The 55353-nt window shown below is 66.5% G+C and carries 56 protein-coding genes and 1 riboswitch (1 of these 57 only partly in view); of the genes, 21 read left to right on the top strand and 35 right to left on the bottom strand.

All coding sequences use genetic code 11. From position 1 onward, the window contains the following. Positions 1–806 carry the 5' portion of a glutamine-hydrolyzing GMP synthase gene (gene guaA, locus AC1RQG_RS22090; protein ID WP_493134582.1) on the bottom strand. 805 nt of this gene lie to the left of the window's left edge, so the window shows 806 of its 1611 coding nt (coding positions 1–806); its start codon is at positions 804–806; its stop codon lies off the left edge, out of view. A 111-nt stretch (positions 807–917) separates the two neighbouring features. Beyond that, positions 918–2381 carry an IMP dehydrogenase gene (gene guaB / locus AC1RQG_RS22085; RefSeq protein WP_493134580.1) on the bottom strand — a complete coding sequence of 488 codons (1464 nt, stop codon included), beginning with the start codon at positions 2379–2381 and terminating at the stop codon, positions 918–920. Positions 2382–2549: 168 nt separating this feature from the next. Between guaB and AC1RQG_RS22080 the strand changes: the two genes are divergently transcribed. From AC1RQG_RS22080 to AC1RQG_RS22060, 5 genes are all read left to right on the top strand, one after another. Further along, positions 2550–3059 (top strand): DUF4124 domain-containing protein, encoded by a 510-nt coding sequence (locus AC1RQG_RS22080; RefSeq protein ID WP_493134578.1) that lies wholly within the window; start codon positions 2550–2552, stop codon positions 3057–3059. An 84-nt stretch (positions 3060–3143) separates the two neighbouring features. After that, complete coding sequence (gene gntR / locus AC1RQG_RS22075; protein ID WP_493134576.1) at positions 3144–4172, top strand: HTH-type transcriptional regulator GntR; 1029 nt, start codon at positions 3144–3146, stop codon at positions 4170–4172. Between the two features lie 260 nt (positions 4173–4432). After that, on the top strand, positions 4433–4954 hold the full coding sequence (locus tag AC1RQG_RS22070) for a gluconokinase (RefSeq protein WP_493134574.1): 522 nt from the start codon (positions 4433–4435) through the stop codon (positions 4952–4954). Positions 4955–4988: 34 nt separating this feature from the next. Beyond that, positions 4989–6311 (top strand): MFS transporter, encoded by a 1323-nt coding sequence (locus AC1RQG_RS22065; RefSeq protein WP_493134573.1) that lies wholly within the window; start codon positions 4989–4991, stop codon positions 6309–6311. Positions 6312–6479: 168 nt separating this feature from the next. Then, positions 6480–7541 carry a porin gene (locus tag AC1RQG_RS22060; RefSeq protein WP_493134572.1) on the top strand — a complete coding sequence of 354 codons (1062 nt, stop codon included), beginning with the start codon at positions 6480–6482 and terminating at the stop codon, positions 7539–7541. 84 nt (positions 7542–7625) lie between these two features. Here AC1RQG_RS22060 and AC1RQG_RS22055 read toward each other — a convergent pair whose 3' ends face one another. Next, entirely contained in the window at positions 7626–7913 is a 288-nt protein-coding gene (locus tag AC1RQG_RS22055; protein ID WP_493134571.1) for an RnfH family protein, read from the bottom strand. Beyond that, positions 7906–8337 carry a type II toxin-antitoxin system RatA family toxin gene (locus tag AC1RQG_RS22050; protein WP_493134569.1) on the bottom strand — a complete coding sequence of 144 codons (432 nt, stop codon included), beginning with the start codon at positions 8335–8337 and terminating at the stop codon, positions 7906–7908. The genes AC1RQG_RS22055 and AC1RQG_RS22050 overlap by 8 nt, the downstream gene beginning before the upstream one ends. A 95-nt stretch (positions 8338–8432) precedes the next feature. Between AC1RQG_RS22050 and smpB the strand changes: the two genes are divergently transcribed. After that, the gene (gene smpB / locus AC1RQG_RS22045; RefSeq protein WP_182154608.1) at positions 8433–8882 is read left to right on the top strand and encodes an SsrA-binding protein SmpB; all 450 of its coding nucleotides are present in this window, start codon (positions 8433–8435) and stop codon (positions 8880–8882) included. A 137-nt stretch (positions 8883–9019) separates the two neighbouring features. Then, positions 9020–9106: riboswitch (cyclic di-GMP riboswitch) on the top strand. A 75-nt stretch (positions 9107–9181) separates the two neighbouring features. Next, positions 9182–11551 carry a peptidase S53 gene (locus AC1RQG_RS22040; RefSeq protein WP_493134568.1) on the top strand — a complete coding sequence of 790 codons (2370 nt, stop codon included), beginning with the start codon at positions 9182–9184 and terminating at the stop codon, positions 11549–11551. 58 nt (positions 11552–11609) lie between these two features. Here the strand turns inward: AC1RQG_RS22040 and AC1RQG_RS22035 are convergent, their stop codons facing one another. Continuing rightward, positions 11610–12788: an acyltransferase family protein gene (locus AC1RQG_RS22035; protein WP_493134566.1), complete on the bottom strand. Its 1179-nt coding sequence runs from the start codon at positions 12786–12788 to the stop codon at positions 11610–11612. A gap of 338 nt (positions 12789–13126) precedes the next feature. Between AC1RQG_RS22035 and AC1RQG_RS22030 the strand changes: the two genes are divergently transcribed. Beyond that, positions 13127–13831 carry a hypothetical protein gene (locus tag AC1RQG_RS22030; protein ID WP_493134564.1) on the top strand — a complete coding sequence of 235 codons (705 nt, stop codon included), beginning with the start codon at positions 13127–13129 and terminating at the stop codon, positions 13829–13831. After that, positions 13832–14392 carry a FlgO family outer membrane protein gene (locus AC1RQG_RS22025; protein ID WP_493134562.1) on the top strand — a complete coding sequence of 187 codons (561 nt, stop codon included), beginning with the start codon at positions 13832–13834 and terminating at the stop codon, positions 14390–14392. Between the two features lie 4 nt (positions 14393–14396). Here AC1RQG_RS22025 and AC1RQG_RS22020 read toward each other — a convergent pair whose 3' ends face one another. From AC1RQG_RS22020 to ppsA, 6 genes are all read right to left on the bottom strand, one after another. Beyond that, positions 14397–15248, bottom strand: coding sequence for an NAD-dependent protein deacetylase (locus AC1RQG_RS22020; RefSeq protein ID WP_493134560.1), 852 nt, complete (start codon positions 15246–15248; stop codon positions 14397–14399). Between the two features lie 44 nt (positions 15249–15292). Beyond that, positions 15293–16168: a DMT family transporter gene (locus AC1RQG_RS22015; protein ID WP_493134558.1), complete on the bottom strand. Its 876-nt coding sequence runs from the start codon at positions 16166–16168 to the stop codon at positions 15293–15295. 57 nt (positions 16169–16225) lie between these two features. Further along, positions 16226–16636 (bottom strand): DUF4259 domain-containing protein, encoded by a 411-nt coding sequence (locus AC1RQG_RS22010; RefSeq protein ID WP_493134556.1) that lies wholly within the window; start codon positions 16634–16636, stop codon positions 16226–16228. Between the two features lie 133 nt (positions 16637–16769). Further along, on the bottom strand, positions 16770–17690 hold the full coding sequence (locus AC1RQG_RS22005; protein WP_493134554.1) for an SPFH domain-containing protein: 921 nt from the start codon (positions 17688–17690) through the stop codon (positions 16770–16772). Between the two features lie 37 nt (positions 17691–17727). Further along, a complete protein-coding gene (locus AC1RQG_RS22000) occupies positions 17728–18147 on the bottom strand; it encodes an NfeD family protein (RefSeq protein WP_493134552.1) in 420 nt (139 codons plus the stop codon). Positions 18148–18374: 227 nt separating this feature from the next. Further along, positions 18375–20813, bottom strand: a complete 2439-nt coding sequence (ppsA, locus tag AC1RQG_RS21995) for a phosphoenolpyruvate synthase (RefSeq protein ID WP_493134707.1) — start codon at positions 20811–20813, stop codon at positions 18375–18377. 163 nt (positions 20814–20976) lie between these two features. On the opposite strand from ppsA, the gene ppsR reads away from it, so the two are divergent. Next, on the top strand, positions 20977–21828 hold the full coding sequence (gene ppsR, locus AC1RQG_RS21990; protein ID WP_493134550.1) for a posphoenolpyruvate synthetase regulatory kinase/phosphorylase PpsR: 852 nt from the start codon (positions 20977–20979) through the stop codon (positions 21826–21828). A 10-nt stretch (positions 21829–21838) separates the two neighbouring features. Here the strand turns inward: ppsR and AC1RQG_RS21985 are convergent, their stop codons facing one another. The 17 genes from AC1RQG_RS21985 to rpsB all read right to left on the bottom strand — a co-directional run bounded on the left by AC1RQG_RS21985 (position 21839) and on the right by rpsB (position 38619). Further along, positions 21839–23038: an EAL domain-containing protein gene (locus AC1RQG_RS21985; protein ID WP_493134549.1), complete on the bottom strand. Its 1200-nt coding sequence runs from the start codon at positions 23036–23038 to the stop codon at positions 21839–21841. 21 nt (positions 23039–23059) lie between these two features. Continuing rightward, entirely contained in the window at positions 23060–23845 is a 786-nt protein-coding gene (locus AC1RQG_RS21980) for a TrmH family RNA methyltransferase (protein WP_493134548.1), read from the bottom strand. A gap of 4 nt (positions 23846–23849) precedes the next feature. After that, positions 23850–24488, bottom strand: coding sequence for a ribonuclease HII (rnhB, locus tag AC1RQG_RS21975; protein ID WP_493134546.1), 639 nt, complete (start codon positions 24486–24488; stop codon positions 23850–23852). A gap of 9 nt (positions 24489–24497) precedes the next feature. Beyond that, positions 24498–25625 carry a lipid-A-disaccharide synthase gene (gene lpxB / locus AC1RQG_RS21970; RefSeq protein ID WP_493134705.1) on the bottom strand — a complete coding sequence of 376 codons (1128 nt, stop codon included), beginning with the start codon at positions 25623–25625 and terminating at the stop codon, positions 24498–24500. Positions 25626–25638: 13 nt separating this feature from the next. Then, the gene (gene lpxA / locus AC1RQG_RS21965; RefSeq protein WP_493134545.1) at positions 25639–26427 is read right to left on the bottom strand and encodes an acyl-ACP--UDP-N-acetylglucosamine O-acyltransferase; all 789 of its coding nucleotides are present in this window, start codon (positions 26425–26427) and stop codon (positions 25639–25641) included. A gap of 2 nt (positions 26428–26429) precedes the next feature. Further along, positions 26430–26942, bottom strand: coding sequence for a 3-hydroxyacyl-ACP dehydratase FabZ (gene fabZ / locus AC1RQG_RS21960; RefSeq protein WP_493134544.1), 513 nt, complete (start codon positions 26940–26942; stop codon positions 26430–26432). Further along, the gene (lpxD, locus tag AC1RQG_RS21955; protein ID WP_493134542.1) at positions 26939–27997 is read right to left on the bottom strand and encodes a UDP-3-O-(3-hydroxymyristoyl)glucosamine N-acyltransferase; all 1059 of its coding nucleotides are present in this window, start codon (positions 27995–27997) and stop codon (positions 26939–26941) included. Before lpxD ends, fabZ begins: the two co-directional genes overlap by 4 nt. A 97-nt stretch (positions 27998–28094) precedes the next feature. After that, a complete protein-coding gene (locus tag AC1RQG_RS21950) occupies positions 28095–28637 on the bottom strand; it encodes an OmpH/Skp family outer membrane protein (protein ID WP_493134540.1) in 543 nt (180 codons plus the stop codon). Between the two features lie 37 nt (positions 28638–28674). Further along, entirely contained in the window at positions 28675–31011 is a 2337-nt protein-coding gene (gene bamA / locus AC1RQG_RS21945) for an outer membrane protein assembly factor BamA (RefSeq protein WP_493134538.1), read from the bottom strand. 46 nt (positions 31012–31057) lie between these two features. Further along, positions 31058–32410: an RIP metalloprotease RseP gene (gene rseP / locus AC1RQG_RS21940; RefSeq protein WP_493134536.1), complete on the bottom strand. Its 1353-nt coding sequence runs from the start codon at positions 32408–32410 to the stop codon at positions 31058–31060. Continuing rightward, on the bottom strand, positions 32407–33588 hold the full coding sequence (ispC, locus tag AC1RQG_RS21935) for a 1-deoxy-D-xylulose-5-phosphate reductoisomerase (protein WP_493134534.1): 1182 nt from the start codon (positions 33586–33588) through the stop codon (positions 32407–32409). Before ispC ends, rseP begins: the two co-directional genes overlap by 4 nt. Positions 33589–33599: 11 nt before the next feature. Next, complete coding sequence (locus AC1RQG_RS21930; protein ID WP_493134532.1) at positions 33600–34430, bottom strand: phosphatidate cytidylyltransferase; 831 nt, start codon at positions 34428–34430, stop codon at positions 33600–33602. After that, positions 34430–35182: a polyprenyl diphosphate synthase gene (gene uppS, locus AC1RQG_RS21925; protein WP_493134530.1), complete on the bottom strand. Its 753-nt coding sequence runs from the start codon at positions 35180–35182 to the stop codon at positions 34430–34432. Before uppS ends, AC1RQG_RS21930 begins: the two co-directional genes overlap by 1 nt. 136 nt (positions 35183–35318) lie before the next feature. Further along, a complete protein-coding gene (frr, locus tag AC1RQG_RS21920) occupies positions 35319–35879 on the bottom strand; it encodes a ribosome recycling factor (RefSeq protein ID WP_493134528.1) in 561 nt (186 codons plus the stop codon). A 53-nt stretch (positions 35880–35932) separates the two neighbouring features. Continuing rightward, a complete protein-coding gene (pyrH, locus tag AC1RQG_RS21915) occupies positions 35933–36649 on the bottom strand; it encodes a UMP kinase (RefSeq protein ID WP_182164413.1) in 717 nt (238 codons plus the stop codon). A gap of 168 nt (positions 36650–36817) precedes the next feature. After that, entirely contained in the window at positions 36818–37732 is a 915-nt protein-coding gene (tsf, locus tag AC1RQG_RS21910) for a translation elongation factor Ts (RefSeq protein ID WP_493134526.1), read from the bottom strand. A 134-nt stretch (positions 37733–37866) separates the two neighbouring features. Further along, positions 37867–38619 (bottom strand): 30S ribosomal protein S2, encoded by a 753-nt coding sequence (gene rpsB, locus AC1RQG_RS21905; protein WP_493134524.1) that lies wholly within the window; start codon positions 38617–38619, stop codon positions 37867–37869. A 398-nt stretch (positions 38620–39017) separates the two neighbouring features. Here rpsB and AC1RQG_RS21900 point away from each other — a divergent pair, with 398 nt between their 5' ends. The 9 genes from AC1RQG_RS21900 (at position 39018) to AC1RQG_RS21860 (ending at position 48315) form a co-directional block, all read left to right on the top strand. Beyond that, positions 39018–39749, top strand: coding sequence for an MHFG family PEP-CTERM protein (locus AC1RQG_RS21900; protein WP_493134522.1), 732 nt, complete (start codon positions 39018–39020; stop codon positions 39747–39749). A gap of 182 nt (positions 39750–39931) precedes the next feature. Continuing rightward, on the top strand, positions 39932–40750 hold the full coding sequence (gene map, locus AC1RQG_RS21895; protein ID WP_493134520.1) for a type I methionyl aminopeptidase: 819 nt from the start codon (positions 39932–39934) through the stop codon (positions 40748–40750). Positions 40751–40755: 5 nt separating this feature from the next. Further along, positions 40756–43338 carry a [protein-PII] uridylyltransferase gene (locus tag AC1RQG_RS21890; RefSeq protein WP_493134519.1) on the top strand — a complete coding sequence of 861 codons (2583 nt, stop codon included), beginning with the start codon at positions 40756–40758 and terminating at the stop codon, positions 43336–43338. Positions 43339–43371: 33 nt separating this feature from the next. After that, the gene (locus tag AC1RQG_RS21885) at positions 43372–44121 is read left to right on the top strand and encodes a pseudouridine synthase (RefSeq protein ID WP_493134518.1); all 750 of its coding nucleotides are present in this window, start codon (positions 43372–43374) and stop codon (positions 44119–44121) included. Positions 44122–44368: 247 nt separating this feature from the next. Next, positions 44369–45040 carry a flagellar brake protein gene (locus AC1RQG_RS21880; RefSeq protein WP_493134703.1) on the top strand — a complete coding sequence of 224 codons (672 nt, stop codon included), beginning with the start codon at positions 44369–44371 and terminating at the stop codon, positions 45038–45040. Between the two features lie 249 nt (positions 45041–45289). After that, complete coding sequence (locus AC1RQG_RS21875) at positions 45290–45871, top strand: FxDxF family PEP-CTERM protein (RefSeq protein ID WP_493134517.1); 582 nt, start codon at positions 45290–45292, stop codon at positions 45869–45871. 104 nt (positions 45872–45975) lie between these two features. Beyond that, the gene (locus AC1RQG_RS21870; protein WP_493134516.1) at positions 45976–46443 is read left to right on the top strand and encodes a hypothetical protein; all 468 of its coding nucleotides are present in this window, start codon (positions 45976–45978) and stop codon (positions 46441–46443) included. Between the two features lie 60 nt (positions 46444–46503). Continuing rightward, complete coding sequence (locus AC1RQG_RS21865) at positions 46504–47463, top strand: M14 family metallopeptidase (RefSeq protein ID WP_493134514.1); 960 nt, start codon at positions 46504–46506, stop codon at positions 47461–47463. 87 nt (positions 47464–47550) lie between these two features. Further along, entirely contained in the window at positions 47551–48315 is a 765-nt protein-coding gene (locus AC1RQG_RS21860; RefSeq protein ID WP_493134513.1) for a substrate-binding periplasmic protein, read from the top strand. Positions 48316–48328: 13 nt separating this feature from the next. On the opposite strand, the gene sugE is transcribed toward AC1RQG_RS21860, so the two are convergent. Continuing rightward, the gene (sugE, locus tag AC1RQG_RS21855) at positions 48329–48646 is read right to left on the bottom strand and encodes a quaternary ammonium compound efflux SMR transporter SugE (RefSeq protein WP_493134512.1); all 318 of its coding nucleotides are present in this window, start codon (positions 48644–48646) and stop codon (positions 48329–48331) included. Between the two features lie 210 nt (positions 48647–48856). Here sugE and AC1RQG_RS21850 point away from each other — a divergent pair, with 210 nt between their 5' ends. Then, positions 48857–49153: an ArsR/SmtB family transcription factor gene (locus AC1RQG_RS21850; RefSeq protein WP_493134511.1), complete on the top strand. Its 297-nt coding sequence runs from the start codon at positions 48857–48859 to the stop codon at positions 49151–49153. A gap of 55 nt (positions 49154–49208) precedes the next feature. After that, positions 49209–50270 carry an alkene reductase gene (locus tag AC1RQG_RS21845; protein ID WP_493134509.1) on the top strand — a complete coding sequence of 354 codons (1062 nt, stop codon included), beginning with the start codon at positions 49209–49211 and terminating at the stop codon, positions 50268–50270. Between the two features lie 114 nt (positions 50271–50384). Here AC1RQG_RS21845 and AC1RQG_RS21840 read toward each other — a convergent pair whose 3' ends face one another. The 6 genes from AC1RQG_RS21840 to AC1RQG_RS21815 all read right to left on the bottom strand — a co-directional run bounded on the left by AC1RQG_RS21840 (position 50385) and on the right by AC1RQG_RS21815 (position 55304). Continuing rightward, the gene (locus tag AC1RQG_RS21840; protein ID WP_493134508.1) at positions 50385–51353 is read right to left on the bottom strand and encodes an MBL fold metallo-hydrolase; all 969 of its coding nucleotides are present in this window, start codon (positions 51351–51353) and stop codon (positions 50385–50387) included. 84 nt (positions 51354–51437) lie between these two features. Continuing rightward, positions 51438–52868, bottom strand: coding sequence for an acetate kinase (locus tag AC1RQG_RS21835; RefSeq protein WP_493134507.1), 1431 nt, complete (start codon positions 52866–52868; stop codon positions 51438–51440). 53 nt (positions 52869–52921) lie between these two features. Beyond that, positions 52922–53428 (bottom strand): hypothetical protein, encoded by a 507-nt coding sequence (locus AC1RQG_RS21830; protein ID WP_493134505.1) that lies wholly within the window; start codon positions 53426–53428, stop codon positions 52922–52924. Between the two features lie 13 nt (positions 53429–53441). Further along, positions 53442–54125 carry a C39 family peptidase gene (locus AC1RQG_RS21825; RefSeq protein ID WP_493134504.1) on the bottom strand — a complete coding sequence of 228 codons (684 nt, stop codon included), beginning with the start codon at positions 54123–54125 and terminating at the stop codon, positions 53442–53444. Further along, the gene (locus tag AC1RQG_RS21820) at positions 54122–54577 is read right to left on the bottom strand and encodes a hypothetical protein (RefSeq protein ID WP_493134502.1); all 456 of its coding nucleotides are present in this window, start codon (positions 54575–54577) and stop codon (positions 54122–54124) included. Before AC1RQG_RS21820 ends, AC1RQG_RS21825 begins: the two co-directional genes overlap by 4 nt. Before the next feature lie 67 nt (positions 54578–54644). Further along, positions 54645–55304, bottom strand: coding sequence for a glycine-rich domain-containing protein (locus tag AC1RQG_RS21815; protein ID WP_493134701.1), 660 nt, complete (start codon positions 55302–55304; stop codon positions 54645–54647). Between the last annotated feature and the right edge of the window lie 49 nt (positions 55305–55353).

The following is a 55353-nucleotide window of genomic DNA, read 5'->3' as shown; positions in this document are numbered from 1 at the left end:
ATCACCATCTTGCCCTCGTCCAGGCGCAGCAGGCCGTGGTCGACGAACACGCAGGTCAGCTGGTCGCCGATGGCGCGGTGGATCAGCGCGGCGGCCACGGACGAATCGACGCCGCCCGACAGGCCCAGGATCACTTCATCCTTGCCGACCTGGGCGCGGATCTTCTCCACCGCTTCGCTGATGTAGTCGGGCATGTTCCAGTCCGACTTGCAGCCGCAGATCTCGTGCACGAAGCGGCCCAGCATGGCCTTGCCCTGCACCGTGTGCGTCACTTCCGGGTGCCACTGCACGCCGTAGAAATGCTTTTCCTCGTTGGCCATGGCGGCGATCGGGCAGCTCGGGGTGTTACCCATCAGCACGAAGCCGGGCGGCATCTCCAGCACCTTGTCGCCGTGGCTCATCCACACCTTCAGCATGCCGTGGCCTTCTTCGGTGACGAAGTCGTTGATGCCGTCGAGCAGCTTGGTGTGGCTGCGCGCGCGCACCTCGGCGTAGCCGAATTCACGCACCAGGCCGTTCTCGACCTTGCCGCCCAGCTGGGCCGCCATGGTCTGCATGCCGTAGCAGATGCCCAGCACCGGCACGCCCAGTTCGAACACGGCCTGCGGCGCGCGCGGGGCGTCGCCTTCCAGCGTGGAGCTGTGGCTGCCCGACAGGATCACGCCGGCGGCGCCGTAATTGCGCACGAACTCGTCGCTGACATCGTACGGGTACACTTCCGAGAACACGCCGGAATCGCGCACGCGGCGCGCGATCAGCTGGGTAACCTGGGAGCCGAAATCGAGAATGAGGATTTTTGAATGCATGGAAGATAGGGGCTTCTAAATGATGAAATCGGTACAGCTGGGCGGGACGGCCGCCCACGGCGGCCCTGAAACGGGAACGCCGGCGGCCACGGGCCGCCGGCGTCGCAAGGCTTAGTCGCCGGAACGGTAGTTCGGCGCTTCCTTGGTGATTTGCACGTCGTGCACGTGCGATTCGCGCATGCCGGCCGAGGTGATCTCGACGAATTCGGCCTTGCTGCGCAGTTCGTCGATGGTGGCGCAACCGCAGTAGCCCATCGACTGGCGCACACCGCCCACCAGCTGGAAGATGATGGCCAGCACGGAGCCCTTGTAGGCCACGCGGCCTTCGATACCTTCGGGCACGAACTTGTCCTGCTTCATGGCGGCGTCCTGGAAGTAGCGGTCGGCCGAGCCGTCCGACATCGCGCCCAGCGAGCCCATGCCACGGTAGGACTTGTAGCTGCGGCCCTGGTACAGGATCACTTCGCCCGGCGCCTCTTCCGTGCCGGCGAACATGGAACCCATCATCACGGTCGACGCGCCGGCCGCCAGGGCCTTGGAGATGTCGCCCGAGAAGCGGATGCCGCCGTCGGCGATGCAGGGCACGCCCGTGCCTTCCAGCGCCTCGGACACGTTCGAGATGGCGGTGATCTGCGGCACGCCCACGCCGGCCACGATGCGGGTGGTGCAGATCGAGCCGGGGCCGATGCCGACCTTGACGGCGTCCGCGCCGTACTCGACCAGCGCCTTGGCGGCGGCGGCCGTGGCGATGTTACCGCCGATCACGTCCACGTGCGGGAAGCGGGTCTTGATCCATTTCACGCGGTCCAGGATGCCTTGCGAGTGGCCGTGGGCGGTGTCGACCACCAGCACGTCCACGCCGGCGGCCACCAGCAGCTCGATGCGCTCCTCGTCCTTGGCGCCCACGCCGACGGCGGCGCCGACCAGCAGCTTGCCCTGGCTATCCTTGGACGCCAGCGGGTGCTCGGTCGACTTCTGGATGTCCTTGACGGTGATCAGACCCTTCAGCTCGAAGGCGTCGTTCACCACCAGCACGCGCTCCAGGCGGTGCTTGTTCATCAGGCGCTTGGCCTCGGCCGTGTCGGCGCCTTCCTTGACGTACACCAGCTTTTCGCGCGGCGTCATCTTGGCGCGCGCCTCGGCGTCCAGTTCCTGTTCAAAACGCAGGTCGCGGTTGGTGATGATGCCCACCACTTCCTTGCCGGACACGACAGGGAAACCGGAAATGCCATACTGCTCGGTCAGCTTGATGACGTCGCGGATCTTCATCTCGGGCGGGATGGTGATCGGGTCGCGCAGCACGCCGGCCTCGAAACGCTTGACGCGCGCCACTTCACGGGCCTGGTCCTTCGGCTTGAGGTTCTTGTGGATGATGCCGATGCCACCCTCTTGCGCCATGGCGATGGCCAGACGGGCTTCGGTGACGGTGTCCATCGCGGCCGACAGCAGCGGGATGTTCAGGCTGATATTGCGGGTCAGGCGGGTTTTGAGGGACGTATCGGCAGGCAGGACGTTCGAGTACGCTGGGACGAGCAGCACGTCATCGAATGTGAGTGCTTTTTGGAGTAGACGCATAGCATTTCCTATTGGCGCAAAAGCAGATTATACAGAATTCTGGACGCGCCGTCCTTGCGGCGCGGAAAAAAATCCGTCACACCGTTTGCCGCGCGATTGACAGTTGCCGTAAATCATGGCGAAATCTGCCCAGCGGCGCGTTCGCCCTGTCCCCCGGAAAGCATCACCATGAAACCCATTTCTACCCCGCTGCGCGTGGCGCTGGCCGCCGCGCTGCTGGCCGTCTCGACCCAGGCGCTGGCGCAATACCTGTGGATAGACGAAAAAGGCATCAAGCAATTGTCCGACCGCCCGCCCCCGCCCAACATCCCCGAGAAGAACATCCTGAAGGCGCCCGGCAAGCCGCTGTTCAACCCCTACGCGCCGGCACCCGACGAGCAGCCGGCCGACGCGGCCGACGCCAGGGCCAAGGCCCAACCGACGCTGGGCGAGCGCAACGCCGATTTCAACAAGCGCAAGACCGAGGCGGCGCAGGCCGCCCAGAAAAGCGCCGACGAGGCGCGGCGCAAGGCGGCCGAGCAATCGAACTGCGAATCGGCCCGCAACAACCAGCGCGCGCTCGATGAAGGCATGCGCATGACCACCTACGACAAGGATGGCCAGCGGGTCGTCATGGGCGACGCGGAACGGGCGGAATTGGCGAAGAAGACCCGGCAGGCGCTGGCCAACTGCCATTGAACGCAGCGTGTCCCGGGCAATACTTCCCCGCCCCCGCCCCGCCTGCCGTAAGATGGCGCGATCAACATTGACCGACAGGCACGGATGAGCAAGACAGTCACACCAAGGAGCCGCGCCAGCGGCCGCGTCACGCTGGCGGCGGTGGCGGAACGGGCGGGCGTGGCCACCATGACGGCCTCGCGCGCGATCAGCCAGCCGGACATGGTGTCGTCGGCGCTGCGCGAGCGCGTGCAGCGGGCGGTGGAGGAACTGGGCTACGTGCCCAACCGCGCCGCGCGCGCGCTGGCCTCGGCGCAATCGAAGGTGATCGTGGTGCTGGTGCCGTCGCTGTCGAACGCCGTGTTCACGGCCGTGCTGGCCGGCATCCAGGACGCGCTCGACGCCGACGACTACCAGATCCTGATCGGCAACACGCGCTACTCCGACGCCGAGGAGGAGAAGCTGCTCGGCATCTACCTGCAATCGAACCCGGACGGCATCCTGCTGTCCGGCCTCACGCACAGCCCGCGCGTGGAACGCATGCTGGCCGCCTCGCGCGTGCCCATCGTCTCGATGATGGATCTATCGGACGATCCGGCCCAGTTGACGGTGGGCTTCTCCCAGTTCCAGGCCGGCCAGGCGATGACGCGCTACCTGATCGACAAAGGCCACAAGCGCATCGGCTTCATCGGCGCCCAGCTCGACGAACGCACGCTGAAGCGGGCCGACGGCTACCGCCAGGCCATGCGCGAAGCGGGGCTGGCCGACGCCAAGCTGGAGCTGATGGTGCCCGATCCGTCCACCATCGCGCTGGGCGCCGAACTGCTGGGCCGCATGCTGGCGCAGGCGCCCGACTGCGACGCCATCTTCTGCTGCAACGACGACTTGGCGCACGGCGCCATCTACCAGTGCCAGCGGCGCGGCATCGCCGTGCCCCGGCAGCTGGCCATCTGCGGCTTCAACGACCTGCCCGCCTCGGCCTGGATGAATCCATCGGTCACCACGATCGGCACGCCGCGCTACCGCATCGGCCACGAAGCGGCCACCCTGCTGCGCAGCGTGATCCGGGGCGAAACGCCGTCCACCCCCCACCTCGACCTGGGCTTCACGCTGATGGCGCGCGAAAGCGCCTGAACGCGAAGCCGCGCAAAAAACCGGGGTCAGGTCATGCCTTCACGCAAGATGCGTGAAGGCATGACCTGACCCCGGTTTTGGGTCCGCTGTTGTCCACACGCCACAACAAACCGCACGCGATCACCCCGGCCAAGCGGCCTGCTGCATCGCAGCATCGATTCCGCTTTACAAATCGGCGCGATGGTCTAGACTTCGATTCCGATGTTAGCGCTATCATTTCACCGAAACCCAAGTTCCAAACTAAGCAGGCACACCACGATATGAGCAAAACCAACCACCCCACCTGCTGGGTCGTCATGGGCGTCAGCGGCTGCGGCAAGAGCGAGATCGGGCAACGGCTGGCGGCTGCGCTGGACCTGCCCTTCCTCGAAGGCGACAGCTTCCACTCCGCCGCCAACGTCGCCAAGATGGCCGCCGGCATGCCGCTGACGGACGACGACCGCGCCGGCTGGCTGCACACGCTGCAGCAGCAGATCAGCGAGGCGACGGCGCAAGGCCGCGGCCTGGTGCTGTCGTGCTCCGCCCTCAAGCGGCGCTACCGCGACCTGCTGCGCGCCGGCAATCCCGCCCTGCGTTTCGCCCACCTGTCCGGGCCGCGCAGCGTGATCGCGGAACGCATGGCGGCGCGCGTGAACCACTACATGCCGCCCTCCCTGCTCGACAGCCAGCTGCGCGACCTGGAACCGCTGCAGCCTGACGAGGCGGGCGTGCTGCTGGACCTGAACCAGTCGCCGCAACAACTGGTCGACGCCATCCTGGACAACCAGGGCGCACGCGCATAACGCCGCGCCCACCCACACCACCAACGGAGACAACATGAACACCACCCAACCCCACCAGAAAATTCCCAAGCGCCGCTGGGGCATCGGCGCCCTGCTCGGCATGGGCGTGCTGATCAACTACATCGACCGCATCGGCCTGTCCGTGGCCGCGCCGCAGATCAAGGAGCTGTTCAACCTGTCGGCCGTGGAGCTGGGCTTGCTGTTCAGTGCCTTCGCCTGGTCCTACTCGGTGCTGCAGATCCCGGTCGGCATGGTGCTGGACCGCTTCGGCCCGACCCGCGTGGGCCGCTGGGGCGCGTTCCTGTGGGGCGTGGCATCGACCATCACCGCCTTCTCCAGCGGCTTCGCCGGCATCTTCGCGGCCCGCATCCTGCTCGGCATCGCCGAGGCGCCGGCCTTCCCCGTCAGCTCCAAGGCCACCGGCTACTGGTTCCCGCGCCACGAGCGCGGCATGGCCACCGCCATCTTCGACGCGGCGGCCAAGTTCTCCAACGTGATCGGCGTGCCGCTGATCGCCGTCACCATCGTCAGCCTCGGCTGGCGCTGGGGCTTCGCCCTGACCGCCCTGCTCAGCTTCAGCTACTTCATCGCCTTCTTCGTGTTCTACCGCGACCCGAGCGCCGATCCCAAACTGTCGAAGCAGGAACTGCATTACATCCAGCAAGGCGGCGCGGCGCCCGAGGGCCCGTCCAACGCGGGCGCGTTCAACATGCTGGGCTATCTGCTGGGCAAATCGAAGGTGTGGGGCCTGACCATCGGCTTCGCCGCCTATGGCTACTCGTTCTACCTGTTCCTCACCTGGTTGCCCGGCTACCTGGTGCAGACCATGCACATGAGCATACTGAAATCGGCCGGCTTCGCCGCCATCCCCTGGGCCGTGGCCACCGCCACCGATTTGTTCGTGGGCGGCTGGCTGATCGACCACCTGATCTCGCGCGGCAAGGATGAATCGCTGGTGCGCAAGGGCGTGCTGATCGTCGGCATGCTGCTCGGGCTGGCCGTGTTCGGCGCCACCCGGACCACCGATCCCGTGTGGGCCATCGTGTGGATCTCGATCGCGCTGGGCGGCCTGGCCTCGGCCGCGCCGGTGGGCTGGTCGTTGCCATCGCTGATCGCGCCGAAGGGCGGCGCCGGCACCATCGGCGGCATCATGAACTTCGCCAACAACCTGATGGGTGCGGCCGCCCCCATTGTCACCGGCATCATCGTCGGCGCCACCAACTCGTTCGCCAACGCGTTCATGGTGGCCGGCGTGATCCTGCTGGTGGGGATCGTGTCCTTCGTGTTCGTGCTCGGCAAAATCGAGCCCATCCCCGATCCGGAACCGGCCGCACCGACGCCGCTGCCGGTCCACTGACCTGGCCACTGACATGGCCGCTGACCGGTCCAACGACCGGCCCACCGACACCGGCGCGGAACACCGCTTCCACGCCATGTAACCGCCGTCCCCGCGCCGGGACGGCGAACCACCCGCCCGCGCGCACCCGCAGCGCGCGCGGCATCCATAACAACTCTGGAGACTTAGATGAACATTCGCATTCCCGCGCTGACCGCGCTCGCCCTTACCCTGTCCGGCGCCGCCCTGGCCGACAGCAACGTCACCTTCTACGGCGTGATGGATCTGGGCGTATCGCAGGACCGGGGCGGTATCGCCGGCACCTCGACCCGCGTCACCAGCGGCATGGCCACGCAAAGCCGTTGGGGCTTTCGCGGCAATGAAGACCTGGGCGGCGGCTTATCGGCCTTCTTCGTGATCGAAGGCGGCATCCACGCCGACACAGGCAGCTCGACCCAGAACAACACGCTGTTCGGCCGCAACACGGCGGTCGGCTTGCGCGGCAACTTCGGCGCCATCTCGGCCGGCCTGCAGGACACGCCGTTGTTCACCACCCTCAACACCATCGTCGACCCGCTGCGCAACGGCATCGCCCGTTCCAACAACCTGATGGCGTCGACCGGCTTCCGCGCCAATAACTCGGTGCTGTACCGCAGCCCGGAGTTCAACGGCTTCAGCGGCGATGCGATGTTCGCGGCCGGTGAAGTGGCGGGCGACAACGCGGCCGGCCGCGCGCTGGGCGGCTCCTTCGGCTACAGCAACGGCCCGTTCAACGTGCGCCTGGCCTACCACCACCGCGACAACGACACGGCCGTGCTGAAGAACCAGGAGGCGGCCCGCAACACGCTGCTCGGCGCCAATTACGATTTCGGCCCGGCCAAATTCTATGCCGGCTACGGCGTGGACAAGGGCTTGAACAGCGCCTCACTCAACAACACGGCCGCCAGCTTCGGCGGCGCGGCGCCCACCGCGTCCACCGACAGCCGCGACCTGCTGCTGGGGGTGTCCGTCCCGTTCGGCGTGAGCACCGTGGTGGCCACCTACATCCGCAAGGACGACCGCAGCGCCTTCAACCAGGACGCGCAGCAGTATGCGCTGGCCTATATGTATGGCTTATCCAAGCGCACCGACCTGTACACCTCGTACGCGCTGATCCGCAACCATAACGGCGCGGCTTACACGGAAGGCAACAGCGAGGAACCGGGGACGGGGAATAAGCAGTTCACGGCTGGCTTGCGTCATCGTTTCTGATTTTTCCGGCGCTTCTTTGGTAGCGCTATCACTGAAAAAGCCAGGGTCGGACCCAGGGGTCTGACCCTTTTTAAGCGGCAAAGCTCAGGGTTGGGGTTTGGCCTTGCGGCGGCGGCGGGCGTTCTTGGGGTCGGCGATCAGCGGGCGGTAGAGTTCCACCCGGTCGTGCTCGCGCAGCACCGTGTCCAGCGTCTTCTTCTTGCTGTAGATGCCGACCTGCAGTGCCGTCAGGTCGATGCCGGGCATGGCTTGCCCCAGGCCGCTGAGGGCGATGGCCTGCGCCACGGTGGTGCCGGCGTCCACCGTCAGATCGCGCAGGAACTGCTGTTCGGGCAGCGCGTAGCACACCTGGATGTGAATCTGGTCAGCCATACACCGTCTCCGCCCGTTTGCAGAAGCAATCGACCATGCTGTTGGCGATCATGCCGAACACGGGGCCGATCAGTTGTTCCAGCAGCGCGCTGGAGAATTCGTAATGCAGGTCCAGCTCCACCTTGCATGCGTCGTCGCGCAGCGGTTTGATGTTCCACACCCCATCGAGGGCCTTGAAAGGTCCGTCCACCAGCCGCATCTGTATCGTGCTGTGCGGCGTGTTGACGTTCGCGGTCGTGAAGCTCTGGCGCACGCCGCGATAATGGATGGCCAGGCTGGCCACCACCGTCTCCTCGCTGCGCTCCTTCACTTCAACACCCCCGCACCATGGCAGAAACTTGGGATAATCCTCGATCGCCGCCACCAGGTTGAACATCTGTTGGGCGCTGTAGCCGAGGAAAACTGTTTTGTGAACTACTGCCATTACGTAACCGTTTGCTATGATGTTGAATTATTCGCGTTTTTGGCGCGTCCCCGTAGTTTAACCGACCCGCGCCCGTTTTTAGTAATTACCACGCCATGACCATTGCCGATAATAGAAAAGCCTTTCACGACTACTTCATCGAGGACCGCTACGAAGCGGGCATCGTGCTGGAAGGCTGGGAAGTGAAAGCGATCCGCGACGCGCGGGTGCAGATCAAGGAAGCCTACGTCACCATCAAGGGCGACGAGCTGTTCCTGTTCGGCGCCCACATCAGCGCCCTGCCCACCGCTTCCACCCACATCCATCCGGAGGCCGTGCGCACCCGCAAGCTGCTGCTGCACCGCCAGGAGATGGATAAGCTGATCGGCAAGGTGGAACGGGCCGGCTACACGCTGGTGCCGCTCAACCTGCACTACAAGGGCGGCCGCGTGAAATGCGAGATCGGCCTGGCCAAGGGTAAGAAGATGCACGACAAGCGGGCCGCCGAGAAGGACCGCGACGGCAAGCGCGAAGTGGCGTCGGCCATGAAGCAGCACCGCCGCTGACCGCCGCGCCGTGCGCCGGACCTGACGCAACGCACGCCATCGTGCATATTCTTCGGACACCAGCAACCAGTTGAATCTTGCCTGATGATACAATCAGGCAACCACCGGCGCCTTGTCCTGCGCCGGTTTCATTCGTCATTCGCCGAAGGCAAACCCTCCGAAAGGTGGGGACGCAAAACCACCGGCCTACAGCGCGCACGCGCCAAGGTAGCGGGGTTGCCAACGTCGGGTCGTCCGCGCCTTGCATGGTCGCCAACGTTGTCGCAGCGTGGCCTTCGCACACAGGGAAGCGCCACGCCATGCAGACTTGCCAGCCATCTTCGTTCCCCACCGCCCGTCCGGGCTTGCTGCTGGCGGCCGCCATTGCGGCCCTGCTGAGCGCATGCGGCGGCACGCCCGGCCAGGACAGCGCGCCGGCCGGCGCCCGGGTGGCGGCCATGGTGGCCACCTCCACCACCACGCTGGAACTGGACAACCCCATCCTGCCGGCGGCGGCCAACCTGATAGTGCAACCGGCCTACCACATCGCGCCCGTGCTGCTCGACGCGCCCGACGACACCGACGCCGACGGCTATGCCGCCAGCGCCCGCCGCGGCCCGCGCACCATGCTGCTGCCGCCGTCCGCGCGCCGGCTGTCCACGCGCCGCCTGCCGCTGGACCGGCTCGAATACGCCCCGCCCCAGTCGCAGGACAGCACGCTGGCGCCGATGGCCACCAGCGGCACCGTCACCACCTACACGCCGGCCCAGATCCGCGCCGCCTACGGGCTGCCTGCCCTGCCGCCGTCCGGCACCACGCTGAGCCCGGCCCTGGCGGCGCAACTGGGCGCCGGCCAGACCATCTACATCGTGGACGCCATGCATAATCCGAACGTGGCCACCGAACTGGCCGCGTTCAATGCGAAATTCGGCCTGCCGGCCTGCACCCGCAAGAGCATCGCCACCAGCGCCGTCCTGCCGCTGGCCGCGCCGTCGGCCGGCGGCTGCGACCTGTCGGTCGTGTTCAACACCAGCGCCGGCGCCATGACGGCCACCCAGCCAGCCTACGATGCGGGCTGGGCCACGGAAATCTCGCTTGACGTCCAGTGGGCGCACGCCACGGCGCCGCTGGCGCGCATCGTCCTGATCGAGGCGGCCAGCCCGTCGGTCGACAGCCTGCAGGGCGCCATCAGGCTGGCCAACGCGATGGGGCCGGGCGTGGTGTCGATGAGCTTCGGCACGCCCGAGGGCAGCTGGACGGGGTCGGCCAACGCCGTCTTCACGGCCGCCAACATGAGCTACCTGGCCGCCACCGGCGACTCGGGCGCCGGCGTGCAATGGCCGGCCGTGTCGCCCAACGTGGTGGCCGTGGGCGGCACCTCGCTCACCTACACGGGCAGCGGCAGCCGCAGCGAAGTGGGCTGGTCCCTGACCGGCGGCGGCGTCAGCGCCTACACGACCACACCCGCCTACCAGAGCAGCGCCGTGCCCGGCCTGGGCACGCTGGCCCATCGCGGCGTGGCCGACGTGTCGTTCAACGCCGATCCGAAAACGGGCCAGTACGTGGCCGTGATCGCCGCCGGCGCCACCACGCCGAGCTGGATCAGCGCCGGCGGCACCAGCCTGTCCACGCCGCAGTGGGCCGGCCTGATCGCCGTGGCCAACGCCACCCGCGCGCTGAACGCCAGGCCGGCGCTGGGCGCGCCGCACGCCGTCCTGTATGGTCAGATCGCGAGCGTGCCCGGCAACTACGCCAGCGCGTTCGGCGACGTGATCGCGGGCAGCGACGGCAGCTGCGCCACCTGCAGCGCCAGGAGCGGCTACGACCAGCTGAGCGGCCTGGGCACGCCCAACGCGAGCAGCCTGCTGGGCGCCCTGTCCGGCGCCACGGCCGTGGCCACCGCGCCCACCGTGGTGTCGGCCGCCGTCAGCGGCAAGGCGGGCACGGCGCTGTCGTTCACCGTGTCCGCCTCCGGCGCCAATGCGCTCAGCTACACCCTGAGCGGGGCGCCGTCCGGCATGGCCATCGGCAGCACCGGCGTGGTGAGCTGGGCCACGCCGGTCGCCGGCACCTACACCGTGGTTGTCACCGCCACCGACAGCAAGACCGGTCTCAAGGGCCAGGGCGCCTACACCGTCACCATCGCGGCCGCCAGCGCGCCCGTCGTCACCGGCGGCAGCATCACCGGCAAGGTCGGCACGGCGTTGTCGTTCACGGTCGCGGTCAGCAGCGCCAATCCCGTCACCTATGCGCTGAGCGGCGCGCCGGCCGGCATGGCCATCGGCAGCAGCGGCGTGGTGAGCTGGGCCGCCCCCGTGGCCGGCAGCTACAGCGTGACCGTGACGGCCAGGGACAGCAAGACCGGCCTGACCGGCCAGGGCGTGGTCAAGATCTCGATCGGCACCAGCACCGCCGTCAGTTCCAGCCTGACCGTCAACGCGCCGGCCTTGTCGGGCGTGGCGGGCAAGCCGCTGGCCGGCACCATCGGCATCAGCGCGCCGGGCAGCAGCTATGTGAGGATTTCGATTTCCAACGCGCCGCTGGGGATCATGTTCACGCCGAATGGACTGAACATCGGCGTCAACTGGGCCAGCCCGGTGACGGGCAGCTACAAGCTGCTGATCGTGGTCAGCGATTCGTCCGGCCACAGTGTGCAGACCAGCATGCCCATCACGATCAAGGCCTATTGAGCCAACGGGGCGCGGATGCCGCGACGGCGTCCGCGTCCGTTCCCGTGCCGCCGGTCGATCAAGCCACCCGTCGCTGACCGGGAGCCCCCTGCGCCGTCCCCGCGCCTGCGCCCGCGTCGGCGGGGAACCAGCGGGCGCGCGCCCGCATGAACGGCGTCTCCACCAGGCGGTACAACAACCAGCCACCGAGCAGGCCGGCCGCCATCACCAGCGCGATGCCGGCCGGCGCGTCCGTATCGACCTGCCAGCGCGCCAGCGGTTCCAGCATCAGCTTGAAGATGGGTTTGTGCGCGAGGTAGAGCGCGTACGACCACAAGGCCAGTTGTTCCGCGCCGGGGATGCGCACGCGGTGCAGCAGACTGTTGGGGCTCAGCGCCGCCAGCGTGAGCACGGCGAAACTGGCCGCCAGCAGCGGATAGCCGAAGGTCATCATGGGGAAGGTGAAACCGTAGCCGTCGATCTGGTAGTGGTTCAGGAACAGATAGACCATCGTGGCCAGCGCCGCCAGACCGCCCAGCAGCAGCGCGTTGCCGCGCCGCAGAATGGCGTCATACAGTCCGCCGTGGAAGTTCTTGAGCATGGCGATGGCCACGCCGGGCAGCAGTTCGTCGAAGCGCGCGAAGCTCGAATAGTAGACGTGGACGGCGAAATCGACGTTGTTGATCGCGTTGCGCCCATGCGCCAGCCAGGCCCAGCCCCGCACCACCATGCCGGCCGCGATGGCGCAGCCGAGCACCGCCCAGCCCCAGCGCAGGGCGCGGCGGCGGGTGGCGATCAACAACGCCGCCAACGGCAGAACCATGTAGAACTGCTCCTCCACGCACAGCGACCACGAGTGGGAGAAGGTTGCGCCGAAATGCAGGCCGATGTTCTGGGTGAAGCTCAGGAAGCGCCACAGCGGCGCCGTGTGCGCGCCGCCCAGCTGCGCCGGCAGCAGCAGGTACAGCGCCAGCACGACGTAATAGTTGGGCACCGTGCGCAGCAGCCGGCGCGCGAAGAAGGTCTTGAGCGGGAATGACGTGCCGCGCGCCAGCGGCGACAGGATCTGGTTGCCGATCAGATAGCCGCTCAGCACGAAGAACAGGTCCACGCCCATCCAGCCCATGTCGGTGAGAAAACCAAACGTGGATTTGTGGCTCACCACCACCGCGTAGTGCGACATCAGCACCAGCACGATGGCGCAGGCGCGCAGCGTGTCCAGGCCGTCGATTCGGCGGGTCGTCTTGTGCTCGTTCATTGCACCGGATTCCATCGTTTGGGGAGCGCGCATGCTGTCACAATCTTGCAAATTCATCAAGCGATTTTTGCGCGGGCGGCGCCCCGTCGCCGCCCCGCGCGCCACACCCGCGACCAAGCCCGGTCAAGGTCAACACAAAGCGCGCAAACCCGCGTATTCTAGCGCTTTCCGGGTTGTGCGCCCGGCGTTGCGCGCGCTGACAACGCCGCCTTTTTTGCCACACGACGAATTTCCAATCAGCAACATCCATGCTACACTGCGGCAGGATAGTTCCTCGCGGCGCAGGCCGCGCCGGAACGCAAGAATGACTGAGCAATCTAGACGATGACGAGGCCGACATGGTGCTGAAAACCGCAAGGGCGTTGGGAGCGGGCCTGATCGTGGCCGGGTGCGTGGCCGGATGCGCGGCGCGCTACACGCCCACGCCGCTGGCCACCAATTTTCCGGTATCGAAGCAGCCCAAGCTGCAGGCGGCCGAACACTGGGCCGTGATCGCCGGCCATATCGAACAGCAGTTGAAGGCGGCGCTGGCCAAGCAGCCGCCCCGCCCGCTCTACATCGCCGACGCGCCGCAGGCGACCCCGTTCCAGCGCGCGCTGACGGGCCAGCTGATCACGGCGCTGGTCAACGACGGCTACACGGTGTCGCGCACGGCGCCCGGTTCGCTCAAGGTGGAGCTGGACATGCAGGCCGTGACCTTCAGCGCCAACCGCCCCCAGTACCGCTACCACGGCGAACATGCGGCGCTGGCCTCGGGCGTGTGGGTGCTGAGCGAAATCGACCTGCCGCCGCTGGCCATGGTGGCCGCCGGCGTGGGCGCCTACGATTCCTACAACTGGTTCAACGACCAGTTCGCGCCCGGCGCCACGCCGCGCACGGAAATCATCCTGACGGTCTCCGTCACCGACCAATACCGCTACCTGGCCCGCAACAGCTCGGCCTATTACGTGTCCGACAGCGACCGTCCGCTGTACGGCATCGTGGAGGTGGAGCCGGAAGCCCCCAAACTGACCCGCATGTTCAAGGTGCGGGGGGATATGTAAATGCTGAAACCGCTGAATCGCCTCGCCACCACCACCCTGCTGGCCGCGCCGCTGCTGCTGGCCGGCTGCTCGTCCCCGCCGCCCAAGGACGAAGCCAACTACGCCACCATCTCGTCCAACCAGTTCATCGAATCGAACTACAAGGCGGCCGACGCGCTCATGCATCAGCTGAGCGGCAAACTGGCCGCCGACAAGCCGCTGATCATGGCCACCGTCGTCAACATCGACGCGCTGGAACAGACCACCACGCTGGGCCGGCTCGTGTCGGAACAGATCTCCACGCGCCTGGCGCAGGGCGGCCTGTCGATGCTGGAGATGAAGCTGCGCAATTCCGTCTACCTCAAGCGCAACCAGGGCGAATTGATGCTCACGCGCGAGATCGGCGAAGTGGCGCAGACCCACAACGCGCAAGCGATCGTGGTCGGCTCCTACGCGGAGACCAGCGACATGGTGTTCATCAACCTCAAGGTGATCCAGCCGAACACCAACTTCGTGCTGGCCGGCCAGGACTACGTGCTGGCCAAGGAAGGCATCGTGCGCTCCATGCTGCTGCGGAACTAGCCGCTCAGACCAGCAGGCGCGCGAGGCGCGGCAGCATGTGCTGCGCGCCCGCCTCCACCTTGAAGTCCAGCAGATCGTCGGCCCGCGTCTTGCCGATGTTGAGCGCCACCACCGGCTTGCCCGCCTCCGCCGCCAGCCGGCAGAAACGGTAGCCGGAAAACACCATCAGCGACGACCCCACCACCAGCAAGGCATCGGCCTCGTGCATCAGTTGCAGCGCGTCGGCGCTGCGCTGGGGCGGGATGTTATCGCCGAAGAAGACCACATCGGGCTGCAGCACGCCGCCGCATCGCTCGCACGCGGGCACGCGGAAGTCGTCCAGCGCCTCCGGCTCCAGCGCCGCGTCGCCGTCGGGCAGCGGGCGCGCGCTGGCGCCGGCCAGCGCGGGATTGTCGCGCTCCAGCCGCTGCTGGATCGCGGCCCGCGCCTCGCGCACGCCGCAATCGAGGCAGACGACATCATGGATGCTCCCATGCAGTTCGATCAGCCGGTTGCTGCCGGCCCGCTGGTGCAGGCCATCGACGTTCTGGGTGACCAGCGCCCCGAGGTAGCCGCCCTGCTCCAGCTCGGCCAGCGCCACATGGCCGGCGTTCGGCTCGGCCCCGGCCAGCGTGGACCAGCCCACCAGGCTGCGCGCCCAATAGCGGCGCCGCACCGCGTCGGAACGGCGGAATTCCGGCCCCTGCACGGGCTGGCGGCCGCGCCGCACGCCATCCTCGTCGCGGTAGCCGGGGATGCCGGAGGCCGTGCTCATGCCCGCGCCGGTCAGCACCAGCACGCTCGCGTGGGCGCGCAGGAAGGCCGCCAGCCTCTCAAGCTGCCTCAGTTCATCGGCGTTTCCTCGCTCCCCGTTCATGCGGACTGTGCTCCTGCATCGGTCGTGACCAGAGCTTATTGTAATTATCTTTTGGGCGCCGTGCCTGTCCGTTTTTGCAGGATCACGAGCGCGATGCCGCCCAGGATGGCGGCGGAGGCCAGCACCAGCCGCAGCGTGAGCGCTTCGCCCAGCAACGCCACGCCGCCGAGCGCCGCGATCACGGGCACGCTCAGCTGCAAGGTGGCCGCGCTGGTGGCCCGCAGCGATGGCAGGGCCGCGTACCAGATCGCGTAGCCGATGCCCGAGGTGAGCGCGCCCGACGCGACGGCGTACAGCAGGCCCGCGCCATCGAGCCGGATGCCGTCCGGGCCGGTCAGCGCGATGGCGGCGCTCATGCACACAGCGATCGGCGCCGCGCGCATGAAATTGCCGGCCGTGACGCTGGTGGCATCGCCCGCGCCTTTGCCGCGCAGGGAATAGACGCCCCAGGCCACCCCGGCCCCCATCATCAACAGCGCGCCACCGAGCGGCGGCGCGGTCAGGCCGGGCAGCAGCATGCCCACCAGCCCGGCCAGCGCCAGCAGCAGTCCCGCCCATTGGCGCGGCGCCAGCCGTTCGCCGGCGGCGATGCCGCGTCCTATCATGGTGGCCTGCACGGCGCCGAACAGCAGCAGCGCGCCGCTGGCGGCGGCCAGGTTCACGTAGGCGAAGGAAAAGCCGGCCGCATACGCATACAGGGCCAGCGCGGACAGCCAGTTGCCGCGCCCCGGCCGTGGTGGCGTCGTCGCGCGCAGGCGCACGATGAGCCACAGGGCGAGCGCGCCGGAGACGAGGCGCACGGTGGTGAAGCTGGCAGGATCGATGGCCGTGTGTTTGAGCGCCACCCGGCACAGCAGGGAATTGCTGGCGAAGGCGATCATGGCGATGATGGTCAACAGGGCGATGCGGGCAGCGGGCATGGGCGGTTCGCGGTAAGTGGATGGACAGTGCCCACGCAGCCTGTCACAGCCAGCTTGCTACAGGCTGACACGCCCCTTGAGTTCCTCGACGGCGGCGCGCCAGTCGTCGTAATGCTCGGTTTCGGCCCACAACTGGCGCAGTTCCGACTGCTCCGACAGGATGCGGGCGATCACACGGTGCGCCTTCTCCGCCAGGTCCGCGCGGGGCCGCTGCGGATGCTCGGCGATCCACAGGTCGACGATCTCGGTGTCGTCATCGCGCTGGCCCCAGTGCCCCTGCAGGCGGGCGATGACCTCGATGGCCACCAGCGCCTCGGCCGCGTACGGCGCCTCCAGCATTTCGCCGCTATTGTTGAGGGCCGTGTCGAGCGTGTTCTCGACCGCTTCCATGTTGCGCGTTTCCTGCAAGTCCTCGGCCCAGTCCAGCGCGTAATCGTTGCCGAAGGCATGCGTTGCCCATGTTCCCATCGTGTCCCCCCCGACCAGGGTCCGCCCCTGGTTCTATTGGTTTAAGGGTCTGACCCTTGGGTCTGACCCTGGTTTTATTGTCAGCGCCGCGTAAAACCGGGGTCAGACCGCAAGGGTCAGACCCCAGACCTCGCTATTTTTGCGACTTCACCACCTGCATGGCGGTGGCGATCAGGCCGCTCATGTCGCCCAGGTTGGCGGGGATGATGACCGAATTATTGGTCTTGGCCAGCTGCGCGAACGCGCCCACGTACTGCTCGGCCACCTTGAGGTTGACGGCGTCGGCGCCACCCGGTGCCTGGATCGCCGCGCCCACTTCGCGCAGCGCGCTGGCGGTGGCGTCGGCCAGCGCCACGATGGCGGCCGCCTGGCCCTGGGCGCGGTTGATGGCGGCCTGCTTCTCGCCCTCCGAGCGGGCGATGGCCGCTTCGCGCTCGCCGCTGGCGATGTTGATCTGCTCCTGCTTGCGCCCTTCCGAGGCGGCGATCAGCGCGCGCTTTTCCCGCTCGGCCGTGATCTGGGCCTGCATGGCGTGCAGGATCTCCTTGGGCGGCGTGAGGTCCTTGATCTCGTAGCGCAGCACCTTGACGCCCCAGTTGGCGGCCGATTCGTCGATCGCGTTGACGATGGCGGTGTTGATGTGGTCGCGCTCCTCGAACGTCTTGTCCAGCTCCATGCGGCCGATCACGGAACGCAGCGTGGTCTGCGCCAGCTGGGTGATGGCGGCGATGTAGTTCGACGAACCGTAGGAGGCGCGCATGGCGTCGGTGATCTGGAAGTACAGGATGCCGTCCACTTGCAGCTGCGTGTTGTCCCTGGTGATGCAGACCTGGGGCGGCACGTCGAGCGGGATCTCCTTGAGCGAGTGCTTGTAGGCGATGCGGTCGACGAACGGGATCACGATGTTCAGACCCGGCCCCAGCGTGGCGTGGAATTTGCCAAGCCGCTCGACCACCCACGCGTGCTGCTGGGGCACGACGTTGATGGTCTTGAACACGAAGACCAGCGCCAGGATGAACAAAATGAGGCTGACATTGCCGATGCCGAATTCCATAAAATATCTCCGCTTGTTATTGATTGGTTGGTGCGATTCAAGGTGCGACGATGAGGCGGCTGCCCCGCACTTCGCGGATCGTGTACTGGCCGGGCGCGGCATGGGCGCCGGGCGCCAGCTCCACGTCCCACTGCGCGCCGCGGTACATCACGCGCGCCGTGCCGTCCTGCCACTGCGGCACGTTGACGGTCTGGCCGATGTCGAGATTGACGTTGGGGTCGCGCGCCGTGTCGCCGCGCGTGGGGCGTCCGAACTTGCTGCGCCGGAGCACGGCGGTGGCCACCAGCCCCACCAGCGCCGCCACCATGGTCTGCGCGGGCGTGCCGGCGCCCGCCAGCGCGGCCAGCGCGCCCGTGGCGAGGCCGATGGCGATCATCAGCAGGTAGAAGGTGCCGGTAAACAGTTCCAGGATCGCCGTGGCGCCGGCCGCCACCAGCCAGAAGGTCCAGTCAGCCATGATGTGTTCTCCGTTCAAAAATGCAAAAACCCCCGCCGCCCGGCTGGGCCACGAGGGTTTTTACTGCGATGCGGTCGGTATTAATGGTGGTTGGTCTTGCGTTTCAATACATTCAGTCTAACGCAATTCATGCCCGCGTCAACATTTTTTGTTAATTCGACAAAACCAAAACCGGGGTCAGACTCCCCGCCTTGGCGCGAGGGTCCGATCCGATACCTGGACAGCGCTTACAGGCGGGTGGCCAGCTGCTGCCACGTTTCGACCACCGAGTCAGGATTCAGCGACATCGACTCGATGCCTTCGCTCATCAGCCACATGGCGAAGTCCGGATGGTCCGAAGGACCCTGGCCGCAGATGCCGATGTACTTGCCTTGCGCGCGGCAAGCCTTGATCGCCATCGACAGCAGCGACTTGACGGCCGGGTCGCGTTCGTCGAAGTCGGCCGCCAGCAGGGCCATGCCGGAATCGCGGTCCAGGCCCAGGGTCAGCTGGGTCAGGTCGTTGGAGCCGATCGAGAAGCCGTCGAAGTACTGCAGGAACTGGTCGGCCAGGATGGCGTTCGAAGGCACTTCGCACATCATGATCAGGCGCAGGCCGTTTTCGCCGCGCTTGAGGCCATTCTTGCCCAGCAGGTCCACGACCTTCTCGGCCTGGCCCAGCGTACGCACGAACGGCACCATGATCTCGACGTTGGTCAGACCCATGTCGTTACGCACGCGCTTCATGGCCGCGCATTCCATCTCGAACGACTCGGCGAAGTCCGGCGACAGGTAGCGCGCGGCGCCACGGAAGCCCAGCATTGGGTTTTCCTCGTCCGGCTCGTAGCGCGAACCGCCGATCAGCTTCTTGTACTCGTTGGACTTGAAGTCCGACAGGCGCACGATGACGGGCTTCGGCCAGAACGCGGCGGCGATGGTGGCGATACCCTCGGCCAGTTTGTCGATGTAGAAGGCTTTGGGCGAAGCGTGGCCACGGGCCACCGATTCCACGGCTTTCTTCAGGTCGGCGTCGATGTTCGGGTATTCCAGGATCGCCTTCGGGTGCACGCCGATGTTGTTGTTGATGATGAACTCCAGGCGGGCCAGGCCCACACCGGCGTTCGGCACCGACTGGAAGTCGAACGCCAGCTGCGGATTACCGACGTTCAGCATGATCTTGGTCGGCAGTTTCGGCAGTTCGCCGCGCTGCACTTCCGTCACTTCCGTTTCCAGCAGGCCGTCGTAGATCTTGCCCTCGTCGCCTTCGGCGCAGGACACGGTGACGAAGGTGCCGTCCTTCAGCACGTCGGTCGCGTCGCCGCAACCAACGACGGCCGGCACGCCCAGTTCACGGGCGATGATGGCCGCGTGGCAGGTACGGCCGCCACGGTTGGTGACGATGGCCGAAGCACGCTTCATCACCGGCTCCCAGTTCGGGTCGGTCATGTCGGCCACCAGCACGTCGCCCGGCTGCACACGTTCCATTTCCGACGGGTCGGTGATCACGCGCACGGGACCGGCGCCGATCTTCTGGCCGATGGCGCGGCCCGAGGTCAGCACGGTGCCGCTCGACTTCAGCTTGAAGCGCTGCTGCGCGTCGGTGGCCTTGTGCTGCGACTTGACCGTCTCGGGACGGGCCTGCAGGATGTACAGCTTGCCGTCGCGGCCGTCCTTGCCCCACTCGATGTCCATCGGACGGCCGTAGTGGTTCTCGATGATGACGGCGTACTTGGCCAGCTCCACCACTTCGGTGTCGTTCAGCGAGTAGCGGTTGCGCTGCTCGACGGGCACGTCCACGGTGCGCACGGAGCGGCCGGCCACGGCTTCTTCCGTGAATTCCATCTTGATCAGCTTGGAGCCGATGTTGCGGCGGATGACGGGCGACTTGCCCTTCTCCAGCATCGGCTTGTGCACGTAGAACTCGTCCGGGTTCACGGCGCCCTGCACCACCGTCTCGCCCAGGCCATAGCTGGAGGTGACGAACACCACGTCCTTGAAGCCGGACTCGGTGTCGATGGTGAACATCACGCCGGCGGCGCCCAGGTCGGAGCGCACCATGCGCTGCACGCCGGCCGACAGGGCCACTTCAGCGTGGGTGAAACCTTTGTGCACGCGGTAGGAGATGGCGCGGTCGTTGTACAGCGACGCGAACACGTGTTTCATCGCGTCCAGCACGTTTTCGATGCCGACCACGTTCAGGAAGGTCTCCTGCTGGCCAGCGAACGAGGCGTCGGGCAAGTCTTCGGCGGTGGCCGAGGAACGCACGGCGAACGACACTTCGGTCGACGAGTCGGCCACCAGGCGGTGGTAGAACTCCTCGATTTCCTTGGCCAGGCGTGGCTGGAATGGCGTGTCGATGATCCATTGACGGATCTCGGCGCCGGCGGCCGCCAGGGCGCGCACGTCGTCGATGTTCAGATGCTCGAGGCGATCGGCGATGCGGTCGGCCAGCGACTGGCCGCCGTCGATGCTATGCGACAGGAAGTCGCGGAATGCCTGGGCCGTGGTGGCGAAACCGCCCGGCACACGCACGCCGGCACCCGCCAGCTGGCTGATCATCTCGCCCAGGGAGGCGTTCTTGCCGCCGACGGATTCCACATCCGTCATGCGCAAGTGCTCGAACGACGCGACGTAGACCGCCTCGCCGGGATTCCCCTGTTGTTGCTCCTTCAATGCTGCGTTGGACATACTGGTCATAATGACACCCTTACTTGAGATAGAAATCTTCACGCGAGGCGCCGACATTCAATCTTGTTATTCTTAGCGTCGTGCAGCACAATCTTACCGTTGGCAGACATTTTACAGCCTGCGGCGCAAATTGACGATTCACATTCCCTTAAAGCCCACACCAATGACTCAAGAACAACGCCAACCACTGCCAAATGCGGCCCGTACCGTATTTTTTGTATCGGATGGCACCGGCATCACCGCTGAAACGTTCGGCCATTCGGTCCTCACCCAGTTCGACCTGCGCTTCCGCCAGGTGCGCCTGCCCTTCATCGACACGGTGGACAAGGCCCACGACGCGGCGCGCAAGATCAATGAGGCCTTCGTGACGGACGGTCAGCGCCCGATTATCTTTTCGACACTGGTGAAGACCGACCTGTCGAAGGTGATCCGGCAATGCAAAGGCCTGCACATGGACCTGATCCAGACCTTTGTGGCGCCGTTGGAACAGGAACTGGGCGTGAAATCGACCCACACCATCGGCCGCTCGCACAACATCGTCGATTCGGAGGAGTACAAAAACCGCATCGAGGCCATCAACTTCTCGCTGGCGCACGACGATGGCCAGTCGCACAAGAACCTGGCCTCGGCCGACGTGATCCTGGTCGGCGTGTCGCGCTCGGGCAAAACGCCCACCAGCCTGTACCTGGCCATGCAGTACGGGATCAAGGCCGCCAACTATCCGTTGATTCCGGACGATTTCGAGCGCGGCAAGCTGCCCACCTCGCTGTACCACTACAAATCGAAGATCTTTGGACTCAGCATCACGCCGGAACGGCTGGCCGAGATCCGCAACGAGCGCCGCGCCGGCAGCAAATACGCGTCCATCGAGAACTGCCGCTACGAGGTGAACGAGGCGGAGAACATGATGAAGCGCGAGAACATCCGCTGGCTGTCATCGACCACCAAGTCGATCGAGGAGATCTCCACCACCATCCTGCAGGAGATCAAGCCCAATCACCGCGGGCAGTACTGATCAAAACTGATTAGAAGAAGTGGCGCCAGTCGTCGAGCCATGCCGGGAAGTCCTCCACCGGCATCGGCTTGGCGATGTAGTAGCCCTGGGCGTAGGTGCAGCCCAGGCCCTGCAGGAAGTCCCAGTCCTGCTTGGTCTCCACGCCCACGGCCACGGAAGGACGGTCCAGGTTGCGCGCCAGTCCCAGGCAGGAACGCAGCACCACGCCGATGGCGGGCCGCCTGGAGGCGCCGTCCACGAAGCTGCGGTCGATCTTCAATTCCGAGAACGGAATCCGGGCCAGCAGCTGCAGATTCGAGCGCCCGGTGCCGTAATCGTCGATGGCCAGGCCGAAACCGAGCATGCGCAGGCGCAGCAGGCGTTCCAGGAAATGCGGCTCGGTGGTCAGCACGGCCGATTCCGTCATCTCGAACGTGATGTAGCCGGGCAGGATGCGGTGCCGCTCCAGGCAGGCCGATATCTGCGCCATGAAGTGCGGGTGGGCCAGCGTGCTCTGGTCCACGTTGATGGAAAACGAGATCGGTATGCCCTGGTCGTGCAGCATGCGGCAGGCCGCCACCGATTTCTCGATCATGCTCCAGTCGAGGAAATCGACGCGGTGGTTGTCCTCCAGCGCCTGGATGAACGCCTCCGGCCCCAGCACGCCATAGTCGGGATGGCGCCAGCGGGCGAACATCTCCAGTCCCTTCACCTGCCCGGTCTCGAGCTCGATCTTGGGTTGGAAGTACGGGTCGAACTGGCGCGCCTGCAGGCCGCGCCCCACTTCCGCGAACGTGAACGTGCGCCCCGCCACGCCTTCGGGCGGCGCCAGCGGCACGGCGCTGTAATTCTCGACCAGTTCTGTCAGGCGCGCCGGCGACACCGGTTTGGCGATGGTGCCCAGCAGGTTGATGCCGTAGGCGAGCGCCATCGTCTCCACCGAGAACAGCACGGCATTGCTTTGCGCGCCGATGATGATGATGCCGGCGCGGCAGCGCGCCTCGGACAGGCGCCGGATCAGTTCCAGCCCGTCCATGCCGGGCAGCGCCAGGTCGATGATGCCGACGTCGACCGGCGGATTGATGCCGTCGTCGAAGTGGCGCAGCGCCGTGTGGCCGTCCGGCACCTGGGTGATGCGGCCCGCGCCCAGGTGGACCAGCACATCGGCCAGCGCCTGGCGCTGCGCCATCTCGCCTTCGGCCACCAGGAAGTGCAACTGCCGGTTTTCCATGCCCACTCCGTTCAAATCTGATTAAGACTGATTCTGCCTGACCTGCTCGAAAAAGCAAACCGCCGCGCATGCGGCCACGTTCAGCGACTCCACCTGGCCCAGGTGCGGAATCACCACCTGATGGCGGGCCAGCGACAGCAGGTCGTCGGCCACGCCCTGCCCCTCATGGCCGAACAGCCAGGCCACGGGCTGGCGCAAGTCCACATCGTACAGGCGCTGCGTGGCGTAGCCGCTGGTGGCCAGCGTGGCGATGGTGGCGCCGGACACCAGCGGCGCCAGGTCCACGTTCTCGTAGATGTCGAGCACGAAGTGCGCGCCCATGGCCGCGCGCAGCACCTTGGGCGACCAGCAGAACGCGGTGCCGCTGCTGCAATAGACTTGCTTGATGCCGGCCGCCGCCGCGCTGCGCAGGATGGAGCCGACGTTGCCGGGGTCCTGCACGTTATCGAGCAGCACGGCCGACACGGACAGCGGCGCCGTCACCACGCGCTCGGGCGTGTCGATCAGGAACATCACGCCCACGCCGTGCTCGACCTGGCTGACGGCGTTGTACAGCGCGTCCGGCAGGCCCGTCACATGCGCGTGCCGCGCCTCCAGCTGGCCCACGATGTCGGCCACTTCCGGGTTGTGCAGGGCCGATTCGCTGACGATGCATTGCAGCGGCAGGCCGCGCAGTTGCAGATAGGTCTGGCACAGGTGCACGCCGTCGAGCAACGTGCGGCCGGCCTTGCGGCGCGCCTGCGAACTGCCCGCCAGGTGCTTGAGTTCCTTGTATTGCGCGTTGTCGCGCGAGGTGATGGTCTTCATCTTCTTATTCTTCGGTGAGGGATTGCGGGCCGGCTTCCAGCGCCGCGCGCACGGGCGCGAACGAGCGCCGGTGCACGGGCGAGGCACCGAACTGGCGCAGGCGCTCCAGGTGCAGCGCCGTGCCGTAGCCCTTGTGCTGGTCGAAGCAGTAATGGGGATAGGCCGCGTGCAGCGTCACCAGCGCCGCGTCGCGCGCCGTCTTGGCCAGGATGGAGGCGGCCGAAATGGCGTCCACCTTGTCGTCGCCGCCGACCACGGCGATGGACTGGATCTTCATCACCGGGCAGCGGTTGCCGTCGATCAGGGCCAGCGTGGGCTGCACCTTGAGCGCTTCCACGGCGCGCCGCATGGCCAGCATGGACGCGTGCAGGATATTGAGCTTGTCGATCTCCGCTTCCGACGCCTCGGCGATAGCCCACGCCAGCGCGTGCGCCTTGATCAGCGGCGCCAGCAGGTCACGCTTGGCCTCGGTCAGTTTCTTCGAGTCGCGCAGGCCTTCGATGGGGCGCGAGGGATCGAGGATCACGGCCGCCGCGAACACGGGGCCGGCCAGCGGCCCGCGCCCGGCTTCGTCCACGCCGCAAATGATTTCATCGGGCGACGCGGGCAAATCGTCGAACAGGCCGGGCTGGTTGGTCTTCACGGTGGGGCTTTACTGGGCGTTGATGACTTTGAGCACGGCGGCCGCGCTCTCCTGCGCGCTGTTGCGCAGCAGGCTGTGGTGCATGTCGGTGAAGCGCTGGGCCAGGCGCAGCCGGTGCGGCGCGTCGCTCAGTTGCCGCCACATGGCGTCGGCCAGCGCTTCGGGGCTGGCCGCGTTCTGCAGCAGCTCCGGCACCACGAACTCGCGCGCCAGGATGTTGGGCAGGCCGATCCAGGGCTGGTAGCCGAAGTGGCGCAGGATCTGCCATTCGGCCGCCATCATCTTGTAGGCAATCACCATCGGTTTTTTGAACAGCGCCACCTCCAGCGAGGCCGTGCCGGAGGCCACCAGCACCGCGTCGGCGGCGCAGATGGCGGTGTGCGACTGGCCGTCGAGCAGCTGGATCTCCACGTCCTGCAATCCGGCCTGCGCGACCAGCTCCAGGAAATACTGGCGCTGGCGCTCGCCCGCCATCGGCGCCACGAAGCGCAGCGAACGGTCGCGTTGCAGCAGCAGGCGCGCCGCGCCGACGAAGGCGGCCGTGTTGTACTTGATCTCGGACATGCGACTGCCCGGCATGATGGTGACGACGTTGGCGTCCTCCGGCAAGCCGAGCGCACGGCGCGCGGCCGCTTCGTCCGGCTGCACGGGAATCAGCTCGGCCAGCGGATGGCCGACGTACGTGACCGGCACGCCGGCGTCGCGGTAGATCTGCTCCTCGAACGGGAAGATCACCAGCATGTGCGAGACGGCCTTGATGATCTTCTTGATCCGCCCGCCGCGCCAGGCCCAGATCTGCGGCCCGATGTAGTGCACGGTGGGGATGCCGGCCGCCTTGAGCTGCATCTCCAGCCCCAGGTTGAAGCCCGGATAGTCGGCGCCGATGAAGGCGGCCGGCCGCTCGGCCAGCAGCTGGTCGCGCAGCGCGTTCTGGATGCCCTTGATCTCGCGGTAGCGCGGGATCACGGCCAGCAGGCCGCGCACGGTCAGCTTGTCCATCGGCCAGTGCGACTCGAAGCCCTGGGCCATCATCGCCTCGCCGCCGATGCCGTGGAAACGGGCGTGCGGCAGCTGCGGGCGCAGCCCGGACAGCAGGCGCGCCGCCAGCACGTCGCCGGACGGCTCGCCGGCCACCATGGCGATGTTCAGTTCAGCGGACGATGCCACGGGTCGCGGTGTCGAGGAATTCGCGCATGGCGCGGATCTGGTCCGCCGCCGCCGGGGTGGCCTGCTCTTCGGCCGCCAGCGCGGCCTTGGCCTCCTCCAGCGTGAGGCCGGAGCGGTAGATCAGCTTGTAGGCCGTGCGGATGCCGTTGATCTGCTCGCGCGTGAAGCCGCGCCGCTTCAGTCCTTCGATGTTGACGCCGTGGGCCTGGGCCGGATTGCCGTTCAACAGCACGAACGGCGGCACATCCTGGGTCAGGCTGGTGCTCATGCCGACGAAGGCGTGGGCGCCGATCTTGCAGAACTGGTGCACGTTGGCGAAGCCGCTCATGATGACCCAGTCGCCGATCTCCACGTGGCCCGCGATCTGGGCGTTGTTGGAGAAGATGGTGTTGCTGCCCACCTGGCAGTCGTGCGCCAGGTGCACATAGGCCGAGATCCAGTTGTCGTTGCCGAGGCTGGTCACGCCCTTGTCCTGCACGGTGCCCGTGTTGAAGGTGCAGAATTCGCGGATCGTGTTGCGGTCGCCGATGGTCAAGCGGGTCGGCTCGCCGCTCCACTTCTTGTCCTGCGGCGCGGCGCCGATGGACGAGAACTGGAAGAACTTGTTGTCGCTGCCGATGGTGGTGTGGCCTTCGATCACCACATGCGGGCCGACCACGGTGCCGGCGCCGATGGCCACGTTGGGGCCGATGATCGAATACGGCCCCACCTCCACCGAGCTGTCGAGCTGCGCGCGCGGATCGACGATGGCCGTCGCGTGTATCTTCGACATGGTTACTTCCCTGCCGGCTGGCTGGCGTCCGCCGCGCTGCGGATGGTGCACATCAGTTCAGCTTCCACGGCCGTCTGGCCGTCCACGCTGGCCACGGCCTTGTACTTCCAGATGCCGCGCGCCACGCGCAGGATCTCCACGTTCATCACCAGCTGGTCGCCCGGCTCGACGGGCCGCTTGAAGCGCGCGTTGTCGATGCCCACGAAGTAGACCACCGAGTTCTCGTCCGGCTTCACGTCCATGGTCAGGAACGACAGGATGGCGGCCGTCTGCGCCATCGCCTCGATCATCAGCACGCCCGGCATGACCGGCTTGTGCGGGAAGTGGCCGTTGAAGAATTCCTCGTTGGCCGTCACGTTCTTGATGGCGGTGATGGTCTTGCCTGCTTCCCAGTCCAGCACGCGGTCCACCAGCAGCATCGGATAACGGTGCGGCAGGTATTGCTTGATGGTGTGGATGTCCAGGCACTTCTTGGTGCAGGTGGACTCGGAAGTTACGGTATTGGTAGTGGTCATGATTCGTCTTGGTGGTTCGTCAGTGTTTTAATTGTTTTTTCCAGCGCGCGGATCTTCTCGCGCATGGTGCCCAGGTTGCGCACGATGGCCGCCGATTTTTCCCATTCGGCGTTCTTGGCCAGCGGGTAGAAGCCCGTGTACTGGCCAGGTTCGAGGATCGAGCGCGATACCATGCTGGCCGAGGAAATGTGGACCCGGTCGGCGATGGTCAGGTGCCCCAGCACCATGGCCGCGCCGCCGAAGGTGCAGTACTTGCCGATGATGGCGCTGCCGGCCACGCCGACGCAGCCGGCCATGGCCGTGTGGGCGCCGATGCGGCAGTTGTGGCCGATCTGGATCTGGTTGTCGAGCTTCACGCCGTCCTCGATCACGGTGTCGGCCAGCGCGCCGCGGTCGATGGTGGTGTTGGCGCCGATGTCGACGTCGTCGCCTATCATCACCCGGCCCGTCTGCGGAATCTTGATGTAGACCCCGCCCTCGTTGGCGAAGCCGAAACCGTCGGTGCCGATCACGGCGCCCGAGTGGATGATGCCGCGCGCGCCGATCTGGCAGTAGGCGTGGAAGGTCACGTTGGCGAAGAAGTGGGTGCCGTCGCCGATCACGGCCTCGCGGCCGATGTAGCAGCCGGCGTCGATCACGGCGCGCTCGCCGATCACGGCGCCCGCCTCCACCGTCACGTGCGCGCCGATGTGGGCGCTGGCGGCCACCTGCGCGGACGGGTCCACGCTGGCCGACGGGTGGATGCCGGCGGCCGGCACGATCTCGGTCAGCGACGCGAAATACTGGGCGGCGCGGGCGAAATACACGTAGGGGTTGGCGGTGACGATGCGCGCGCCGCTGTAGCCGGCGGCGATGAAGGCGTCGTCGGCGGCCGACACGATCAGGGCCGCCGCCTGGCTTTGCGCGGCCTGCGCGCGCAGCTTGCTATTGCTCAGAAAGCTGATGTGCGAAACGCCGGCGTCCGTCAGCGGCGCGATCCCGGACACTTCCAGGTTGGGATCGCCCACCAGCTGGCCGCCCAGGCGTTCGACCAATGTTCCTAGTCGAGTGCCCATCGGGGGGAGTCCTATCCTGGTTATGTTTTGCGTGATGCGTTATGCGTGATGCGTGCATGCGCGGCGCGGGCCGTGGTCCGCGCCGGTTGCCCGCTTCTTACTTATCCTTGTCCAGCGCGGCCAGCACCTTGTCGGTGATGTCGATGCGCGGGCTGGCCCACACGGCGTCCTGCAGCACGATGTCGAAGCCTTCCACCTGCGCCAGCTGCTTGATGATCCTGGTCGCCTTCTCCGAGATGGCGGCCCGTTCCTCGTTGGTGCGCTGGTTCAGGTCTTCGCGGAACTCGCGGTTGCGGCGCTGGTATTCCTTGTCCAGCTCGAACACTTCGCGCTGGCGCTTGACGCGCTCGGCCTCGGGCAGCGTGGGCGACTCCTTCTCCAGCTTCTCGGACAGCCCCTTCAGCCGCGTGGCCATGTCCTGCACGGCCTTGTCGCGCGATTTGAATTCCTCGGCCAGCTTCTCGCCGGCCAGCTTGGCCAGCTTGGACTCGTTATAGATGCGTTCCGGGCTGAGCCAGGCGATGCGCGACATCTGGACCGCCGACGGGGCCTGTGCCTGGGCCTGCGCCCCGGCGACGGCACACCAGCCCAGCGCCAGCGCGGCGCAATACTTGGTCAAGGTAGCGGATGCAGTCTTCAACTTAATTCTCCGTAGCAATAATAAATCCGGTACGGCGTCAGAAGCCGGTACCCATCTGGAACTGGAAGCGTTCCAGGCGGTCGCCCGGCTTGGCGTTCAGGGGCTTAGCATAACTCAACTTGAGCGGACCGACCGGCGAAATCCAGCTGATGCCCAGACCGGTAGAATAGCGCAGTTCCGAGGCGCGCATCTTCTGACCTTCCTGGTAGACCTGGCCCGTGTCGAGGAAGCCGAACCAGCGCAGGCTGCGGTCGGTGCCCGAGCCGGGGAACGGCATCTGCAGTTCCGCATTGCCGATCAGGCGCTCGGCGCCGCCCAGCGCGTCGAAGTTGACCGGATCGACCGCGCCCAGCGAGGAGCTCAGGTAGCCGCGCACGGAACCGATGCCGCCCGCGTAGAAGGTCTTGAACACCGGGTAGGGATTGTGGCCGATGCCGTGGCCGAAGTCGATCTCGCCCTTGAGCGCCAGCGTGATCTTCGGATGCAGCGGCTTGTACCACTGCTGCTCGTACACGGCGCGGTAGTATTTCTGCTGGCCGGCGATGTCCAGTTCCAGGTTGGCGCGCTGGAAGCGGCCCACGGTCGGGGTGATGGCGCTGTCGCGGCTGTCGCGGGCCCAGGCCGCCGTCAGCGGCAAGGCGTTGGTGACGGCGCTGCCCACGCCGTCGACCGCGCCGGTCAGGCTGGTGACGTAATCCTTGAACCGTTTCGGGCTGGTGGCGTCGGTGTCGATGCGCGAACGCTCGGCGCCGATACCGAAGAACACGGTGTCCGTTTCCGAGAACGGCACGCCGTAGTTGATGTTGCCGCCCTGTTGGCGGATGGTGTAGCTGCCCACGTTCAGCGCCGGCGGCTGCTGCGTGCGCAGGTACACCGAGAACGAGCGCGACACGCCGTCGTCCGTGTAGTACGGGTCGGTCTGCGAGAACGAGATGGTGCGGCTGTATTTGCTGGTGTTCAGCTCCATGCCCACGGTGGTGCCGCTGCCGGCGAAGTTGGCCTGCTGGATCGCGGTCTGGAAGGTGAACTTCTCGGCCTGCGAGTAGGCGCCACCGATCTGGAAGTTGCCGGTCGGTTTTTCCGTCACCGTCAGGTTCACGTCCACCTGGTCGGAGGTGCCCTGCGCCTCCGGCGTGTCGATGGTGACGTCCTTGAAGTAGCCGAGGCGGTCCACGCGGTCGCGCGACAGCTTGATCTTGTTGGCGTCGTACCAGGACGATTCGAACTGGCGGAATTCACGCCGGATCACTTCGTCGCGCGTGGTGGTATTGCCGGCGATGTTCATGTGGCGCACGTAGGCGCGCTTGCCTGGATCGACGAAGAAGGTGAACGCGACCTCGCGCTTGGCGCGGTCGATCTCGGGGTTGGCGTTGACGTTGGCGAAGGCGTAGCCGAAGGTGCCCAGGCGGTCCGAGATCAGCTTGTTGGTGGCCGTCAGGCGCTCGCCCGAATAGGTCTCGCCCTTCTTCAGCAGCACCAGCGAGCGCAGCTCGGCCTCGCGGCCGAAGGTCTCGCCGTCGAACTTGATGTCCGACACCGTGTACTTCTCGCCCTCGGTGATGTTGATGGTGATGTAGATGTCCTTCTTGTCCGGCGTGATCGAGACCTGGGTCGATTCGACCTGCATCTCGATGTAGCCGCGGTTCAGGTAGAAGGACTTGAGCGATTCGATGTCGCCGGTCAGCTTGGTCTTGGAATACTGGTTGGCCTTGGTGTACCAGCTGAACCAGCCGCCCGTGTTCAGGGCCAGGTTCTCCTTGATCTCGCTGTCGGAGAACACCTTGTTGCCGACGATGTTGATCTGCTTGATCTTGGCCACTTCGCCTTCATCGACGGCGAACGTGACGTTGACGCGGTTGCGCTCGATCGGCGTGACGGTGGTGGTGATCTTGACGCCATACATGCCGTGCGACAGGTACTGGCGCTTGAGCTCCTGCTCGGCGCGGTCGACCGACGCCTTGTCGAAGATCTTCGCCTCGCCCACGCCGATGTCCTTCAATGCCTTGACCAGCGTGTCCTTCTCGAATTCCTTGGTGCCGGTGAATTCCACCTTGGCGATGGCGGGCCGTTCCTCGACCAGCACCACCAGCACATTGCCATCGGCCTCCAGCCGCACGTCCTTGAAGAAACCGGTCGCATACAGCGCCTTGATGGCGGCAATGCTCTTCTCGTCGTTGAAGGTCTCGCCCACCCGCACCGGCAGGTAGCTGAACACCGTACCGGCTTCCGTACGCTGAATGCCTTCGACGCGGATATCCTTGACGGTGAAGGGCTCAATGGCCAGCGCGCTGCCGGCACACAGGGCCAGGACGGCGGCGCCGATCAGACTGCGGCGAAAGGAAGACGAGGCGATACGGTCAGTTTGTAATTTCATTGGCTAAATCGATGGCTATTCATAGAACTACTCATTGGGCTGTCTTCTACAGCAGGCGCGCCACGTCGTTGAACACCGCGAGCATCATCAGGCCGACCAGCAGGCCGATGCCCAGGCGTTGTGCAATCTCGCCAAAACGCTCCGGCACGGGGCGCCCGGTCAAAACTTCCAGCGAATAATACAGCAAAAGCCCCCCATCTAAAACGGGTATGGGGAGCAAATTCATCACGCCCAGACTGATGCTGATGAAGGCGACGAAGCTCAGGTAGCTCGCCGCGCCTATCCGCGCCGTCTGGCCCGCGTAATCGGCGATCGTGATCGGGCCCGTCACGTTCTTCCACGAGACCTCGCCGATGATCATCTTGCCGATCATCTTGAGCGTCATGGTGCTGGTGTCCCACACCTTGTCCAGCGCCTTGCCCAGCGCCGCCACGGGCCCGGCCCGCACGACGATCATATCCGGCATCTGCGCCACCATCGCGCCGATCTTACCGACTGTTACAGATCCTTTACCTTCGTGCTCGGCGGCCGGCGTGACGGCCAGCTCCAGCAGCTGCCCGGCGCGGCGCACGACGACGCGCACGGTCTTGCCGGCGGCCGGGCGGATATGGTCGATGAACGCGGGACCGTCGGCCACGGCCACACCGTCCACGCTCACAATCAGGTCGCCGGCCAGCATGCCGGCCTGCGCGGCCGCGCCGCCCGGCAGCACCTGGTCGATCACGGGCGCGGGGCGCGACAGGGTGAGGCCCAGGTGGCCCAGCACATCGCCCTCCAGGTCGAGCGCGGCCAGCGCCGACGCGGGCAGTTCGAGCGCGTAACGCCCCATGCCGGGACGCTCCACGTCCAGCCGCGCGGCCTGCTTGTCGATGGCGCTCTGGATCACCTGCCAGCGCAGCTCGGACCAGCCGGCCACCGCGCGGCCGTTGATGGACACCACCATGTCGCCGCGCCGCAGGCCGGCCGTGTCGGCCGCGCTGCCGGCCACGGGCGCGCCCACCTTGCTCGATGGTTCGGCCACGCCGGCCATGTACAGGCCCGTGAACAGGAGAATGGCGATCAGGAAGTTGGCCAGCGGACCGGCGGCCACGATGGCGATGCGGCGCCACACGCTCTGGTGCGTGAATTCGCGGCGCAGCTCCTGCGGCGACAGCGCGCCCAGGTCATGCTCGCGGCTGTCGAGCATCTTGACGTAGCCGCCCAGCGGCAGCGCGGAGATGGCCCATTCGGTCTGGTCGGCGCCGAAGCGGCGCGACCACACCACCTTGCCCATGCCGACCGAGAAGCGCAGCACCTTGACCCCGCACCAGCGCGCCACCAGGTAGTGGCCCAGCTCATGGAACAGGATCAACGAACCCAGCGCGACGACGAAAGCGAGCAGGGTCTGGAGCGCGCTCATTTTGCGTGGCCGGTGATGTAGGACTCGGCCGCCGCGCGGGCCGCCGCGTCCTGCGCCATGACGGCGCCGATGCTGCTGGCCGCGCCGTGCGGCACGGCGTCCATCACGTGCGCGATCACGCGGTCGATCTGGCGGAAGCCGATGCGCAGGTCGAGGAAGGCTTGCACCGCCACCTCGTTGGCCGCGTTCAGCAGGGCCGGCGCCGTGCCGCCCGCGCGCAGCGCGTCGAAGGCCAGCGCCAGGCAGGGGAAGCGCTCGAAATCGGGACGCTCGAACTGCAGCGCGCCCATGCGGGTCAGGTCCAGCTGCTCGACGCCGGAGGCGATGCGCTCGGGCCAGGCCAGCGCGTGCGCGATCGGGGTGCGCATGTCGGGGTTGCCCAGCTGGGCCAGCACGGAGCCGTCCACGTAGGACACCATCGAGTGGATCACGCTTTGCGGGTGGATCACCACGTAGATCCGGTCGGCCGGCGCGCCGAACAGCCAGTGGGCCTCGATCACTTCCAGGCCCTTGTTCATCATGGTGGCCGAGTCGACCGAGATCTTGCGGCCCATGACCCAGTTCGGGTGCTTGCAGGCCTGCTCGGGCGTGACGGCGTCCAGCGTCTCCACGGCGCGCGTGAGGAAGGGGCCGCCGGAGGCGGTCAGCAACACCTTGGCCACACCGGCCGCCTCGGGCGCGCGGCCGTAGCCGTGCGGCAGGCACTGGAAGATGGCGTTGTGTTCGCTGTCGATCGGCAGCAGCACGGCGCCGTGGTCGCGCACGGCGTCCATGAACAGCTGGCCGGACATGACCAGCGCCTCCTTGTTCGCCAGCAGCACCTTCTTGCCGGCGCGGGCGGCGGCCAGCGTGGGCGCCAGGCCGGCCGCGCCGACGATGGCGGCCATCACGGCGTCCACCTCGGCGGCGCTGGCGATGGCGCACAAGGCCTGCTCGCCATACTCCACTTCCGTGCGCAGGCCCTTGGCCCGCAGCAGCGCGCCCAGTTGCTCGGCGGCGGCGGCGCTGCCGACCACGGCGCGCGCGGGACGGAACCGTTCGCACTGGGCGGCCAGTTCCTCGACCCGGCTATGGGCCGACAGCGCGTACACGCTGTAACGTTCGGGATGGCGCGCCAGCACGTCCAGCGTGGACACGCCGATGGAGCCGGTGGCGCCAAGGATGGTGATGCGTTGCATAGCTACTTCCTTCACAGCCAGGAGCCGATCAGCGCGGCCATCGGCAGCACCGGGATCAGGGCGTCAATACGATCGAGCACACCGCCATGGCCGGGCAGCAGCTGGCTGCTGTCCTTCATGCCGGCGCGGCGCTTGAGCTGGGATTCGAACAGGTCGCCGGCGATGCTGGCCGCGACCATCAGCAGCAGGATGGCCAGCGCGGCCAGCCAGCCCATTTTCGCCTGCAGGCGCACGGCGAAGGTGTCCTGCAGCCATGGCGCCACGGGCGCGGCGACGATGGTGACGGCGGCGATCAGCAGCACGATGGCGGCGCCGCCGATGGCGCCCTCCCACGATTTGCCGGGCGAGATGGTGGGCGCCAGCTTGCGCTTGCCGAAGGCCTTGCCGCAGAAGTAGGCGCCGATGTCGGCCACCCACACCAGCGCCATGGCCGACAGCAGGAAGGCCGGCGAATGCTGGAACAGGGCCACGATGGCGTAGAAGCAGCCGAACAGCGCGAACGCGAACGTCAGGCCCAGCGTCCAGTTGGCGGTGCCCTTCAGCGGCGGCAGGCCCATGCCCAGCGACGGTGCGAAGCGGATCGCCCACAGCAGCGCGCACACGGCGAACAGCGAGCTGAAGGCGCCGGGCCTGGCGTGGTCCATGCCGACCACGAAGGCGCCCGCGCACACGGCCGCGAACAGCGGCGCGAGCCTCAGGCCGAACAGGCGCGCGGCTTCCCACATGGCGGCGCCGAAGAACAGCGTGGCCACCACCACGAAGGCGGGGAAGTATTGGAAGAACAGCACCGGCAGCAGTACCGCCAGCAGGACCAAAGCGGTCAGGATCCGGGTTTTGAGCATCAGCTTGTCTTTTCTGCCAATTGATCGCCGGTGCGGCCGAAGCGGCGTTCCCGGTGCTGGTAGGACGCGATGGCCGCGTCCAGGTGTTCGTTGGAAAAATCGGGCCAGTAGGCGTCGGTGAAGAACAGTTCCGTGTACGCCAGTTGCCACAGCAGGAAGTTGGAGATGCGCTGCTCGCCGCCGGTGCGGATGAACAGGTCGGGCTCGGGCGCGTAGGCCATGGCCAGGTGCGGCGCCAGCTGCTCCTCGGTGAAATCGGTGGCGCCGGGATGGGTGGCCACCATCTTGCCCACGGCCTGCATGATGTCCCAGCGGCCGCCGTAGTTGGCGCACACGGTCAAGGTCATGCGGCTGTTGGCGGCCGTCTTGCGCTCGGCGTTGGCGATCATGCCCTGCAGCTTGGCGTCGAAGCGGCTCAGGTCGCCCACCACCTTGAGGCGGATGTTGTTGGCGTGCAGCTTGGACACCTCACGCTCGAGCGCCGTGACGAACAGGCGCATCAGCAGCGACACCTCCTCCTCGGGCCGGCGCCAGTTCTCGGAGCTGAAGGCGAACAGGGTCAGGTACTCCACGCCGCGGCGGGCGCAGGCCTCGACCGCGGCGCGCACGGCTTCCACGCCCTTGACGTGGCCGGCCACGCGCGGCAAAAAGCGCTTGGTGGCCCAGCGGCCATTGCCATCCATGATGATGGCCACATGGCGCGGCACGGCGGGCGCATCCGGTACAGCGGTGGTCGAGCTCGTATATTTCATGAAAACGCAAATGCCAAAGTATAAAGTATTACAGCTGAACCACTAAAACACAACAGGGGCCAGACCCGCGCTGGCGTGCCGGACGGGCCGGCGGCGCCAGGCGGGGTCTGACCCCGGCACGCAGGCCAGCGGCCGCTTACACGGTCAGCACTTCCTTTTCCTTCTCGGCCACCATCTTGTCGATGTCGGCGATGAACTTGTCGGTCAGCTTCTGCACTTCGTCGGACGCGCGGCGCTCGTCGTCCTCCGAGCAGGCCTTGTCCTTGACCAGCTTCTTCAGCGATTCATTGGCGTCGCGGCGGATGTTGCGCACGGCGATCTTGGCGTCCTCGCCCTCGCCCTTGCACAGCTTGACCATCTCCTTGCGGCGCTCCTCGGTCAGCGGCGGGGTCGGCACGCGGATCACGTCGCCCTGCGACGACGGGTTCAGACCCAGGTCGGCGTCGCGGATGGCTTTCTCGATGGTGGCGGCCATCTTCTTCTCGTACGGCTGCACGCCGATGGTGCGCGCGTCGATCAGGTTGACGTTGGCCACCTGGGCCAGGGCCGTGGGGCTGCCGTAGTATTCGACCATCACGTGGTCCAGGATGCCGGTGTGGGCGCGGCCGGTACGCACCTTGGCCAGGTCCGCGCGCAGGGTTTCCAGCGATTTGACCATGCGTTCCTGGGCATTCTTTTTAACGTCAGCTAGGGACATTGCTGCTCTCCTGTATCTTGGGTGGGACTATACGTCGGTTTGTAGATGAAAATTTAAACGTGCACCAGTGTACCTTCATCCTCGCCCATCACAACGCGCATCAGCGCGCCGGGCTTGGTGATGGAGAACACCTTGATCGGCAGTTTCTGGTCGCGGCACAGCGCGAAGGCGGTGGCGTCCATCACCTGCAGGTGCTTGGCGATGGCTTCATCGAAGGTGATCGAGTGGAACAGGGTGGCGTGCGGATCCTTCTTCGGATCGGCCGTGTACACGCCGTCGACCTTGGTGGCCTTGAGCACGATCTCGGCGCTCACTTCCGAGCCGCGCAGGGCGGCGGCCGTGTCGGTGGTGAAGAACGGGTTGCCGGTGCCGGCGGCGAACACCACCACCTTGCCCTCCTCCAGGTACTGCAGCGCCTTGGGGCGCACATACGGCTCCACCACCTGCTCGATGCCGATGGCCGACATGACGCGCGCCGTGATGCCCACGTGGCGCATGGCGTCGGCCAGGGCCAGCGCGTTCATCACGGTGGCCAGCATGCCCATGTAGTCGGCCGTGGCGCGGTCCATGCCCTGGGCGCCGGGCGCCACGCCGCGGAAGATGTTGCCGCCGCCGATGACGATCGCCAGTTCCACGCCCATCTTCGCCACCTCGGCCACATCGGCCACCATCCGCTCGATCGTGCCGCGGTTGATGCCGTACGGGTCGTCACCCATCAGGGCCTCGCCGGACAATTTGAGGAGGACGCGCTTGTAGGCTGGTTTTGACATGAGCTGGGGCTCCTTAATTTGGTTTATTCGGGTGTGACTGCCGGCGGACGGTTCACGCTCGCGATGATACCGCGAACGCGCCGCTGCGCGCCGGGGTGCTGCCAGCCCGCCGCCCGGGGTGGCCGGGAGGGCGGGTTAAAAAAACGGGCCTCGCGGCCCGTTTTCACATTACGCTCCTTTGGAAGCGGCCATCTGCGCGGCCACTTCAGCGGCGAAGTCGTCTTGCTTCTTCTCGATCCCCTCGCCCACCACATACATGGTGAAGGCTTTCACGGAGGTCGCTTTCTCTTTCAGCATCTGCTCGATCGACTGCTTGTCGTTCTTCACGAAGGCCTGGTTCAGCAGCGACACTTCCTTCAGGAACTTCTGCACGGAACCTTCCAGGCGCTTGGCCAGGATTTCCGGCGACTGGGCAGGCTTGCCTTCAGCGGCGGCCTTGGCGGCGTCTTCTTCCGCTTTCAGCTGGGCCACCGAGCGCTCTTTCTCGATCAGTTCGGCGGGCACCTGGTCAGCCGACAGCGACACCGGCTTCATGGCGGCGATGTGCATCGCCACGTCCTTGCCCACTTGCTCGTCGGCGCCGTCGAATTCGACCATCACGCCGATGCGGGTGCCGTGCAGGTAGGAGGCCAGCTTGGCCGACGTTTCGAAACGCTGGAAGCGGCGGATCGACATGTTCTCGCCGATCTTGCCGATCAGGGCCGAGCGCACTTCGTCCAGGGTCTTGCCATCGGCTGCCGGCAGGGCCAGCAGGGCGGCCACGTCGGCCGGGTTGTTCTCGGCCACCAGTTTGGCGGCGGTGTTGGCCAGGTTCAGGAAGTCGTCGTTCTTGGCCACGAAGTCCGTTTCCGAGTTCACTTCCACCAGGGCGCCCACGCCGTTGGCGATGTAGGTGGCCACCACGCCTTCAGCCGTGATGCGGGCCGATGCCTTCGAGGCTTTGCCGCCCAGCTTGACGCGCAGGATCTCTTCCGCGCGGCCCATGTCGCCATCGGCCTCGGTCAGTGCTTTTTTGCATTCCATCATCGGTGCATCGGTCTTGGCGCGCAGTTCGCCAACCATCGCTGCAGTAATCGCTGCCATGTGTTTCTCCTGTATTCTGTGGGGGTTGTGGCACGGGGCGGCGCACGGTACGGCGCACGGCGCCCGGTCCACGACATTAAAAAAAAGGGGGAGCTGCTGCCACCCCTTTTTCCTTGCTACTGACGAGCGGGCGATTAAGCCTGTTCGTTCACTTCGACGAACTCGTCGCCAGCGGCGGCTTTGATCATCTCGACGACTTCGTTGCCAGCGGCGGCACGGCCTTCCAGGATGGCGTCAGCCACACCGCGGGCGTACAGCATGATGGCTTTCGAGGAGTCATCGTTACCGGGGATCACATAGCTCACGCCTTCTGGCGAGTGGTTGGTATCGACCACGCCGATGACAGGGATGCCCAGTTTTGCCGCTTCGGTGATCGCACCTTTGTGGTAGCCGACGTCAACGACGAAGATCGCGTCAGGAACGCCACCCATCTCCTTGATGCCGCCGATCGACTTCTGCAGCTTGACCATTTCGCGTTGGAACATCAGCGCTTCTTTTTTCGACAGCTTCTCGACGGAACCGTCTTCGATCGACGCTTCCATGTCTTTCAGGCGCTTGATCGAGGTCTTGATGGTCTTGAAGTTGGTCAGCATGCCGCCCAGCCAACGCTGGTCGACATAAGGAACGCCTGCGCGCTGGGCTTCAGCGGCGATGATGTCGCGGGCTTGACGCTTGGTGCCGACCATCAGGATGGTGCCACGGTTCGAAGCGACCTGTTTCACGTGCTTCATCGCTTCCTGATACATACCCATCGTCTTTTCCAAGTTGATGATATGGATCTTGTTGCGGTGACCGAAGATGAACGGTGCCATCTTTGGGTTCCAGAAACGGGTTTGGTGGCCGAAGTGGACACCGGCTTCCAGCATTTCGCGCATAGTTACGGACATATTAAACTCCAGGGTTGGGTCTGGAATCCGATCAGTCACCTTGACGGCACCCTTGTCGACCGGATTCGCGTGTGTAATTAAAAAAAGTCTACTTTTTACAACATTGCTCAAAACCGAATTCAAGCAACCCGAGATTCTACCGCAATTCCACCATCCGGATCAAGTGCGGCGTGGCGCCGGCCCGGCCCCGGTCAATTTCAGCGCACAATCTTTTTGACAACTTTATCAATGTCAAGAAAAATCAATGTCATTCCGATGAAATATTTTTAGCGTTTGTGGCTTAAATGGCAGCAATAAATGTCCAGATCGTATTATCATTAGGAAAACTATAGTTCTGTAATGGCAATACCAAGTTGCAGGACACTATAAACCAGCATAACAATGGGAAGAACAACATCATGTCCATCGCTCTCGCTGTCACGCTCGCCGCCTTGTCCACCGTGCAGCCCAGCTGCTCCTGGGACCGGCCCGGCGTCAACCCCTACACGGGCAATGCGAATGCCGCCATTGACCGCTACACCGATCTGCCACCGTCCGTGCGGGCGGAACTGAAGAAGCGCATCGCCAGCAAGCAGCCTGACGACATGGTCAACATCACCCGCGACGCCATCACCAGCGATAGCGGCGGCGCCTACGACCCGGCCATCCGCGACATGCACTTCGGCGCCGCCTCCGTGTGCCACAGCGTGACCCGCAACAAGTGGGCCCGGACGCGCGTGGAGCCGGCGGCCGTCTATTGCGCGGAGAACCATTGCATCCTGGTGCCCAAGATCTGCGGCAACATCAGCCGCATCTCGCGCCCCTCCGCCCCCGTGGCGCACGCCACGGAAGACGGCGCCGGCGGCCGCGCGCCGATCCTGGTGGCCGCCGCCGCCCCGGTGGTGCTGGTGCCGGCCGAGGCGCCGATGATGGTCCAGGCCCCGCCCGAGGTGACGCTGGCGCCGCCGGTGCCGCTGGTGGCGCCGCCGCAGTTCGTCAACTCGGCGCCGCCGTTCGAAGTGCAGGTGGGCCTGCCGCCGACGCCGCCGACCCCGCCGTCGCCGCCCCCGGTGCCGGAACCGGACACCTGGGCCATGCTGCTGGCCGGCTTCGGCCTGCTGGGCTGGCTGGCCAAGCGCCGCGCCGCCTGATTTTGCCCCTCCCGCGGGCGCGCCGCCTGGCCGGCGCGCCCGCGCAAGCGCCCCGCCGGTCAGCACGGGACGCCACGCCTCGTTTATAATTTCAAGCTATTGCACGCCGCGAGCACGGACCTGAAGTCCGATCTGCTCGCCGCCTGCGTTTTTCCCGTTTACTTTGCAGATTGCGATCCACTATGTCGATTACCATCAACACCGCCGAAGACATCGCCGGCATGCGCGTCGCCGGCCGCCTGGGCTCCGAGGTGCTGGACTACATCACCCCCTTCATCAAGCCCGGCGTCACGACCGGCGAGCTGGATCGCCTGTGCCACGAGTACATGGTCAACGTGCAGGGCACCATCCCGGCCCCGCTCAACTACTGCCCGCCCGGCTACACGCCGTTCCCGAAAGCCATCTGCACCTCCGTCAACGACGTGATCTGCCACGGCATCCCCGGCGACAAGGTGCTCAAGAACGGCGACGTGGTCAACCTCGACATCACCGTCATCAAGGATGGCTACCACGGCGACAACAGCCGCATGTTCTTCATCGGCGAACCGTCGATCCTGGCCAAGCGCCTGTCGGACATCACCTATGAGTGCATGTGGCTGGGCATCGCCCAGGTCAAGCCGGGCGCCCACCTGGGCGACATCGGCCACGCCATCCAGCAGCACGCGGAGAAGGCCGGCTACAGCGTGGTGCGCGAGTTCTGCGGCCACGGCATCGGCAAGGTGTTCCACACCGAGCCGCAAGTGCTGCACTACGGCCGCCCCGGCACGCTGGAGGAGCTCAAGCCCGGCATGATCTTCACCATCGAGCCGATGATCAACGCCGGCAAGCGCGAGATCCGCGAGATGGGCGACGGCTGGACCATCAAGACCAAGGACCGCAGCCTGTCGGCCCAGTGGGAGCACACCATCCTCGTCACCGACACCGGCTACGAGGTGCTGACCCTGTCGGCCGGCAGCCCGCCGCCGCCGGCCTTCATCACCAGCGCCGCCAAGGCCGCGTAAGCGCCATGCCGGCCGCCGCGTTGAAGAAGGATCTCCGGGAGCAGCTCAAACGCCAGCTCAAGGCCGACCGCCAGCTCGTCATCGCCGGCTTCCAGGCCGACGGCATGCCCGAGAAGCTGCTGCGCAACCTGCGCCAGAGCGTGGACGCGGTGCTGACGCAAGCGTGGCACGCGGCGGCCCTGCCGGACGACACGGCCCTGGTCGGCGTGGGCGGCTACGGCCGCGGCGAGCTGTTCCCCCACTCGGACGTGGACCTCTTGATCCTGCTGGCGCGCGCGCCCGACGAGGCCACCCGCGCCAAGCTCGAGGAGCTGGTGCAGCTGCTGTGGGACCTGGGGCTGGAGATCGGCCACAGCATCCGCACCGTCAATGAATGCATGACCGAGTCGCAGGCCGACATCACGGTGCAAACCAGCCTGCTCGAGGCGCGCCTGATCTGCGGCGACCAGCCGCTGTTCGAGGAGCTGCAGCGGCGCTACGCGGCGGCCATGGACCCGCGCGCCTTCTTCCACGCCAAGATGCTGGAGATGCGCCAGCGCCACGCCAAGTACGAGGACACGGCCTTCAGCCTGGAGCCGAACTGCAAGGAGAGCCCGGGCGGCCTGCGCGACCTGCAGGTGATCCTGTGGATGGTCAAGGCGGCCGGCGTGGCCAGCTCGTGGCGCACGCTGGCCACCTCGGGCCTGATCACCCAGACCGAGGCCAAGCAGCTGATGGAGAAGGAGCGCGCCTTCAAGGACATCCGCGTGCGCCTGCACCTGCACGCGGGCCGGCGCGAGGACCGGCTGGTGTTCGACGTGCAGACGGCCATCGCCGAGACGCTGGGCTTCCAGGCCACCGGCAGCGGCGCCAACATGCGCCGCGCCAGCGAATACCTGATGCAGCGCTACTACTGGGCCGCCAAGACGGTCACCCAGCTCAACACCATCCTGCTGCAGAACATCGAGGAACGGCTGTTCCCGCAGTCGGGCGTGGCCGTGCCGATCAACGCGCGCTTCAATGAGCTCAACGGCTTCATCGACATGAACGACGACGACACGTTCGAGCGCACGCCGTCGGCCATGCTGGAGATCTTCGTGCTGATGACGGAGCGCCCCGCGCTCAAGGGCATGACCTCGCGCACCATGCGCGCGCTGTGGCACGAGCGCTTCAAGATCGACGCCGGCTTCCGCCAGGATCCCGTCAACCGCGCGCTGTTCCTGCGCATCCTGCAGGCGCCGGTGGGCATCATCCACACGCTGCGGCGCATGAACGACCTGTCCGTGCTGGGGCGCTACCTGCCCAACTTCCGCAAGATCGTGGGCCAGATGCAGCACGACCTGTTCCACGTGTACACGGTGGACCAGCACATCCTGATGGTGGTGCGCAACATGCGCCGCTTCACGATGACCGAGCACGCGCACGAGTACCCGTTCTGCAGCCAGCTGATGGCCAACTTCGCGCAGCCGTGGGTGCTGTACGTGGGCGCCCTGTTCCACGACATCGCCAAGGGCCGTGGCGGCGACCACTCCAAGCTCGGCACGGTGGACGCGGCCCAGTTCTGCCGCGACCACGCCATGAGCGCCGAGGACACCGAGCTGGTGGTGTTCCTGGTCGAGAACCACCTGACCATGTCGCAGGTGGCGCAGAAGCAGGACCTGTCGGACCCGGACGTGGTGGCCGCCTTCGCGCGCCTGGTGGGCGACGAGCGCCACCTGACGGCGCTGTACCTGCTGACGGTGGCCGACATCCGCGGCACCAGCCCCAAGGTGTGGAACGCGTGGAAGGGCAAGCTGCTCGAGGACCTGTACCGCGTCACGCTGCGCGTGCTGGGCGGCGAGCACCACTCGGCCGACAGCGAACTGAAAAACCGCCAGCACGAGGCGCTGGCCACGCTGCGCCTGTACGGCCTGCCGCCGGACGCGCACGAGGCGCTGTGGAAGCAGCTCGACGTGGCCTACTTCCTGCGCCACGACGCGTCCGACATCGCGTGGGAGACGCGCGCGCTGTACAACCGCATGGACAGCGCGCTGCCGGTGGTCAAATGCCGGCTGGCGCCGATCGGCGAAGGCCTGCAGATCGCCGTCTACGTGCGCGACCAGGCCGACCTGTTCGCGCGCATCTGCAGCTATTTCGACCGCAAGAACTTCAGCATCCTCGACGCCAAGATCCACACCACCCACCACGGCTACGCGCTCGACACCTTCCTGGTGACGGAGCAGAACTTCGCCAAGAGCTACCGCGACATCATCAGCCTGATCGAGCACGAGCTGTGCGAACTGCTGACCAGCCAGGCGGCGCTGCCGGCGCCCGGCAAGGGCCGCCTGTCGCGCCTGTCGCGCAGCTTCCCGATCCAGCCCACGGTCGACCTGCGGCCCGACGAGCGGGGCCAGTACTACCTGCTGTCGGTGGCGGCCAACGACCGCACCGGCCTGCTGTATTCGATCGCCAACGTGCTCACCAAATACAAGATCAGCCTGCACACGGCCAAGGTGATGACGCTGGGCGAACGGGTGGAGGACGTGTTCCTCGTCGACGGCGCCGCCCTCAGCAACGCCCGCCTGCAACTGCAGCTGGAAACCGATCTACTGGACGCGCTCAAGGTGTGAGCCGCGTCCGCCCTACTGAAGAAACAACGCAACATGAGTGAAGAACTTTTACGCCTGTCCAAACGGATGTCCGAACTGGGCCTGTGCTCGCGCCGCGAGGCCGACGAATGGATCGCCCGGGGCTGGGTGCGGGTGGACGGCAAGGTGGTGTCCGAACTGGGCAGCAAGGTCTACCCGAGCCAGCGCGTGACGGTCGAGCGCCAGGCGGCGGCCGAGCAGTCCAAGCGCGTGACGGTGCTGATCAACAAGCCCATGGGCTACGTGAGCGGCCAGGCCGAGGACGGCTACCAGCCGGCCGTGGCCCTGATCAAGCCCGAGAACCGCTGGGCCGACGACCCGGCCACGGAACAGTTCCATCCGACCCAGCTGCGCAGCCTGGTGCCGGCCGGCCGGCTCGACATCGATTCCGTCGGCCTGCTGGTGCTGACCCAGGATGGCCGCGTGGCCAAGCAACTGATCGGCCACGACACCGACATCGACAAGGAATACCTGGTGCGGGTCGAGTACACGCGCCCCGGCAGGCTGCCCGAGGCCGACCTGAAAAAGCTCAACCACGGGCTGTGGATGGACGGCAAGCCCCTGCTGCCGGCCAAGGTCCGCTGGCAGAACGACGACCAGCTCAGCTTCACCCTGCGCGAAGGCAAGAAGCGCCAGATCCGCCGCATGTGCGAGATGGTGGGCCTGAAGGTGGTGGGCCTGAAGCGCGTGCGCATCGGCAAGGTCAAGCTCGGCGACTTGCCTGTCGGACAATGGCGCTACCTGCGTCCGGACGAACGCTTCTGAACTTGCACTGTCCACGACAACGCCCCGGTGTGGCGCGGGGCCGCCATTAGATGAAAGATTCTTGCTATTGTGCAAGCCAACACCGGCAATAGTGGGTAAACTACCCCCCGCAGACCATCTTTTTCCCCCGAAAATTGCAAAGAGATATGCCGTCGTGAATAATCCCCTCCCCACCCAATTCCGCCGTGGCCCGCCCAGCCTCAAAGACGCGCAGGAGCCCATCGCGGCCGGCAGCAAGCCGCACGAAATGACCGGCGAGCAAGACATCGGCGACGCGCTGGCCATGCTGGCCGAGACCGGCGACCCGGTGTCGATCTATCCGCACAGCAGCACCAACGTGGTGATGGCGCGCATCCACTCGGTCGATCCCGACCATCCCCATTTCGTGCTGGAACTGAACGAAGGCGAGTACCTGCCGCCGGGCGAGGCCGTGTTCGTGGCCTGGCTGCGCAGCGCCAAGATGCAATTCAAGCTCAGCTCGCCCGACTGGGCGCCGCTGCCCGAGCGCCCCACGCTGATCCCGGCCACGTTCCCGGAGAAATGCCAGATCCTCAACCGGCGCGCCGCCCAGCGCCTGGAGACGCCGCTGGGCGTGTACTTCCTGGCCTCGTTCGTGCTCAACGGCAAGCCCTACGAATTGCAGTTGTATGACTTCTCGGCCGGCGGCGTCGGCATGCGGGCCGCCCCGCGCGACGCGGTCGGCTTGCACGTGGGCCGCAAATTGCAGCGGGTGCGGCTGGAGCTGGGACCGGACGCCGTCATGATCGCCGACCTGGAAATCCGCCTGTCGCGCACCTTCCGCTCATTCTTGCTCGGCGAGCAAGTACAGATCGGCTGCCAGTTCATCAACCTGTCGCCGGCGATGCGCGACGAGCTGGCCCGGCTGCTGCAGAAACTGAGCGCGGAAAAGAACCGCTGACGGTTGAGGCCCTCCGGGCGGAGGGCCGTACAACATTTCTGGCGCCATAATTTTATTGCTTCGAAATCCACTAAATAGGCAGGTTAGCAACAAAAAACGCAAATATTTATGTTTTCAGTTAGCAAATTCCGTGAGTCTTATGATAACCTGACTTCACTGCTTCAAATTCACACCGCTGGCAGTTGTGAGGCGCAGTCAGAATAACGAGCGATGCCAGTCATTTGTCACTCTACAAACACGGGATATAACATGAACAACATGAAGACCAAAGCAGTTAAACTGGCGATGGCCGCTGCTGGCTTGGTGCTGGCTGCGTCCGCACATGCTGCGAGCTGGGTCGACCTGACCAGCTCCGTTAGCACGACCGGCGACATCGGCACCCTGGCGCTGAATGGCCTGACCTACCAGTTCTCCGACATCGGCAACCTGAGCGTTGGCTACTACGACGGCAACCTGAAGCAAGGCGTGGACAAGATCCCTGGCGCGCTGCAGAGCAGCGGCCTGTTCGGCCTCACTTCGTCGAGCGTGCTGAAGCTGGTTGGCAGTGCTGACTCCATTTCGGGCAACACCCTGACCATCACCCCGCCGCCGGCGTTCGACAATCTGGCTGTGCACATCGGTGGCGGCGAACTGCTGTTCCACTGGAGCGCACTGAATACCTCGGTGTTCAGCCTGACCACCAGCGCGCCAGTGAACCCGGACACCGGCACGAGCAACCTGAGCAACTATCGCGCCTTCACCTCGGCCGTTCCTGAGCCAGAAACCTATGGCATGCTGTTGGCCGGTCTGGGCCTGGTGGGCTTCCTGGCCCGCCGCCGCAAGGCAGCCTAACCGGCACCCGCCGCGTCGCATGACAAAACGCCCTGCCCGGGGCGTTTTTTTTCGTCCGTCATCTTTGGCCGGCGCCGGCCCAGCATTACGGCTAAAATGGCGCGATGACCTCCACCCTATTCGCCTGGCTGCGCCACCTGAGCCGCGTCTGCGGCTTCGACACGGTTGATTCCTTTCCGCCGGGCCATCCGTACGCCCGCACGCGCTGGAACGGCGCGTATTTCGACATCGCGTCCGACGTCGCGCCGGAGCAGATCGAACACCGCCTGTGCGAAGCGATCAGCAACACGCCGCTGGTGTTCGGCTACATCACCAATCCCACGCCGCGCATGCAGCGCGCCTTGCTGGCCGTGCTCGAACAACGCATGCGCAACAACCGGGGGCGCGCCACGGAACTGGCCCTGCTGCTGATCGAGGCCTACCGCAGCCCCCACGTGGCGGAAGTATTGCCGGGCCTGCGCGCGGCCATCGCCGGCACCGTCGGCCAGGACGACGGCGACCGGGCCCGCAGCCTGATGGCCTACCTGGCCGGCATGACCGCGCCGTTCGACGTGATCGACGCCCGTCCCTGAGCCGATGGCGCGCCGCCCCCCTTCCCCATCGTGCCCGCCGCCCGGCCGGCGCTGCGCCCCATGACTCAGGCCAGCTTGACCGCCTTCAAATCCGTCCGGTACGCGGGCCAGGGCGACGGCCCGCGGCTGATCGTGCTGGGCGCCGTGCACGGCAACGAAACCTGCGGCACACGCGCCATCGAACGTCTGATGGCGGAACTGGACAGCGGCGCCGTGCGTCTGGTCCGTGGTTGCCTGACGCTGGTGCCGGTGGCCAATCCGCTGGCCTACGCGCGCGGCGAACGCGCCGGCGAGCGCAACCTGAACCGCAACCTGTTCCCCAACGCCGCGCCGCAGGACTTCGAGGACCGCGTGGCCAACTGGCTCTGTCCGCTGTTGGCCAGCCATGACGTGCTGCTGGACCTGCACTCGTTCAACGCCCCCGGCGAGCCGTTCGCCATGGTGGGGCCGCGCGACAACGACGGGCCGCTGGAACCATTCCGGCACGCGCGGCAGGAGCGGGCGCTGGCGCGGCGGCTGGGCGTGCGGCGCTTCGTGGAGGGCTGGCTGCGCACCTATGGCCAGGGCGTGCGGCGGCGCTTGCGCGGCGACAGCCGGCTGGACACGGTGCTACGCTACGGCGTGGGCACGACAGAATACATGCGCAGCACGGGCGGCTATGCGCTCACGCTCGAGTGCGGCCAGCATGCCGATCCGCGCGCGCCGCAGGTGGCCCACCAGGCCATCGTCAATACGCTGGCCTTCCTCGGCCTGACGGACGCCCCGGCGCCGGCGCCGGTGGCCGAGGCGCAGATGGACGTGCTCAGCATGGCCGAAGTCCACGACAAGCTGCACCCCGACGACCAGTTCAGCCGCGACTGGGCCAGCTTCGACCCGGTGCGCCAGGGCGAGGAGATCGGCCGCCGCGCCGATGGCACGCCGGTGCTGGCCGGCTTCGACGGCGTGATGCTGTTTCCCGACAGCGCCGCCGGGGCCCATTGTGAATGGTTCTACCTGGCCCGCCACGGCGCCGGTTTGTGACGGCCGGGCGTCGCTTTCCCGCAGGCTTGCGCCATGCAATGGTGGCGCGCGGGGGACGATGCGTCTAAAATCGTCGCAGGAGGCAAGATGCATATCCCTGGGTTATTTTTGCTGACGGCGCTCGTCCTCACCGCCTGCCCTGCGCCGGCGCGGGCCGGGGTGAGCAATCTGCCCGTCCTGGCGCAGGAGAGCCTGCCGCCCAAATGGATAGACCGGGGCGACCACAGCGAGGGCGTGTGCCCCGACATCCTGCAAGCGATCGAGAAGGTGGAGCCGCGCGTGCACTTCACCGGCCAGCACGAGTTCCGCTCCCTCCCCGTCATCGAACAGGGGCTGGAATCGGGCAACGTGGCGTGCGCCTGCGCGCTGCTCGATACGGCGCGCCGGCGCGCGATCGCCACCATCGTCGGCAAGCCGCTGTACTTGGTGCGGCACCGGGTGGCGGCGGCGGCCGGCGACCATGTGCGGGTCGACAGCCTGGACGAGCTCGTCAAACTCAAGCCGCTGGTCAACACCTCGCGCGGGGCCGGTTATTCGGACCAGTTGCGGGCGCTGGGGCTGAAGGTGGACGACAGCACCAGCGACAACGTGGTCAACCTCAAGAAGATCATCGCCGGCCACGGGCGGTTTTTCTACATGAACGAGCTGTCGCTGAACTGGATCGTGCGCGAGAACGGCCTGGGCGAGCAGGTGCGCGTGATGCCGGGCGTGCTGAAGGAGGAACCGATTTATTTCTGGGTCAGCAAGAAGGTGCCGCCGGCCACCGTCCACCTGCTGGACCAGGCGCTGCTGAAACTCAAGATGAACGGCGAACTGAGCCGCATCTACGAGCGCTGGAGCGGCGGCCGCTGACGGCGCGCGCCGCTCACGCCGTGGCCACCTTCAAGCCGACGATGCCGGCCACGATCATGGCGATGCACGCGAGCCGCAGCACGCCCGCCGGCTCGCCGAGCACGATGATGCCGAAGATCACCGTCCCCACCGTGCCGATGCCGGTCCAGATCGCATAGGCCGTCCCCAGCGGCAAGTGACGCAGGGCCAGGCCCAGCAGGCCGACGCTGCCGGCCATGGCCAGCAGCGTCAACACGGTCGGCACGGGCCGGGTGAATCCGGCCGTGTATTTCAGCCCGACGGCCCATGCCACTTCGAGCAAGCCGGCCAGGATCAAAATCAACCAGGTCAATGTGTTCTCCTTGATGGGCGGGGCGGGCCGACCCCGCGCGCGCATGAGGGCGCAGTGTAGCACCGCCGCGCCGGCCACGCCGGCCACGGCCATTTTTCGCGGCGCCGTGCACGTTCTCCATTTATATCGTAAGATGGCGATATTGAAATCGGTGAAAACCGATACATATATCGTCCTGTGACGAAACAAATGATGTAAGAGCGAGCAATCATGGATATCGATGCAATTCACAAAGCGCTGGCCAACCCGGTGCGACGCCAGATCCTGGCGTGGCTCAAGGAGCCGGAAGTATTTTTCGCCGACCAGCAACACCCGCTCAGCCTCGGGGTGTGCGCCGGGCTGATCGACCGCCGCTGCGCCCTGTCGCAATCGACCGTGTCGGCCCACCTGGCCACGCTGCAAAAGGCCGGGCTGGTGCAGTCGTACCGCGTTGGCCAGTGGAATTACTTCAAGCGCGATGAAGCGACCATCCAGGCATTCCTCGAACACATGAACACAGGCCTCTGAACGGGGCTTCCCTTTTTGCCGGCCTGGTCCGGCACTTTTTGACAGGAAAATCATCATGGCAAATCTGTTTGATCCCATCACCATCGGCAACCTGACCCTGAAAAACCGCATCGTCATGGCGCCGCTGACGCGCGCCCGCGCCGTCGGCGGCGGCCGCGTGCCCAACGCCCTGATGGCCAAGTACTACACGCAGCGCGCCAGCGCCGGCCTGATCCTGAGCGAAGCCACGGCCGTCACGCCCCAGGGTGTCGGTTACGCGGACACGCCGGGCCTGTGGTCGGATGAGCAGGTGGCAGGCTGGCAGCTGGTGACGAGCGCCGTGCACGCGGCCGGCGGCCGCATCTTCGCCCAGTTGTGGCACGTGGGCCGCATTTCCGATCCGTCCTTCCTCGACGGCCAGCCGCCGGTGGCGCCCAGCGCCATCGCCGCCAACGGCAACGTGAGCCTGCTGCGTCCGCAGCGTCCCTTCCCCGTGCCGCGCGCGCTGGAGACGTCGGAACTGCCCGGCATCGTGGCCGCCTACCGCAAGGCGGCCGAGAACGCCAAGCTGGCCGGCTTCGATGGCGTGGAGGTGCACGGCGCCAATGGCTACCTGCTCGACCAGTTCCTGCAAGACAGCACCAACCACCGCACCGACAACTACGGCGGTTCGATCGAGAACCGCGCCCGCCTGCTGCTGGAAGTGACCGACGCCTGCATCGACGTGTGGGGCGCCGACCGCGTGGGCATGCACCTGGCGCCGCGCCGCGACACCCACGACATGGGCGACTCGGACCCGGCCGCCACCTTCGGCTACGTGGCGCGCGAGCTGGGCAAGCGCAAGATCGCCTTCATCTGCGCCCGCGAAGCGGTCGGCGACGACAGCCTGGCGCCGATGATCAAGCGCGAATTCGGCGGCGTGTTCATCGCCAACGAGAAGATGGACAAGCAGACGGCCCAGCGCGTGCTCGACGCCGGCACGGCCGACGCGATCGCGTTCGGCAAGGCCTTCATCGCCAACCCCGACCTGCCGCGCCGTTTGCAACTGGACGCGCCGCTCAACGAGTGGAAGATGGAAACGTTCTACCATCCGACGGAGGAAGGCTACACCGACTACCCGGCGCTGGAAGTGGCGTAACGCCGGCGGGGGCGCTGCGGCGCCTCCCGGCGGGCGGGCCGTGCTGCTGGATGGCACGGCGCAAAAAAAACAGGGCGCTGCGGCGCCCTGTTTTTTTGCGTCCGCCGCGCGCGGTCAGCGCGGGATCATGTAGTTGACCGGCACGAACTGGTAGCCCTTGCCGCTGGCGCGCAGATGACCGAGGGCCGGGAATTGCAGGTGGGCGGCGCCGATCAGGTAGCCCTGCTTGGCCGCATCGGCGAAGGCGGCCTTGCGCTGGAGGGCGGCGGCCTTGTTGTCCTCGTCGTAGGCGATGGTGACGGCCGGCTCGTCGAACTGGACCGCCGCCACATGCATCAAGTCACCCAGCAACACCAGCTTCTGGCCCTTGCTTTCCACCACATAGGTGATGTGGCCCGGCGTGTGGCCGGCGCTCGCATACGACTTCACGCCCGGCACCAGTTCCGAGTTGCCGACGATGGGCACGAACTTGTTGGCCTGCACGTAGGGACCGAGCGCGCCCATGGCGCCTTGGAACAAGCCCTTCTGCTCGGCCGGCGCCTTGTCCATGTTGGCCTGGCTGAGCCAGAAATCGGCGTCGGCCTTGCCGGCCCGCACCACGGCGTTCGGGAAGGTCCGCTGGCCATCGGCCACCAGGCCGCCCACGTGGTCGGGGTGCATGTGGGTCAGGTAGATCTCATCGACCTGCTCGGGCTGGTAGCCGGCCGCCTTCAGGTTCGCTACCAGCTTGCCCAGCGTGGGGCCGAACAGGCCGGCCGCGCCCACGTCCACCAGCACCAGCTTCTCGCCCGTGTTGATCAGGAAGCCATTGACCGAGGTTTCCAGCGGGCTGTGCTCGAACGAGCGGGCCAGCGCCTGGTCGGCCTTGTCCTTGGGCATCTTCAACAAGGTATCGACCGGCAACTCGACCGTGCCATCGCTGAGCACGGTCACCTCGAACGCGCCCAGCATGGTGCGGTAAAAGCCGGGCGCCTGGAATTTGGCCATCGGCGCGGCGGCCTGGGCCGGAGCGGCGCAGCAGGCGGCGGCGATGGCGGCGCCTATGGCGGCCTGCAACGACCGGGAAAGCAGCGTCGAAATCATAGAGTGTTCCTTTGCTAATAGTTGCCAGGAACACTAAGATACCCGATTTGCCGCTTTCCCGCAGAGCTCGCCTTAGACGCCGCTTCAGAACGTGACGGGCAGCCGCACCGACAGTTGCACATCCGGCGTGTCGCGGGTCAAACCGGCGCCCACGGCCACGTTGACGGTGCGCCGGTCGCTGAGGCGGTACGACATGCCCAGCAGTAGCGTGCCCAGCTGGGTGCGCACGGAGCCGGGCACGGGCTGGCCGTTCTGGCGCGTGCGCGCGATGGCGCTGTGGTCATAGCCGAGGCTCATGGCCAGCTTGTCGTTCAGTGCCAGCCCCAGCCCGAAATTGAAGCCGACCACGCCGCCGGGCGCGACCGTGCCCAGCGGTTCGGACTGGCCGTTCAGCACCTGGCGCATCACGCCGCTGCGCCGGAAGTTGTGCAGATAGCTGACGCTGCCAAACAGGATGGCCGGGTCGCTGGGGTAGAGCCAGGTGAGGCTCGGTTGCAGCGCGTAAAAGCCCGACCCCGTGGGCAATTGCAATGGCAGCCCGGTGCCGGTGGCGTCCGGGCCCACGCAGCGGGTCACGCAATCGGTGACGACATCGAACGGATCCTTGCCGCTGCGGGTCTTCAGGCGCAGCCCGCCCACGTAATAGGCCTGGCTGGCGGCGTCGCGCCGGAACTGGTGGCGCAGCGCCAGTTCGATGTCGCCCAGCGCCTTGCCGCTCGTGTCGAACGCCCGGTCCACGCCGGTGCCGGTGAGGATCTCGCGGCTGACCGTGCTGTCGGAACGGTACACATACGGCACTTTCAGCTCGACCTCGGTGCGCGGCCCGATGCCGTAGCGCCCGGTCAGCGTGGCCGTCACCGTGTTGCGCTTGAGTTCGCGGATATCGACCAGTCCGATCAGCAGGGCGGGAATGATGGTGTAGCCCACCAGCGCCACGCGGTTGCTCGACGAATAGCCGAACTGCAACGACGGCTCCAGCACATAGTGGCCCTGGGCCGTGAGCACGCCCGGCTGCTCGAACAGCGGCGCCACCTCGGGCGGGCGACCGGCGCCCGGCGGCGCCTCGCCCACCGGCCTGCCGCCGGCCGCCGCCCCCGTGCCCGCCGCCGCGCCCGTGCCAGCGCCGGCGCCGGTGGCCGGGCCTGCTCCGACGTCCGCGCCCAATCCTCGGGCATTTCCAGCGCCGGTGCCCCGCAGCGCCGCCAGTCGCGTTGCCGGCACGGCTGGCAGCGCGGGCGTCGCGCTGCCCTGGCCGGACTGGCCGCGGCCCCCCTGCCCGCCGCCGTCCCGTCCCGTCCGCTGCCCTAGCTCGCGCCGCAGCGCCTGCAATTGCGCCTTCTGCTCGGCCAGCTGTTGCTGCATGTCCCACAACCGCGCCTGCAATTCGGCCAGCGCGACGCCAGCCGGCCGCGCCTCCTGGCCGGGCGCCCCGCCCTGCTGCGCCAACACGGGCGCACTGCACAGCACCACCGACAATCCTATCGAACTGATACGCAATGTCTCACGGTATGGCATCGTCTCTCCTCAAGCGCTGGTGGCTGGCGGCCACGGACTGCCGCCGCGCCCTCCTATTTCGGGCGCACGGCATTGCTGAGCGCATCGCGCAGGCCGCCTTCGAAATTCAGACTCTTGAGCAAGGACAGGCTGTTGACGGCCGTGCTGATGGTCGTCTGGCTGCGGATCAACTGGTCGCTGGCGCTGTTCTGGACCACCAGCGCCGCCACGCCCTGCGCTAGCTGCGGCGCCTCGAACACATTGCCCGCGCCATGCTGGACCAGCGTCAACGCCGCCGCGTCGCCCGCCAGCGGCGTGGCGCCGGCAACCACCTTGCCCAGGTCGGAAATGACAAAGTTACTACTCGCCACGACGTTGCCATTGATCGAAACCAATCTTTCCACACCTAGCGACAAGATCAGGCCGTTGCCGGCATCGAGGCCGCCGCGCGCGCCGTCGAGCCGGCCATCGTCCACCGCCACCCAATCATCGGTGGGATCGTGGGCCAGGGCGGGCGCGCAGCACAGGCACAGCGCCAGCCACAGCGGGCGCATGGTCGTCATGGCTGGCACGGTGGACATGGCAGCGCTCCCGTCAGAAATTGCCGGCGCCATTCTTGGGCAAGGTGACATCGGCCAGGCCGCGGCTGTCGAACGGATCCGTCAGCGGCGCGCGCGGCGCGGCGCGCCAGTCGGCCGCCGCGTTGAAGCGCGCGGCGCCGCGCCAGCCGTGGATCACGAACAGCAGCCGGTTGCGCCAGATCGCCTCGAACGCCGCTTCGCTCATCGCGCGCGTGCCGACGGCCGGATCGCCGAGCAGCACCCGTCCTTCGGCCACGCCTTTGACGACGACGAAATGCTGGTAGCCGTGGTCCGACACGAGCACGATGGCCGGATAGCGCGCCTGCACCAGCTTGGCCAGCGGCAGCTCGTAGCCGTCGGCCGTGAAGCCGCGCTCGGCCAGGTAGTGCTTCATGTCCAGCAAGGAAAAGCCTTCGCGCCGAATTTTCGCCTGGTCGCCGTGCGCGTACATGTCCGCGAACACGTGCTGCTCATCGACGGGAAAATCGTAGTGGTAGCTGAGCAAGGTGGCCACGGCCGCCGAACCGCAACTGAAATCGTACTGCTGATGCACCGTGCTCTGGAAACGCATGGCCGACAGGCTGGTGAGGCGCAGCGCAAAAAAGCCGCCCCCGGCCGGCAACTCCAGCCCGGCGGCGCGGGCAGTCCGGCCGCCCAGGGCGGCAAGCACAAACAAGGCGATGGCGGCGCGTTTCATTTCAGCTCGACGTTGATGATGGTGGCGTTCTGGATCAACACGTTCGCGCCGGAATTCTGTATCGCCACCGGCAGACCGGAAGCGTTGCTGAACGCGCCATTGGTGATGATGTTGGCCCCCGTGGCCACGTTGACGGCCGCGTTGCCGGCCACCGTGCCGTTCAGCCGCATGTCGTTCGTGACCGTGTCGGTCCCGCCGCGCCATTGCGCGAGCCGTTCCGGCGCCAGCGGCGGCACGCCGAACAGCGCGCCATCGTCGTCGCGCGCGGTGATCGCCACCGTCGGCGCCGTGACAGCCCGGCCCGCCGCAACGGGCGCGGGCGCAAGCACGGCGGCGGACGCCAGCGGGGCGGCGGCGATGGCCAGCGTATCGCCCCCCTGCCCGCGCGCCGGCCCGTGCAGGCACGCCGCCAGGCCCAGTGCGCCCCAGAATGGGATAGTGTGAAGTCGCATATCGTCCTCTCGCTGCAAATGATGGCGGCGGCGGGCCGCTGCCCTGGCCCGCCGCCGCCACCGCGCACTACTTACCGACCTGCAAATTGGCTTGCACGTTCACGCTTTGCTGCACCAGCGATGCGATCCCGCTGTTCTGGTTGACGACCATCACCCCGGCCGCCGACTGGCCCACGTTGCTCATGGTGTTGGACATATTGAACGTGCCCGCGTCCACCGAGACATTGCCGGCCGCGCCGCCAGTGCCGCCCGCCCCGGCGCCACCCGTGCCGGCGCCGGCCGTGTTGGTGCCGCCCGAACCGCCGGCGCCGCCCGAATTGCCGCCACCGCCGGCTCCGCCGGCGCCGCCGTCACCGGCCGTCGCACTGCCGTTGCTCGGGTTGCCGTTGCTGCCATTGCCGCCGGTGGCCGAACCGCCGCCGGCGCCGGCGCCGCCCGTGTTCTGCGCCATGCCGCTGGCCGCGCCGCCACCGCCGGCCGCGCTGACTAGTGCCCCGAGCGATGAAGCCCCACCAGCCCACCCCTTGGCCGCTGCAGCTTGCCCGCCCGTCCCCGCCGCGCCGACTGTGTCCGCCAACACCTGGCCGGGTGTCCCGCTGATCGGACTGTTGATCCCCGCCGCGCCACCGCCCCCGCCGCCACCGGCCGAGGTCGTATCGTAATAAGCCGCACCGCCGCCGCCACCTCCCCAACGAGTGACCAGAACCGAGGTTATACCAGCGGGCACGGTAATCGTGCCATTGGACGCGAATAGCTGCGACCCGCGATTCTGCAGC

The organism is Rugamonas sp. GW822-FHT03B10 (assembly GCF_058801745.1).
Note: the sequence above shows the minus strand (reverse complement) of the source record. Positions and strands in the feature narration are given on the sequence as shown.

Excerpts from the sequence above, each read along its gene's own strand:
- AC1RQG_RS22050 (WP_493134569.1), bottom strand. The coding sequence starts at position 8,337 with ATGGCAGTAGTTCACAAAACAGTTTTCCTCGGCTACAGCGCCCAACAG.
- AC1RQG_RS22035 (WP_493134566.1), bottom strand. The coding sequence starts at position 12,788 with ATGAACGAGCACAAGACGACCCGCCGAATCGACGGCCTGGACACGCTG.
- smpB (WP_182154608.1), top strand. The coding sequence starts at position 8,433 with ATGACCATTGCCGATAATAGAAAAGCCTTTCACGACTACTTCATCGAG.
- rseP (WP_493134536.1), bottom strand. The coding sequence starts at position 32,410 with ATGAGCGCGCTCCAGACCCTGCTCGCTTTCGTCGTCGCGCTGGGTTCG.
- AC1RQG_RS21890 (WP_493134519.1), top strand. The coding sequence starts at position 40,756 with ATGCCGGCCGCCGCGTTGAAGAAGGATCTCCGGGAGCAGCTCAAACGC.
- frr (WP_493134528.1), bottom strand. The coding sequence starts at position 35,879 with ATGTCCCTAGCTGACGTTAAAAAGAATGCCCAGGAACGCATGGTCAAA.
- fabZ (WP_493134544.1), bottom strand. The coding sequence starts at position 26,942 with ATGACCACTACCAATACCGTAACTTCCGAGTCCACCTGCACCAAGAAG.
- AC1RQG_RS22025 (WP_493134562.1), top strand. The coding sequence starts at position 13,832 with ATGCTGAAACCGCTGAATCGCCTCGCCACCACCACCCTGCTGGCCGCG.
- AC1RQG_RS21880 (WP_493134703.1), top strand. The coding sequence starts at position 44,369 with ATGACCGGCGAGCAAGACATCGGCGACGCGCTGGCCATGCTGGCCGAG.
- AC1RQG_RS21845 (WP_493134509.1), top strand. The coding sequence starts at position 49,209 with ATGGCAAATCTGTTTGATCCCATCACCATCGGCAACCTGACCCTGAAA.
- AC1RQG_RS22020 (WP_493134560.1), bottom strand. The coding sequence starts at position 15,248 with ATGAACGGGGAGCGAGGAAACGCCGATGAACTGAGGCAGCTTGAGAGG.
- AC1RQG_RS21825 (WP_493134504.1), bottom strand. The coding sequence starts at position 54,125 with ATGAAACGCGCCGCCATCGCCTTGTTTGTGCTTGCCGCCCTGGGCGGC.
- rpsB (WP_493134524.1), bottom strand. The coding sequence starts at position 38,619 with ATGTCCGTAACTATGCGCGAAATGCTGGAAGCCGGTGTCCACTTCGGC.
- map (WP_493134520.1), top strand. The coding sequence starts at position 39,932 with ATGTCGATTACCATCAACACCGCCGAAGACATCGCCGGCATGCGCGTC.
- AC1RQG_RS21865 (WP_493134514.1), top strand. The coding sequence starts at position 46,504 with ATGACTCAGGCCAGCTTGACCGCCTTCAAATCCGTCCGGTACGCGGGC.
- AC1RQG_RS22040 (WP_493134568.1), top strand. The coding sequence starts at position 9,182 with ATGCAGACTTGCCAGCCATCTTCGTTCCCCACCGCCCGTCCGGGCTTG.
- AC1RQG_RS21850 (WP_493134511.1), top strand. The coding sequence starts at position 48,857 with ATGGATATCGATGCAATTCACAAAGCGCTGGCCAACCCGGTGCGACGC.
- AC1RQG_RS22005 (WP_493134554.1), bottom strand. The coding sequence starts at position 17,690 with ATGGAATTCGGCATCGGCAATGTCAGCCTCATTTTGTTCATCCTGGCG.
- AC1RQG_RS21820 (WP_493134502.1), bottom strand. The coding sequence starts at position 54,577 with ATGCGACTTCACACTATCCCATTCTGGGGCGCACTGGGCCTGGCGGCG.
- AC1RQG_RS21860 (WP_493134513.1), top strand. The coding sequence starts at position 47,551 with ATGCATATCCCTGGGTTATTTTTGCTGACGGCGCTCGTCCTCACCGCC.
- guaB (WP_493134580.1), bottom strand. The coding sequence starts at position 2,381 with ATGCGTCTACTCCAAAAAGCACTCACATTCGATGACGTGCTGCTCGTC.
- AC1RQG_RS22055 (WP_493134571.1), bottom strand. The coding sequence starts at position 7,913 with ATGGCTGACCAGATTCACATCCAGGTGTGCTACGCGCTGCCCGAACAG.
- AC1RQG_RS21900 (WP_493134522.1), top strand. The coding sequence starts at position 39,018 with ATGTCCATCGCTCTCGCTGTCACGCTCGCCGCCTTGTCCACCGTGCAG.
- AC1RQG_RS21870 (WP_493134516.1), top strand. The coding sequence starts at position 45,976 with ATGACCTCCACCCTATTCGCCTGGCTGCGCCACCTGAGCCGCGTCTGC.
- AC1RQG_RS21985 (WP_493134549.1), bottom strand. The coding sequence starts at position 23,038 with ATGGAAAACCGGCAGTTGCACTTCCTGGTGGCCGAAGGCGAGATGGCG.
- AC1RQG_RS22065 (WP_493134573.1), top strand. The coding sequence starts at position 4,989 with ATGAACACCACCCAACCCCACCAGAAAATTCCCAAGCGCCGCTGGGGC.
- uppS (WP_493134530.1), bottom strand. The coding sequence starts at position 35,182 with ATGAAATATACGAGCTCGACCACCGCTGTACCGGATGCGCCCGCCGTG.
- AC1RQG_RS22000 (WP_493134552.1), bottom strand. The coding sequence starts at position 18,147 with ATGGCTGACTGGACCTTCTGGCTGGTGGCGGCCGGCGCCACGGCGATC.
- ispC (WP_493134534.1), bottom strand. The coding sequence starts at position 33,588 with ATGCAACGCATCACCATCCTTGGCGCCACCGGCTCCATCGGCGTGTCC.
- gntR (WP_493134576.1), top strand. The coding sequence starts at position 3,144 with ATGAGCAAGACAGTCACACCAAGGAGCCGCGCCAGCGGCCGCGTCACG.
- lpxA (WP_493134545.1), bottom strand. The coding sequence starts at position 26,427 with ATGTCGAAGATACACGCGACGGCCATCGTCGATCCGCGCGCGCAGCTC.
- AC1RQG_RS22015 (WP_493134558.1), bottom strand. The coding sequence starts at position 16,168 with ATGCCCGCTGCCCGCATCGCCCTGTTGACCATCATCGCCATGATCGCC.
- AC1RQG_RS22080 (WP_493134578.1), top strand. The coding sequence starts at position 2,550 with ATGAAACCCATTTCTACCCCGCTGCGCGTGGCGCTGGCCGCCGCGCTG.
- bamA (WP_493134538.1), bottom strand. The coding sequence starts at position 31,011 with ATGAAATTACAAACTGACCGTATCGCCTCGTCTTCCTTTCGCCGCAGT.
- AC1RQG_RS21830 (WP_493134505.1), bottom strand. The coding sequence starts at position 53,428 with ATGTCCACCGTGCCAGCCATGACGACCATGCGCCCGCTGTGGCTGGCG.
- AC1RQG_RS21835 (WP_493134507.1), bottom strand. The coding sequence starts at position 52,868 with ATGCCATACCGTGAGACATTGCGTATCAGTTCGATAGGATTGTCGGTG.
- AC1RQG_RS21840 (WP_493134508.1), bottom strand. The coding sequence starts at position 51,353 with ATGATTTCGACGCTGCTTTCCCGGTCGTTGCAGGCCGCCATAGGCGCC.
- ppsR (WP_493134550.1), top strand. The coding sequence starts at position 20,977 with ATGACTCAAGAACAACGCCAACCACTGCCAAATGCGGCCCGTACCGTA.
- AC1RQG_RS21885 (WP_493134518.1), top strand. The coding sequence starts at position 43,372 with ATGAGTGAAGAACTTTTACGCCTGTCCAAACGGATGTCCGAACTGGGC.
- AC1RQG_RS21875 (WP_493134517.1), top strand. The coding sequence starts at position 45,290 with ATGAACAACATGAAGACCAAAGCAGTTAAACTGGCGATGGCCGCTGCT.
- AC1RQG_RS22030 (WP_493134564.1), top strand. The coding sequence starts at position 13,127 with ATGGTGCTGAAAACCGCAAGGGCGTTGGGAGCGGGCCTGATCGTGGCC.
- ppsA (WP_493134707.1), bottom strand. The coding sequence starts at position 20,813 with ATGTCCAACGCAGCATTGAAGGAGCAACAACAGGGGAATCCCGGCGAG.
- AC1RQG_RS21930 (WP_493134532.1), bottom strand. The coding sequence starts at position 34,430 with ATGCTCAAAACCCGGATCCTGACCGCTTTGGTCCTGCTGGCGGTACTG.
- lpxD (WP_493134542.1), bottom strand. The coding sequence starts at position 27,997 with ATGGGCACTCGACTAGGAACATTGGTCGAACGCCTGGGCGGCCAGCTG.
- lpxB (WP_493134705.1), bottom strand. The coding sequence starts at position 25,625 with ATGGTGGCCGGCGAGCCGTCCGGCGACGTGCTGGCGGCGCGCCTGCTG.
- AC1RQG_RS22010 (WP_493134556.1), bottom strand. The coding sequence starts at position 16,636 with ATGGGAACATGGGCAACGCATGCCTTCGGCAACGATTACGCGCTGGAC.
- tsf (WP_493134526.1), bottom strand. The coding sequence starts at position 37,732 with ATGGCAGCGATTACTGCAGCGATGGTTGGCGAACTGCGCGCCAAGACC.
- pyrH (WP_182164413.1), bottom strand. The coding sequence starts at position 36,649 with ATGTCAAAACCAGCCTACAAGCGCGTCCTCCTCAAATTGTCCGGCGAG.
- AC1RQG_RS22060 (WP_493134572.1), top strand. The coding sequence starts at position 6,480 with ATGAACATTCGCATTCCCGCGCTGACCGCGCTCGCCCTTACCCTGTCC.
- AC1RQG_RS21980 (WP_493134548.1), bottom strand. The coding sequence starts at position 23,845 with ATGAAGACCATCACCTCGCGCGACAACGCGCAATACAAGGAACTCAAG.
- AC1RQG_RS22070 (WP_493134574.1), top strand. The coding sequence starts at position 4,433 with ATGAGCAAAACCAACCACCCCACCTGCTGGGTCGTCATGGGCGTCAGC.